At 60.4% G+C, this 57339-nt stretch carries 50 protein-coding genes and 3 riboswitches (2 of these 53 cut by a window edge); of the genes, 31 read left to right on the top strand and 19 right to left on the bottom strand.

All coding sequences use genetic code 11. The features are described from left to right. Window positions 1-589 carry the final stretch of a hypothetical protein gene (locus tag ACEE43_RS06680; RefSeq protein WP_449108030.1) on the top strand. 614 nt of this gene lie to the left of the window's left edge, so 589 of the gene's 1203 nt are visible here — the last part of the coding sequence; its start codon lies off the left edge, out of view; the stop codon is at window positions 587-589. A 12-nt stretch (window positions 590-601) separates the two neighbouring features. On the opposite strand, the gene ACEE43_RS06675 is transcribed toward ACEE43_RS06680, so the two are convergent. Both ACEE43_RS06675 and ACEE43_RS06670 read right to left on the bottom strand, forming a co-directional pair. Further along, window positions 602-1909 carry an MFS transporter gene (locus ACEE43_RS06675; protein WP_449108031.1) on the bottom strand — a complete coding sequence of 436 codons (1308 nt, stop codon included), beginning with the start codon at window positions 1907-1909 and terminating at the stop codon, window positions 602-604. A gap of 126 nt (window positions 1910-2035) precedes the next feature. Next, window positions 2036-2299, bottom strand: coding sequence for a DUF4235 domain-containing protein (locus tag ACEE43_RS06670; protein ID WP_449108032.1), 264 nt, complete (start codon window positions 2297-2299; stop codon window positions 2036-2038). Between the two features lie 178 nt (window positions 2300-2477). Continuing rightward, window positions 2478-2582, top strand: a riboswitch (TPP riboswitch). Between the two features lie 54 nt (window positions 2583-2636). Here ACEE43_RS06670 and ACEE43_RS06665 point away from each other — a divergent pair. From ACEE43_RS06665 to ACEE43_RS06650, 4 genes are all read left to right on the top strand, one after another. Further along, window positions 2637-3254, top strand: a complete 618-nt coding sequence (locus tag ACEE43_RS06665; RefSeq protein ID WP_449108033.1) for an ECF transporter S component — start codon at window positions 2637-2639, stop codon at window positions 3252-3254. 15 nt (window positions 3255-3269) lie between these two features. Continuing rightward, the gene (locus tag ACEE43_RS06660; RefSeq protein ID WP_449108034.1) at window positions 3270-4871 is read left to right on the top strand and encodes an ABC transporter ATP-binding protein; all 1602 of its coding nucleotides are present in this window, start codon (window positions 3270-3272) and stop codon (window positions 4869-4871) included. Further along, window positions 4861-5661 carry an energy-coupling factor transporter transmembrane component T family protein gene (locus tag ACEE43_RS06655; protein WP_237187181.1) on the top strand — a complete coding sequence of 267 codons (801 nt, stop codon included), beginning with the start codon at window positions 4861-4863 and terminating at the stop codon, window positions 5659-5661. Before ACEE43_RS06660 ends, ACEE43_RS06655 begins: the two co-directional genes overlap by 11 nt. Before the next feature lie 244 nt (window positions 5662-5905). Further along, the gene (locus ACEE43_RS06650; RefSeq protein ID WP_449108035.1) at window positions 5906-6787 is read left to right on the top strand and encodes an aminotransferase class IV; all 882 of its coding nucleotides are present in this window, start codon (window positions 5906-5908) and stop codon (window positions 6785-6787) included. Window positions 6788-6805: 18 nt separating this feature from the next. On the opposite strand, the gene ACEE43_RS06645 is transcribed toward ACEE43_RS06650, so the two are convergent. The 3 genes from ACEE43_RS06645 to ACEE43_RS06635 all read right to left on the bottom strand — a co-directional run bounded on the left by ACEE43_RS06645 (window position 6806) and on the right by ACEE43_RS06635 (window position 9293). Next, the gene (locus ACEE43_RS06645; RefSeq protein WP_449108036.1) at window positions 6806-8035 is read right to left on the bottom strand and encodes a multidrug effflux MFS transporter; all 1230 of its coding nucleotides are present in this window, start codon (window positions 8033-8035) and stop codon (window positions 6806-6808) included. Window positions 8036-8147: 112 nt separating this feature from the next. Beyond that, a complete protein-coding gene (locus tag ACEE43_RS06640; protein WP_449108037.1) occupies window positions 8148-8762 on the bottom strand; it encodes a hypothetical protein in 615 nt (204 codons plus the stop codon). A gap of 57 nt (window positions 8763-8819) precedes the next feature. After that, window positions 8820-9293 (bottom strand): low molecular weight protein-tyrosine-phosphatase, encoded by a 474-nt coding sequence (locus tag ACEE43_RS06635; RefSeq protein WP_449108038.1) that lies wholly within the window; start codon window positions 9291-9293, stop codon window positions 8820-8822. Between the two features lie 552 nt (window positions 9294-9845). On the opposite strand from ACEE43_RS06635, the gene ACEE43_RS06630 reads away from it, so the two are divergent. From ACEE43_RS06630 to ACEE43_RS06600, 7 genes are all read left to right on the top strand, one after another. Further along, complete coding sequence (locus ACEE43_RS06630) at window positions 9846-10094, top strand: hypothetical protein (protein WP_449108039.1); 249 nt, start codon at window positions 9846-9848, stop codon at window positions 10092-10094. A 358-nt stretch (window positions 10095-10452) separates the two neighbouring features. Further along, window positions 10453-12300 (top strand): molecular chaperone DnaK, encoded by a 1848-nt coding sequence (gene dnaK / locus ACEE43_RS06625; RefSeq protein ID WP_449108040.1) that lies wholly within the window; start codon window positions 10453-10455, stop codon window positions 12298-12300. Between the two features lie 2 nt (window positions 12301-12302). Beyond that, complete coding sequence (locus ACEE43_RS06620) at window positions 12303-12908, top strand: nucleotide exchange factor GrpE (RefSeq protein ID WP_449108041.1); 606 nt, start codon at window positions 12303-12305, stop codon at window positions 12906-12908. A gap of 104 nt (window positions 12909-13012) precedes the next feature. Next, a complete protein-coding gene (locus ACEE43_RS06615) occupies window positions 13013-13999 on the top strand; it encodes a DnaJ C-terminal domain-containing protein (protein WP_449108042.1) in 987 nt (328 codons plus the stop codon). A 2-nt stretch (window positions 14000-14001) separates the two neighbouring features. Further along, window positions 14002-14427, top strand: a complete 426-nt coding sequence (locus ACEE43_RS06610; protein WP_449108043.1) for a heat shock protein transcriptional repressor HspR — start codon at window positions 14002-14004, stop codon at window positions 14425-14427. Window positions 14428-14616: 189 nt separating this feature from the next. After that, window positions 14617-15705, top strand: coding sequence for an LLM class flavin-dependent oxidoreductase (locus ACEE43_RS06605; protein ID WP_449108044.1), 1089 nt, complete (start codon window positions 14617-14619; stop codon window positions 15703-15705). A 198-nt stretch (window positions 15706-15903) separates the two neighbouring features. Next, window positions 15904-17358, top strand: a complete 1455-nt coding sequence (locus tag ACEE43_RS06600; protein ID WP_449108045.1) for an alanine/glycine:cation symporter family protein — start codon at window positions 15904-15906, stop codon at window positions 17356-17358. A 92-nt stretch (window positions 17359-17450) separates the two neighbouring features. Here ACEE43_RS06600 and trmB read toward each other — a convergent pair whose 3' ends face one another. From trmB to ACEE43_RS06570, 6 genes are all read right to left on the bottom strand, one after another. Beyond that, window positions 17451-18272 carry a tRNA (guanosine(46)-N7)-methyltransferase TrmB gene (gene trmB, locus ACEE43_RS06595; RefSeq protein ID WP_431464425.1) on the bottom strand — a complete coding sequence of 274 codons (822 nt, stop codon included), beginning with the start codon at window positions 18270-18272 and terminating at the stop codon, window positions 17451-17453. A 160-nt stretch (window positions 18273-18432) separates the two neighbouring features. Further along, window positions 18433-19059: a hypothetical protein gene (locus ACEE43_RS06590; protein ID WP_237197025.1), complete on the bottom strand. Its 627-nt coding sequence runs from the start codon at window positions 19057-19059 to the stop codon at window positions 18433-18435. A 17-nt stretch (window positions 19060-19076) separates the two neighbouring features. Continuing rightward, entirely contained in the window at window positions 19077-20681 is a 1605-nt protein-coding gene (locus ACEE43_RS06585; protein ID WP_237209629.1) for a GMC oxidoreductase, read from the bottom strand. 434 nt (window positions 20682-21115) lie between these two features. Beyond that, window positions 21116-22807, bottom strand: a complete 1692-nt coding sequence (locus ACEE43_RS06580; RefSeq protein ID WP_449108046.1) for an alanine/glycine:cation symporter family protein — start codon at window positions 22805-22807, stop codon at window positions 21116-21118. A 127-nt stretch (window positions 22808-22934) separates the two neighbouring features. Further along, complete coding sequence (locus ACEE43_RS06575; protein WP_377125944.1) at window positions 22935-24023, bottom strand: hypothetical protein; 1089 nt, start codon at window positions 24021-24023, stop codon at window positions 22935-22937. Window positions 24024-24491: 468 nt separating this feature from the next. After that, window positions 24492-24899, bottom strand: a complete 408-nt coding sequence (locus ACEE43_RS06570) for a hypothetical protein (RefSeq protein WP_449108047.1) — start codon at window positions 24897-24899, stop codon at window positions 24492-24494. A gap of 286 nt (window positions 24900-25185) precedes the next feature. On the opposite strand from ACEE43_RS06570, the gene ACEE43_RS06565 reads away from it, so the two are divergent. After that, window positions 25186-26619 (top strand): amino acid permease, encoded by a 1434-nt coding sequence (locus ACEE43_RS06565; RefSeq protein WP_449108048.1) that lies wholly within the window; start codon window positions 25186-25188, stop codon window positions 26617-26619. Here the strand turns inward: ACEE43_RS06565 and ACEE43_RS06560 are convergent. Beyond that, complete coding sequence (locus ACEE43_RS06560; RefSeq protein ID WP_449108049.1) at window positions 26616-27458, bottom strand: HNH endonuclease family protein; 843 nt, start codon at window positions 27456-27458, stop codon at window positions 26616-26618. The two genes, ACEE43_RS06565 and ACEE43_RS06560, sit on opposite strands and share 4 nt — an antisense overlap. 41 nt (window positions 27459-27499) lie before the next feature. After that, window positions 27500-28948, bottom strand: coding sequence for a TY-Chap domain-containing protein (locus ACEE43_RS06555; RefSeq protein WP_449108050.1), 1449 nt, complete (start codon window positions 28946-28948; stop codon window positions 27500-27502). 264 nt (window positions 28949-29212) lie between these two features. On the opposite strand from ACEE43_RS06555, the gene ACEE43_RS06550 reads away from it, so the two are divergent. The 3 genes from ACEE43_RS06550 to ACEE43_RS06540 are packed head-to-tail and all read left to right on the top strand — an operon-like array spanning window position 29213 to window position 33356. Further along, entirely contained in the window at window positions 29213-31579 is a 2367-nt protein-coding gene (locus ACEE43_RS06550; RefSeq protein WP_449108051.1) for a Tex family protein, read from the top strand. Between the two features lie 14 nt (window positions 31580-31593). Beyond that, window positions 31594-32469: an aldo/keto reductase gene (locus ACEE43_RS06545; RefSeq protein ID WP_449108052.1), complete on the top strand. Its 876-nt coding sequence runs from the start codon at window positions 31594-31596 to the stop codon at window positions 32467-32469. A 53-nt stretch (window positions 32470-32522) separates the two neighbouring features. Beyond that, window positions 32523-33356, top strand: a complete 834-nt coding sequence (locus ACEE43_RS06540) for an aldo/keto reductase (protein WP_449108053.1) — start codon at window positions 32523-32525, stop codon at window positions 33354-33356. Between the two features lie 73 nt (window positions 33357-33429). On the opposite strand, the gene ACEE43_RS06535 is transcribed toward ACEE43_RS06540, so the two are convergent. Together ACEE43_RS06535 and ACEE43_RS06530 are read right to left on the bottom strand one after the other, a co-directional pair. Next, complete coding sequence (locus ACEE43_RS06535; RefSeq protein WP_449108054.1) at window positions 33430-34746, bottom strand: MFS transporter; 1317 nt, start codon at window positions 34744-34746, stop codon at window positions 33430-33432. A 3-nt stretch (window positions 34747-34749) separates the two neighbouring features. Then, window positions 34750-38457, bottom strand: a complete 3708-nt coding sequence (locus tag ACEE43_RS06530; protein ID WP_449108055.1) for a DEAD/DEAH box helicase — start codon at window positions 38455-38457, stop codon at window positions 34750-34752. Between the two features lie 150 nt (window positions 38458-38607). Beyond that, window positions 38608-38735, top strand: a riboswitch (SAM riboswitch). Between the two features lie 35 nt (window positions 38736-38770). Here ACEE43_RS06530 and ACEE43_RS06525 point away from each other — a divergent pair. Together ACEE43_RS06525 and ACEE43_RS06520 are read left to right on the top strand one after the other, a co-directional pair. After that, window positions 38771-38986, top strand: coding sequence for a nuclease PIN (locus ACEE43_RS06525; RefSeq protein ID WP_083091505.1), 216 nt, complete (start codon window positions 38771-38773; stop codon window positions 38984-38986). Further along, window positions 38983-39414, top strand: a complete 432-nt coding sequence (locus ACEE43_RS06520; protein WP_237207544.1) for a plasmid stabilization protein — start codon at window positions 38983-38985, stop codon at window positions 39412-39414. The genes ACEE43_RS06525 and ACEE43_RS06520 overlap by 4 nt, the downstream gene beginning before the upstream one ends. A gap of 129 nt (window positions 39415-39543) precedes the next feature. Here the strand turns inward: ACEE43_RS06520 and ACEE43_RS06515 are convergent, their stop codons facing one another. Further along, the gene (locus ACEE43_RS06515) at window positions 39544-40317 is read right to left on the bottom strand and encodes an SDR family NAD(P)-dependent oxidoreductase (protein WP_449108056.1); all 774 of its coding nucleotides are present in this window, start codon (window positions 40315-40317) and stop codon (window positions 39544-39546) included. A gap of 112 nt (window positions 40318-40429) precedes the next feature. On the opposite strand from ACEE43_RS06515, the gene ACEE43_RS06510 reads away from it, so the two are divergent. After that, entirely contained in the window at window positions 40430-42262 is a 1833-nt protein-coding gene (locus ACEE43_RS06510) for a cell division protein PerM (RefSeq protein WP_449108057.1), read from the top strand. Between the two features lie 224 nt (window positions 42263-42486). Here ACEE43_RS06510 and ACEE43_RS06505 read toward each other — a convergent pair whose 3' ends face one another. Beyond that, complete coding sequence (locus ACEE43_RS06505; RefSeq protein ID WP_449108058.1) at window positions 42487-42900, bottom strand: hypothetical protein; 414 nt, start codon at window positions 42898-42900, stop codon at window positions 42487-42489. Between the two features lie 111 nt (window positions 42901-43011). Here ACEE43_RS06505 and purN point away from each other — a divergent pair, with 111 nt between their 5' ends. Both purN and purH read left to right on the top strand, forming a co-directional pair. Further along, entirely contained in the window at window positions 43012-43590 is a 579-nt protein-coding gene (gene purN / locus ACEE43_RS06500) for a phosphoribosylglycinamide formyltransferase (RefSeq protein WP_431464410.1), read from the top strand. Between the two features lie 127 nt (window positions 43591-43717). Then, on the top strand, window positions 43718-45325 hold the full coding sequence (gene purH, locus ACEE43_RS06495; RefSeq protein WP_449108059.1) for a bifunctional phosphoribosylaminoimidazolecarboxamide formyltransferase/IMP cyclohydrolase: 1608 nt from the start codon (window positions 43718-43720) through the stop codon (window positions 45323-45325). Between the two features lie 228 nt (window positions 45326-45553). On the opposite strand, the gene ACEE43_RS06490 is transcribed toward purH, so the two are convergent. Then, entirely contained in the window at window positions 45554-47254 is a 1701-nt protein-coding gene (locus ACEE43_RS06490; protein WP_449108060.1) for a substrate-binding domain-containing protein, read from the bottom strand. Window positions 47255-47484: 230 nt separating this feature from the next. Here ACEE43_RS06490 and ACEE43_RS06485 point away from each other — a divergent pair, with 230 nt between their 5' ends. From ACEE43_RS06485 to ACEE43_RS06450, 8 genes are all read left to right on the top strand, one after another. Further along, window positions 47485-48033, top strand: a complete 549-nt coding sequence (locus ACEE43_RS06485; RefSeq protein ID WP_237196988.1) for a TetR/AcrR family transcriptional regulator — start codon at window positions 47485-47487, stop codon at window positions 48031-48033. A gap of 157 nt (window positions 48034-48190) precedes the next feature. Then, window positions 48191-48281, top strand: a riboswitch (SAM riboswitch). Window positions 48282-48374: 93 nt separating this feature from the next. Next, complete coding sequence (locus ACEE43_RS06480; protein ID WP_449108061.1) at window positions 48375-49187, top strand: methionine ABC transporter ATP-binding protein; 813 nt, start codon at window positions 48375-48377, stop codon at window positions 49185-49187. Then, on the top strand, window positions 49180-49842 hold the full coding sequence (locus ACEE43_RS06475; RefSeq protein ID WP_449108062.1) for a methionine ABC transporter permease: 663 nt from the start codon (window positions 49180-49182) through the stop codon (window positions 49840-49842). The genes ACEE43_RS06480 and ACEE43_RS06475 overlap by 8 nt, the downstream gene beginning before the upstream one ends. A gap of 32 nt (window positions 49843-49874) precedes the next feature. Next, a complete protein-coding gene (locus ACEE43_RS06470; RefSeq protein ID WP_449108063.1) occupies window positions 49875-51251 on the top strand; it encodes an LLM class flavin-dependent oxidoreductase in 1377 nt (458 codons plus the stop codon). 63 nt (window positions 51252-51314) lie between these two features. Further along, window positions 51315-52205 (top strand): MetQ/NlpA family ABC transporter substrate-binding protein, encoded by an 891-nt coding sequence (locus ACEE43_RS06465; protein WP_449108064.1) that lies wholly within the window; start codon window positions 51315-51317, stop codon window positions 52203-52205. Window positions 52206-52223: 18 nt separating this feature from the next. Then, window positions 52224-53441 carry an acyl-CoA dehydrogenase family protein gene (locus tag ACEE43_RS06460; protein WP_449108065.1) on the top strand — a complete coding sequence of 406 codons (1218 nt, stop codon included), beginning with the start codon at window positions 52224-52226 and terminating at the stop codon, window positions 53439-53441. A gap of 255 nt (window positions 53442-53696) precedes the next feature. Then, entirely contained in the window at window positions 53697-54980 is a 1284-nt protein-coding gene (gene glyA, locus ACEE43_RS06455; RefSeq protein WP_449108066.1) for a serine hydroxymethyltransferase, read from the top strand. A gap of 2 nt (window positions 54981-54982) precedes the next feature. After that, window positions 54983-55867, top strand: a complete 885-nt coding sequence (locus ACEE43_RS06450; RefSeq protein ID WP_237196985.1) for a bifunctional methylenetetrahydrofolate dehydrogenase/methenyltetrahydrofolate cyclohydrolase — start codon at window positions 54983-54985, stop codon at window positions 55865-55867. A 77-nt stretch (window positions 55868-55944) separates the two neighbouring features. Here the strand turns inward: ACEE43_RS06450 and ACEE43_RS06445 are convergent, their stop codons facing one another. Then, window positions 55945-56655 (bottom strand): GntR family transcriptional regulator, encoded by a 711-nt coding sequence (locus ACEE43_RS06445; RefSeq protein ID WP_449108067.1) that lies wholly within the window; start codon window positions 56653-56655, stop codon window positions 55945-55947. Between the two features lie 71 nt (window positions 56656-56726). On the opposite strand from ACEE43_RS06445, the gene ACEE43_RS06440 reads away from it, so the two are divergent. Together ACEE43_RS06440 and trpS are read left to right on the top strand one after the other, a co-directional pair. Then, a complete protein-coding gene (locus ACEE43_RS06440; RefSeq protein ID WP_237187252.1) occupies window positions 56727-57179 on the top strand; it encodes a hypothetical protein in 453 nt (150 codons plus the stop codon). A gap of 19 nt (window positions 57180-57198) precedes the next feature. Further along, window positions 57199-57339, top strand: partial view of a tryptophan--tRNA ligase gene (trpS, locus tag ACEE43_RS06435; RefSeq protein WP_423817327.1) — the start only. Its footprint extends 927 nt past the window's final position; 141 of the gene's 1068 nt are visible here — the first part of the coding sequence; its start codon is at window positions 57199-57201; its stop codon lies beyond the right edge, outside the window.

Below are 57339 nucleotides of genomic sequence, written 5' to 3'. Positions count from 1 at the left end.
CCGGGATAAGACCGGCCAAGCGTCGGTAAGCTGGGAACGTCTGCCCCTGGACGAAGCCCTGTTTACGATTGTTTTGCAGTCGTCGGGGGTACAGCAGATGCCGCAGGGGCTGGCAGAACTGGCGGGCCTCTTGAACCGCGTGGGCGGAGCTATCAAGCTCACCTACAGTGAGATTACTGAGACTCTGCCCTTCTTCCGTGATCTGCTGGCAGGGCAGCTGGATATTCCGCAGCTCGCACCAGATTTTGAGTACCTGCGTGCCCCTGAACCTGTCACCGGTGGTACCAGCGGCGAAAAGCTCTACCAGCGGGCTGCCGGTACCGAGGGCTTGGCTATCGGAGATAGCTTCTTGCTGACGACCTCAGGGCGGCTTTCGCGAGTTTCTATTATCGGCTGGGATATCTGGTCTTTCTTGGAGACACCCCAGCGGGCAGACACTATCTACGCGGCCATGGTTGAGCTCTACGGAGAGATTGTCCGCCTTGATTTCGATACAGTTCTGCGGGCCATGGTTGATGGGCAAATGCTGAAGGTAACCCGTCAGCCAGATAGCCCTGTGGAGACACCACGCCCTGATAACCGAACCTAGAGAGGCAGTAGCCTACCTGGCTGTGCTGACCTGAGGGTCCTTAATAGGAATCATCAGAAGCAGACCGGCAAGGAGCACGATAACAATACCCACAATGCCCCAGATTTGGCTGTCCATGAGGGTGACGAAGAGGCCGAAGAGAGCCGGGGCTAAGAAGCTGGCTGCGCGGCCGGTGGTGGAATAGAGCCCGTAGATTTCACCTTCCTGGCCTTCTTCTACCAGGCGTCCTAGATAGGAGCGGGCCGCCGACTGGGCAGGGCCAACGAAGGCACACAGGGTGAGGCCGCAGACCCAAAACATGGTGGTGGAGGGCCAGACCAGTAGGGGGACTGCTGCTGCAATGAGGGCTACCAGGGAGAAGATAATGACCCGCTTAGGGCCAAAGCGGTCATCGAAGAACCCGCCCAGCATGGCCCCGGCCCCCGCCACGATATTGCCGAAAATAGCGAAGATAATGACCTGGTTGGTGCTAAAGCCAAAAGACCCTGCCGCGAGCATGCCGCCGAAGGTAAAGATACCGTTGAGCCCGTCACGGAAGACGGCGGACGAGACCAGGAAGTAGAGGGTGGTGGGGGCCTGCCGGTAGAGTCTGACGATGGTGGCGATAAGCTGCTTGTAGGAGGCAAGGATTCCCACACGGGGAGCGTCCGGACGCACCGCCTGCGGCAGGGAGCGCACCTTGAGAATCAGGGGCAGGGAGAAAACTAGAGCCCAGGCCGCCGAGAAGAGGGCAACAGCGCGGACGTTGAGGGCGCCGTCCTCCGTAATACCTAGCAGGCCGGGGGAGATAAACCCTAAGAGCACAAGAAGCAGGGCTACGATACCGCCGAAGTAGCCGGCTGCCCAGCCGGTCCCGCTCATCTTGCCGATGGTATCGCGGGTGGAGATAGTAGGCAGAATGGCGTTGTAGTTAACCACCGCAAATTCGTTGACCAGGTTACCCAGGGCCAGCAGGGCCACACCCCAGAGCAGGTAATCGGGGGAGGGGGCTACGAAGAAGCACAGGGCCATCAGGAGCACTAGGAGCAGGCTGTTGACGCTTAGCCAGAGGCCACGGCGGCCGGTGATATCTGCCCGCTGACCCGAGAGCGGGGCGAGGAGGGCAATACAGATACCGGCGATGGTCAGGCCGGCAGAGAGGACGGCCGAGGTGTGCTCGGTGCTGCCAAAGCTGGAACTGGTCAGGTACACCGTGAAGACGAAGGTCGTCATGATGGCGTTGAAGCTGGCGTTGCCCACGTCCCAGAGGGTCCAGGCTAGGAAAGTGGAGCGGGATGCCGGGGCAGTGGCGCCGGGGCTACCGGGTGCTGGTGTGGTCATGGCTATATGCTATCGGCCCGCCCCTCGCTTTGGGCCCGTGAAACGGTTAAGTCAGGGTAAAAGTAAAGGCTGGTCCCCTTCAGCGAAGAAGGGAACCAGCCTTGGGCGAAGGTCTGCCAGCTAGGTTTAGACCTCAGCCTGGGAGCCGGAGCCAGCCTTTGCCTCAATCTTGTGCTGGGCGCGGGTGATGCTGACCTTGATGATGGTGCCGACCAGGCCGGTAATCAAAGACCAGAGGATGATATCGCGCCAGCGCTCATCGTCATCGGGGTTATTGGCGGGGGGCTCGTTGCCGGTGATCTTGGTCCAGGTTGCACCCAGGACCTTGTTGGCCAGGGCAACGCCGCCGAGTGAGGCAGCGGTTCCTGCGATCTTGATGAGGGGGTTCATGAGGTTCCCTTTCGGTAGCTGATGGAGGCTCTACAGAGAGCTACTGGCACTAACACTATCAGTACTGTGTAAATGTGGGCAGCTGGCAGCGGCTTCTGTCATAAAAGTTTGTATCTTTTCTTTGCCGGGCCGACCTGCCTATACTACAAAGGCGTTCAGAAGGAACGTCCGCCCACGGCGGAAACGACAGGGGAGCGCCCACACGGGGCGCTGAGAGTGCACATGCAGACCCTCGAACCTGATCCGGTTAGTACCGGCGCTAGGGAGTCGAAAAGAACGGCAGGCTGTCGCCTGCCTGTGCATGCCCCCTTTGCTGTACCACACCAAAGGAAGGCTTATGTCTAAGAAAACTGCGCTGACATGGCGCGTTAACGATATCGTAGTAGCCTCTGTGCTGGCTGTTGCCTGCGCTGTGCTCTTCTGGGCCTGGAATAACGGCGGCTACAACATGGCCCAAACCGCCTTGGCCCTGGCCCCCGAGTACGCCTCGCTGGTGGGCGGTACCTGGCTGATCGCGGGCGTCCTTGGCGGTTATATCATCCGTAAGCCCGGCGCTGCCCTCTACACCGAGCTGCTGGCTGCGGTGATTTCTATGCTGCTGGGCAGTAGCTACTCTGTTGCGATCATTATCTCCGGCATTATCCAGGGTCTGGGCACTGAGCTGGTCTTCCTGCTCTTTGCCTACCGCGTCTGGAACCTGGGCACCGCCCTGCTAGCGGGTGCTTCTGCCGGTGCCTTTATGAGTATTTCTGAGCTCTTTATTTACTACGCGGGCGTCTTTGAAGGCTCCAAGGCTGTCACCTACGCGGTGTGCGGCATTATTTCCGGCACCCTGCTGGCTGGTCTGGTGTCGTGGCTTCTCACCCGCGCCCTGGTGACGACCGGTGTGCTCGATTCTTTGGCCGCTGGCCGTGCCCGCCGCCGGGCTAGCACCTCACCCCGTTCCCAGGCCTAGACCAGGGGCAAGCGCGTGCAGATAGAGCAGGGGGCCCGCTTTGTGGCCCGTAATTTCGGCTGGCACCACCCCGGGCGGGCTACCCCTGCCTTTTCGGGGCTGAACTTTGAGATTGCCCCGGGACAGAAGGTACTCCTGGTGGGCCCTTCTGGCGCGGGCAAATCGACTCTGCTGCACGCCATGGCGGGTCTGCTTGTTGATGAGGACGACCAAACCCAGCTGGGGCAGCTGACCGTCAACGGGCAGCCCCCCACCGAGGCCCGCGGGGTCTGCGGGCTCATGCAGCAGGACCCCGAAAGCTCGGTGGTACTGGCGCGGGTAGGCGATGACGTGGCCTTCGGGCCTGAGAACCTGGGCGTGCCCCGGGAGGAGATTTGGGGGCGCGTGCAGTGGGCCCTGGACGCCGTTGGCCTGGGTCCCCTACCCCTTGACCGTTCCACCTCGGCTCTCTCTGGCGGGCAGAAGCAGAGGCTGGGCTTAGCCGGTATCTTGGCTATGCACCCCGGTGCCCTGCTCCTGGACGAACCCACCGCCAACCTCGACCCGGCGGGTGTGCTTGAGGTGCGCGACGCCGTCCTGGCCGCCGCTGCCGCTTCGGGAGCTACCCTGGTGGTTATTGAACACCGGGTTGGTATTTGGGCAGAGCACGTTGACAGGGTGCTGGTGCTCGATGCTCAGGGCGGTATCAGCTTCGACGGCCCGCCTGCGCAGGTGCTGGAACAGGCCCGCGACCAGCTCATTGCCGGTGGGGTGTGGGCGCCCGGCTATGTGCCCCACCCGCCCCGGGCAAGGAAGGTGGGGGCGGACGTCCGCCCCGGGCAGGGTACGGATGAGCCCTCCCCGCTGCTTGAGGCCCGCGAGGTGAGCCTAACCCGGCAGCTACCTACCCGTCGCCAGCGTAAGGAGCGCTCCCGCGCTATCGCCGCGGGGCAGGTGCCTACCCTCGATCTGCCCACCCTGGCTAGTGGAATCAACCTGACCCTTTCTTCCGGGGAGCACCTGGCTCTTTTGGGGTCCAACGGTGCCGGGAAGTCGACCCTGGCGCTGACCCTTGCCGGGCTAATCTACCCGGCTGCTGGGCAGGTCTACGCCCATGAGGCACTCACCGCGGGTCTACCCGCCCGGCACCGTAGCTCCGACCCCGCTAGCTGGCCCGCTGCCGAGCTAGCCGACCGCATCGGTCTGGTCTTCCAGGAGCCGGAGCAACAGTTCCTTGCCCCCACCGTGCGCGCAGAACTAGAGTTTGGCCCCCGGCACCTGGCCCGTGTGCGCAAGGAGAAGATTGATGAAGACCGGTTGGCTGCCCGCACCGATGAGCTCCTTGCCCGCCTGCGCCTTACCGACCTGGCTGACGCTAACCCCTTTACCCTCTCGGGCGGTGAAAAACGACGGCTGTCGGTAGCTACAGCCCTGGCCACCGAACCGGCGGTCCTGGTGCTTGATGAACCTACCTTTGGGCAGGACGCCACTACCTGGGCCGAGCTCGTCACCCTTATCAAAGAACTGCTCGACCGGGGGCTGGCCGTTATTTCGGTAACCCACGATACAGACTATGTAGCTGCCCTCGGCGGTACGCGCCTGACCCTGCAGAAAGCGGAACCTACCCATGGCTCTTGACCTTTTCGCGCTAGGCCCTGCCCACCGTAGCCGCGCCGGAAAGCTCAACGCGGGCACCAAACTGCTGGCTACCTTCCTGCTATCGATAGGGCTGCTGCTCATCAAAGACTGGGGCACAGCCCTGGTGGTCTTTGCTCTTGAACTGGCCCTGCTCAAAGCCTGGGGTGTGCAGCCGTTCGCCCTGTTGGCCCGTTTCTGGCCCCTGCTGATTGGCACCCTGCTCACCGGCTGGTCCACCTCGCTGATTGCCGATAAAACGGGGGAGACGGTGCTCCAGGTGGGGTTTATCTGGATTACCACCGACTCCCTTGCCATGGGTATCTCCCTGATGGTTCGTGGCCTGGCCCTGATTCTGCCCAGCCTCTTGCTTATCACCACCACTGACCCCACCCACCTGGGCGACTCCCTGGCACAGACGGCTAAACTGCCGGCCCGCTTCGTCCTGGCAGCCCTGGCCGCCCTACGCCTGCTGGGGCTCATGTTCAGCGAATGGCACACCCTGGGGCAGGCACGGCGGGCGCGGGGACTGGGGGCAAGCGACTCCCTGCTCCGCCGCGTCCGTACCCTGGCCGGGCAGACCTTTGCCCTGCTGGTGCAAGCTATCCGACGGGGCACCCGCCTGGCTGTCACCATGGAAGCTCGTGGTTTCGGTGCCGGGCCCCGCACCTGGGCCCGCGTTCCCGTCTACAGCAGGGACGATTCAACCTTCCTGCTGTGCTGTCTGGGAACGCTCATCATCGGCTACGTGACATCGGGCCTTGCTGGCACCCTCACCTGGGTGTGGCAGTAAAAATATGACCTAAAAAGTCCAAAAATCTTTGAGAAAGCCCCACCGCCCGCGTTAGAGTGAAAGTGTGTACCCGGTCACCAGGCCCCACGCTGGATGACCTCGGGCCAACCACTCCGAGCCTCCGACCAGAGGGCTCGAAGAACGCTCGCATCGTACGCGGTGCTCGCATCAGGTGCTCCCGCCCCGCAGCCCCTAACGCCAGGTTGCCGCGGGAGCATCAGCGTTAAGGGTTAGGCTTGGAAGTATGACTACAACCGTTGTGATGCTAACCCAAGAAAACCCCGCCGGTGAGCTGGCTGACGCCACCGCCCCCCTCATCAACATCGAAGACCAGGGGCTGACCCGTGGCGACGGCGTCTTTGAAACCATGCTGGCCGCTAACCGCCGCGTCCGTAAATTTGAAGCCCACCTGACTCGCCTGGCCGGTTCCGCCCGCCTACTCGACCTGCCCCTGCCCGCTGAAGATAACCTGCGGGCTGCCGTGCAGCTAGCCGTCGACGCCGCTGCCCAGGGGCCCCAGACCGTGCTGGGTGAAGAGCACACCGTCAAAATCATCATCTCTCGCGGTACCGTTGAAGCCGGCCCCCACGCCTGGGTGACCGTGGCCCCGTCCTCACCCACGATTCTGCGTCAGCGCGAGCAGGGGGTGCGAGCTATGCTCCTGCCGCGCGGCCACGACCCGGCCGAAGACTCTGCCTATCCCTGGCTCCTGGCCGGAGCCAAGACCCTCTCCTACGCCATCAACATGTCGGTACTGCGCTATGTGGGCAAACACGGTGCGGACGACGCCATCTGGGTGACCGACGACCGCCGCATTCTTGAGGGGGCAACCTCCTCGGTGATCGTTGCCAAGACCGAGGGGCAGAAGAAGGTGCTCTACACTCCCGAACCGGCCCACGGTATTCTGCCCGGCACAACCCAGGGCGCTATCTTTGCGGGTGCTCGCGCCGCCGGGTGGGAGCTCGGCTACGGGCCCCTCTACCCTCAGGACCTGCTGGAGGCGGACGCCGTGTGGCTGGCGTCCTCGGTGCGTCTACTGGCGCCGGTTACCCACCTCAACGGAACCCCCGTGGCCACCGATAAGGAACTAACCGAAGAACTGCTGGGCTACCTGGCGCGCGGTTAACGGTGGGGTAGATACTCGCTAGGGTTTGGGTCGGTCAATCGCGTAATCGCTCTCGGCCCGCGGCGTAGTGGCCAGGCTCAGAGCGCTGAGGGCTGCAAACCCCACCATCGCGCAGGCCATGGGCAGATAGGCGCTGCTGCCGCCCAGGGCAACCAGGGGTGAGGCTAGGCCACCCATCAGAGCCTGTACGGTTCCGAGCAGGGCGCTCGCGGAGCCCGCAATATGGCGGGCTTCGCCCAGGGCCAGGGCTGAGGCGTTACCAAAGACCATGCCGACTGAGGCTGTGAAGGCAAATAGCAGAACCATGGTGGGAACAAGCGAGGGGGTGCCCAGTAGGAAGTAGCCCAGCAGGAGCAGGCTGACGGTCAGCAGGGAGCTGGTGCCAACGACGAGGAGCTTGCGCAGGGCAACTTTGCCTACCAGGGAGGTCATCACGGTGGAGGCAAGGACGATAGCCAGGGAGTTCAGGCCAAAGACGTAGGTGAAGTGGGTTTCGCTCAGACCCATGACGTTTTGCAGCAGGTAGGGCGAGCCGGAGATATAGCTAAAGAGGGCACCGAAGGCCAGAACCATGGTCAGCATGAACCCCCGGTAGCGGCGGATTCGGGCCACCTCGATAATGCCGGCATAGGCTGAGAGCAGGGAGCCGGTGCGGCGCTTGTCTGCCGGTAGGGACTCCTTGATAAAGAAGAGAACCAGCACCAGGGAAATAGCGATAATGACGCTAATGACCTTGAAAATATCGCGCCAGGTACCGTGAGCTAGCACGAAGCCGCCGATGAGCGGGGCGGCGACCGGGGCGATGCCGTTAATCATCATCATGATGCCCATGAGGCGGGCGGTCTGTAGGCCACTGGTGGAGTCGGCCACGATGGCGCGGGCTAGCACCATGCCGATGGAACCGGTAAAGCCCATCACGAAACGGGCCGCGATGAAGAGTTCAATAGTCGGCGCGAAGACGCAGACCAGGGCTGAGAGGGTGCAGAGGGTTACGCCGATAAGCAGGGGCAGACGGCGGCCGGTCTTGTCAGAAAGCGGCCCCACGATAAACTGCCCGGTGCCCATACCCACCATGAAGGCGGTCAGGGTGAGCTGGGCGTAAGCGGTGGTGGTACCCAGATCAACCGCGATAGCCGGGAGCGCTGCCAGGTACATATCAATGGCGAGCGGGCCCACAGCCGTGAGTGACGCCAGGGTAATAATTGCAATCGGCGGCAGGCCCCGATTAGGTGCGGCGGCTGAGCTCATCGGCGGTGGGTCTTCCTCTTAGGGGCGGTTTTCAACCCGTCCATTCTACGCCTCCCGGTTTCTTATTTGATAGGGAAACTAATGTGATGTTGCAGAAATGAAAAAATATGACCTACCGCTGAACATAGCGGACGCCCGCCCCAGCATAGGCGCTCGCGTAGGCTGCCAGCAGGTCGGCTTCTTGTTCTGCCCACATGTCCCAGTAGGGGCGGTAGGTTTCTCCGTCCCGGGCTAGGGCCCGCTGCCTGCGGCGCGCGGTATCAAGCTCCACGAAAACACCCACATCGTGGGTGCCGGTCAGGGCCCCTACCCCTTCAGCGATGAGCACGCCGCCCGCCGCCTGCTGGGCAGCGGTAAAGGGGTGCGGGCCGGTTGTTTGAGAGCTACCCCAATCCCAGCCAAACCAGTGCGGGGCAGTCTCGGGGGAACTGGCGCGTCCGTCCGCCACTGTCTCGGCAAGCTGCTGCCAGACCAGGACGGCCTGGGCCAGCCCGCTCCATCCCTGGTAGAGGCCTTCTAAATGAAAGACCTCGGCCACGATACCCCGCTTGCTCAACCAGGTAGCCAGCTCAGCAGCCAGGGTGGTTTTACCCGACCCGCTGCGTCCGTCAATCGCCACCAGCAGCGGCCGCCCACCCCGCACCTGCTGGTGGGCCTGCGCCACCACCTCACCGAGCGAATCTAGCCCCGTTAGCTCAAGCACCCCGGCCTCCTTCGCCTTTGCCATAACTACTGCCCTCAGGCTACCGCACCGGGGCGCCCCTGCCCGCTTACCCGGCCCAGGCTAACTGCTGTGGGTCTGGATCTGCTCGATGACTCCGGGCACGGCGTCCCGAATCATCTGGAAGGTCTCGTAGAAGTCGCTCATATCGCCGTACCAGGGGTCGTAGATGCCCAGCCGGTCAAGGGGCTGGTCTGCGACAGCCGGGTCGAACTCGCGCATGAGCCTAACCTTGGCCGCTGCCTCGTCGCTAGGGGCCATACGCTTAAGCGCCCGGTAATGGTTGGTATCCATGGCTAGAAGCAGGTCGTAGCGGTCAAAATCGGCCCGGGTGAACTGCTGGGCTCGGTGGGAGTCGGTATTGATGTTGAGCTCATCGAGCACCTTCTTGGCTCGGCGGTCGATGGGGTTGCCCTCTTCTTCGTTAGAAATGCCGCTGGAGGCGACCTCTACGGCGAGCCCGGCTTGGGCGGCAGCCTGCTTGATGAGGTACTCGCCCATGGGGGAGCGGCAGATATTTCCGGTGCATACAGTCATGATTCGATACATGCTCACTATGTTCCCATGAAGCTTTCGGGAAAAGGTGGGCGGGCAGAGAAGCTGAATAAAAAGTGGCAAAAAGTTCGCTCTAAGGCGGAAAAATTAGGGCAACCTGTGTATAGTCTTACAGGTACACACACTTGATGGTGGCTCTTAGGCAAGAAGGTTTGCCCGGTTCATACAGCAGTGAACTGAGAAGAGCAGCACCAGACACTCAGTTTCTTGAGTTCTTTCGAGATGACAAAAGCCCCGCAGGCCACACACCTGCGGGGCTTTTGCGTACCTCACCTAAAACCTTCTTCCCACAACCGTACGCATGTACATGTGGCGCTGGCCGCCAAATGTGGCGGTGTCACCACCACATGTGGCGGTGGCTGCAACATGTTGCGTTCACGAACGGGCGCTCAGGGCTGAGCTCGAAACTGACGGCAAAGAAGCCTAGAGATAGCACAGGAAAATGTAAACACCGCACGAAATATAACCAAGCTGACCATTATCATCGGTAAAGTTAGCTAGCACACACTATATGTGCGAAGGATGTGATTCCCCATGACCAACCAGCCCACTACCCCGGACCCCAACCTGCCTCCCGCCGGGCAGGCAGCATCTACTGATGGTGTTGCACAACCCGTGCCCGGCACCCAGGCACCAGATACTCTTATCGGCGGCCCTATGCCCCAGCCTCCCGCTGACCCTAAAAAGAAAAATACAGGCCTGCTTATCGGCGGTCTGTTGGCTATCGGCATTGCCATAGCTATCCTGGTTGGGCTCGTGCTCTCTGGTGCCTTTGGGGGCTAGGGGGACTTTTTGTAGGTTCTAGAACGCAGTGCATTGCCCCTTGGCTACACTGGGGTCTAGTGCAACCTTGCCAAGTCGGCACCTGCTGTTGCGGGGTGCCGACTTTTTTGTGTTCACTTTCAGGGTTTTAAAAGGTGCGGACACCTCCACCCGCCTTGCCCTGCAAGGGCGGGGCGGGGGTCCGTCCGCTCCCCACTAGCTTAAACTCGAACTGCGCAAAAAAGTTGAGTCTTTTTGACTCAACTCTGTTGACTTCTGCTCAAAACATGGCAAACTAGATATCAAGACAAACGAGTTGAGCCCATGCGACTCAACTTGTTTGAAAGATGTACAGATAACCAAACCATAAGGAGTAAACATGTCACGTGCAGTAGGTATTGACCTCGGTACTACCAACTCAGTTGTATCAGTCCTCGAAGGTGGCGAGCCCACCGTCATTGCAAACGCAGAAGGCGCCCGCACCACCCCCTCCGTCGTCGCATTCTCAAAGGACGGCGAAGTTCTGGTCGGTGACGTCGCCAAGCGCCAAGCCGTCACCAACGTCGACCGCACCATCGCTTCCGTCAAGCGCCACATGGGCACCACCTGGACCCAGGACATCGACGGCAAGGCCTACACTGCCCAGGAAATCTCAGCCCGTACCCTCATGAAGCTCAAGGGTGACGCTGAAGCCTATCTGAACGACAAGGTTACCGACGCCGTCATCACCGTTCCCGCCTACTTCAACGACGCCGAGCGTCAGGCCACCAAGGAAGCCGGCGAAATTGCGGGCCTCAACGTCCTGCGTATCGTCAACGAGCCCACCGCAGCAGCCCTGGCCTACGGCCTCGACAAGGGTAACGAAGACGAACTGATCCTGGTCTTCGACCTCGGTGGCGGCACCTTCGACGTCTCCCTGCTCGAAGTTGGCAAGGACGAAGACGGCTTCTCCACCATCCAGGTCCGCGCAACCTCCGGCGATAACCGCCTGGGCGGCGACGACTGGGACCAGCGCATCGTCGACTTCCTGCTGGAGCAGGTCAAGTCCAAGACCGGCGCTGACCTCTCCAAGGACAAGATCGCCCTGCAGCGTCTGCGTGAAGCAGCAGAACAGGCCAAGAAGGAACTGTCGTCTGCAACCTCCACCAACATCTCCCTGCAGTACCTGTCCGTCACCCCCGAGGGCCCCATCCACCTGGATGAAAAGCTGACCCGCGCCAAGTTCCAGGACATGACCGCAGACCTGATCGAGCGCACCAAGAAGCCCTTCAACGACGTAATCGCTGAAGCCGGCGTCAAGGTTTCAGACATCGCCCACATCGTGCTGGTTGGTGGCTCCACCCGTATGCCCGCCGTCACCGAGGTCGTCAAGGAACTCTCCGGTGGTCGCGAGCCCAACAAGGGCGTCAACCCCGACGAGGTTGTTGCTATGGGTGCAGCCCTGCAGGCAGGCGTGCTGAAGGGTGAGCGCAAGGATGTCCTGCTCATCGACGTCACCCCCCTCTCCCTTGGTATCGAAACCAAGGGCGGCGTGATGACCAAGCTGATCGAGCGCAACACCGCAATCCCCACCAAGCGTTCCGAAACCTTCACCACCGCTGAAGACAACCAGCCCTCAGTATCGATTCAGGTCTTCCAGGGCGAGCGTGAGTTCACCCGCGACAACAAGAACCTGGGCACCTTTGAGCTGACCGGCATTGCACCCGCACCCCGCGGCGTCCCCCAGATCGAAGTTACCTTCGACATCGATGCCAACGGCATCGTGCACGTCTCCGCTAAGGACAAGGGCACCGGCACCGAGCAGTCCATGACCATCACCGGCGGCACCTCCCTCTCCAAGGAAGACATCGACCGCATGGTCAAGGACGCCGAGGCTCACGCCGAGCAGGACAAGGCCCGCCGCGAGGCAGCCGAGACCCGCAACGCTGCTGAGAACACCGCCTACTCCATCGAGAAGCTCATCAAGGACAACGGTGAGAAGCTGCCCGAGGACGTCAAGACCGAGGTTCAGGCCGACGTTGACGCCCTGAAGGCTGCCCTTGAAGGTGAAGACGATGACGCCGTCAAGGCCGCTTTCGAGAAGCTGCAGGCATCTCAGACCAAGCTGGGTGAGGCTCTCTACGCCCAGGCTCAGGCAGATGCTGCAGCCGGTGAAGGCGCCAAGGCTGAAGACGACGACGTTGTTGACGCCGAAGTAATCGATGAAGAAGACGAGAAGAAGAACTAATCATGGCTGAGAACACCAACGAGCCCGTCGACAACCAGCCCGAGGGTACCGACCCTCTGGAGGAAGCCTTCGCCGCCCCGGCTGCTGAAGGCCACCCCGAGCCCGAAGGTGTAGCTGCTGACGCTGCGGCAGGTGAGGAATCTGCCGCAGCCGAGGCCGGCGATAGCGCAGAGGCAACCGATAGCGCTGATGCGGCCCTGGCCGCCGAGCGTCTTGAGGATCTGCGCCGCCTTCAGGCCGAGTTCACCAACTACAAGAACCGCACCGCCAAGGAAAAGGACCAGCTGCGCGATTTTGTTATCGCCGACCTGGTTGCCGCCCTGCTGCCCGTCATCGACGATATCGATGCCGCCCGCAAGCACGGCGACCTTGAAGAAGGCCCCTTCGCCGCGATTGCCAATAAGCTCGAAGAAACCCTGACCAAGCAGGGCCTTGAGCGATTCGGCGAGGTCGGCGAACCCTTCAACCCCCAGGTGCACGAGGCTGTACTGCAGCAGCCCACCAGCGAGGTTGAGCCTGACTCAGTCTCCATGGTCCTGCGCAATGGTTACAAGGTGAAGGATCGCGTGGTCCGCACCGCCCAGGTAGCCGTAGCGGTAGCAGAATAAGGGACGCGGGCGGGCACCCGGCCTGATACGTCAGGCTAGGTGCCCGCCCCTTCTATCACCATCACCCCTAAAAGAGACACGATCTACCTCGGAAGGAGAGGCATATGGCGAGCGAAAACTGGCTCCATCAAGATTTTTATAAGGTACTAGGCGTAGCCGAGGATTCCTCCGAGGCAGATATCAAGAAGGCCTACCGCAAGCTGGCCCGCAAGTACCACCCCGACCAGAACCCCGGCGACGAGGCTGCTGAGAAGAAGTTCAAGGAGGTCTCAGAGGCCTACGATGTGCTCTCAGACCCCAAGCAGAAGGAAGAGTACGACCAGATCCGTAAGTACGGTGCAGCCGGCTTCGGCGGGGCGGGCGGCGGCTTCCCGGGCGGGTTCCCCGGTGGTGCTGGTGGCTTCCCCGGCGGTGGCGCTGGCGGCATCAACATTGAAGACCTGCTCGGAGGCATGTTCGGTGGCGGTGGCTTTGGCAGGGCCGGACGCTCCGCCGGCGGTTTCCCTGACGGCGCGGGTGGCTTCCCCGGCGGTGGCTTCTCAGCCCCCAGGGGCGAGGACGCCACCACCAGCGCCCGCATCACCATTCAGCAGGCCTACGACGGTGCTGAGGTCTCGGTGTTCCGCCCCGGTGGCTCCCAGACCCAGGTGCGCCTGCCGCGTGGCGTCAAGGACGGCCAGAAAATCCGTGCCCGAGGCAAGGGGCACCCCGGCGCCGGTGGGGCAGGGGACCTGATCGTCACCGTCCGCGTAGATTCTCACCCCGTTTTTGACCGCGAGGGCGATAACCTGCTCGTGCGTGTACCCGTCACCCTGGAAGAGGCCGTTAGGGGCGGCGTCATTGAAGCCCCCACCCTCGACGGTGGGAGCGTCAAACTCCGCCTGGCTGCCGGTTCACCGGCCGGGCGTAAACTTCGCGCTAAGGGCCGCGGCTTCGTGACCAAGAAGGGCACCGGCGATATGCTGGTCATCCCTGAGGTGCAGCTGCCCACCAACCTCACACCCGAAGCTGAGGCAGCTCTCGACGCCTTCTTCGCGGTTGCGCCCCAGGCCAACCCCCGTGAGGACCTGCTGAGGAAAGCTGGTGACTAAGAATGGCTCTCGAATCTGACCGCCCGGTCTTCGTTATCTCTGTAGCTGCCGAACTGGCCGGTATGCACCCGCAGACCCTGCGCCAGTACGACCGGCTAGGGCTGGTGCAGCCCCAGCGTGCACCGGGGCGGGCCCGCCGCTACTCCGAGCGCGACGTGCAGAAACTCCAGGAGATTCAGGAACTTTCCCAGTCCGGTGTCTCCCTCGAGGGTATTAAGCGCATTATGCAGCTCGAGAACCAGGTGGAGGCCCAGAGGGCCCGCATGCGCGAGCTGCAAGCTGAAAATGAGGCCCTGCGCAATCGTCTGCAGGACGGCTCCCGCGTGTTCGCTGCCGGAACCTCAGGTGGGGCTGTGCACCTGGCCCGGGGCAAGCGTCCGGCGGCCCGCCAGACCTCCCAGGCTGTGGTGCTCTACCGGCCGCGCTAAACCCGACCCCTAGACCCTGACTGTAACGATGGTTGCCATCTGCGCGAAAGAGATTCGCGCTGATGGCAACTATCGCTACATTCAAGACATGGCTAACCACAGCGCCACAAAAAACTTTCGGAATAAAGTAATGTAGGCTGGTGTTGAACCTCCTGTAAACGATCAACACAGCACCGAAAGGTAAACGAAATGACCAGCATCAGCACCGCCCCCGACCTGCGCCCCAGCCTGCCCAGCGTTGATAACACCGCCTTTCAGATGGGGCTAGACACCTTCGGCGACACCACCGCCGACCTGGCAGGCAACCGCCTGCACCACGCTCAGGTGATTCGCAACGTCCTAGAGCAGGGCCAGCTCGCTGACCGCGTAGGCGTCGACTTCTTCGGCATAGGTGAGCACCACCGTCCTGACTATGCCGTCAGCGCCCCCGACACCATCCTGGCGGGGCTAGCCACCACCACCGACCGCATCCACCTGGGCTCGGCCGTCACCGTCCTCTCCTCCGACGACCCCATCCGCGTCTACCAGCGCTTCGCCACTATCAACGCCCTCAGCAACGGCCGCGCCGAAGCTGTACTGGGCCGTGGCTCCTTCACCGAGTCCTTCCCCCTCTTCGGCTACAAGCTTGAAGACTACAACTCCCTCTTTTCCGAGAAGTTCGACCTCTTCACCAAAATCATCACCCAGGAGCCCCTCAACTGGAACCCCGGCAATCGTGAACCCCTGGAGAACCAGGAGATTTACCCCAAGACCGAGGGAATCCTCAAGCACTGGTTGGCTGTTGGTGGCAGCCCGGAATCTGTTGCCCGCGCGGCCCAGTACAAAACCCCGCTCATGCTCGCTATCATTGGCGGACCGGCTGAGCGCTTCAAGCCCTACACCGACCTCTACCGCCGAGCCAACGAGCAGCTGGGCAACGGAACCCTGCCCATTGCTGTGCACTCACCCGGCCACATCGCCGATACCGACGAAGAAGCTCGCAAGCAGCTACGCGAGCACTGGATTGCCAACCGTAATAAAATTGGCGCTGAGCGCGGCTGGGGCCCGGCGGGGGAGCGCGAATTTGAGCACGAAATTGAACACGGCGCCCTATATGTAGGTTCGCCCGAAACCGTCGCGCAAAAAATTGCCGATACCGCTCAGAAGCTGGGAATCAACCGCTTTGATCTTAAGTTCTCCAACGGAGCTCTGGCTCACGAGCACTCCATGAGTTCTATTGAGCTCTACGGCACCAAGGTGATGCCGCGTGTGCGTGAACTGCTGGCCGAGGCGCAGTAAGGACGCCGCCAGTAAGGTGTAGAGAATACCGGCTAGTCAGCAGGTACACAGGGTAAGACGATATAGGTCTTCCTGTTCTTGACTCGCTATAGTTGAATGGCGCCCCACCGCAGTGCACACGCCTGCGGCGGGGCGTCCTTATTCATCACGCAGCTGCGGCGCTCCCTCGCCCGCAGCGACCTGTATCAAGGACACCACATGACCTTTCAAGACGTCTTGAGCGCTATAAGCTCCCTCATCTGGGGACCTTTTGTGCTCATACCGCTGCTTCTTGGCACCGGTATCTACCTGACGGTGCGGCTGGGCTTTATCCAGCTCACCAAACTACTCGTCGCTAACCGTCTAGCCTTCTTCGAACGCAAGGACGACGGTGCTACCGGCGGCGACATCTCCCAGTTCCAGTCCCTCACCACCGCCCTCGCCGCGACGGTGGGCACCGGTAATATCGTCGGCGTTGCCACCGCGATTTCTATCGGTGGCCCCGGCGCCCTCTTCTGGATGTGGGTCACCGCTATTTTCGGTATGGCCTCCAAGTACTCCGAGGCCTTCCTGGGCGTGCGCTACCGCACCACAGATGCCAAGGGGGAAGTCTCCGGCGGTCCCCAGTACTACCTCCAGCGCGGTATCAAAGGCCCCCTGGGTAAATTCCTAGCCCTCTTCTTCGCAGTAGCCGCCGTGCTGGCGTCCTTCGGCATCGGCAATACCGCCCAGGGCAACTCCATCGCCCACAACCTTGAAGACACCTTCCACCTGCCCGCAGCCCTCACCGGCATCGTGCTAGCCCTTATCACCCTTTTCGTGCTGATGGGCGGTATCAAATCTATCGGGCGGGTGACCAGCGCCTTTGTGCCGGTTATGATCCTCTTCTATGTGGGCGGGGCCCTCTATATTCTGGGTGTGCACGCCGCTGACCTGCCCGAGGCCTTCGGCCAGATTTTTGCGGACGCCTTCACCGGCTCATCAGCGGTCGGCGGCTTTGTGGGTTCCACCCTCATGTACGCCGTACAGTACGGCGTGGCCCGAGGTATTTTCTCCAACGAATCCGGCATGGGCTCTGCCGCTATCGCCGCATCAGCTGCTCAAACCACCCACCCGGTGCGCCAGGGCATGGTATCGATGACCCAGACCTTTATCGACACCATCATCGTGGTCTCCTGCACCGGCCTGGTATTGGTTGTTACCGGTATCTGGCACGCCAGTGACCCTGCAACCGGCGAGCAAATGTCTGCTTCCGTGATGACCAGCCAGGCCTTCGCGTCGGTGATTGGGCCCGCCGGCAGCTGGATCGTGACCATCGGCCTGGTGCTCTTTGCCTACTCCACCATTCTGGGCTGGGCCTACTACGGCGAACGCAGCATCGAAAGGCTCTTTGGTCGCCGGGGCGTCACCCCCTACCGTCTTTTCTTTGCAGTCATTGTCTACTTCGGCTGCACCATGGAACTGACCGTAGCCTGGACCTTCTCAGACATCGCCAACGGACTCATGGCCATCCCCAACCTGATTGGCCTGCTCCTTATGTCGGGACTGATCGCTCGAGAAACCAAGTACTACCTGGCCAACGATCCCAAGCTCACCGCCTCCAAAACAGAGATTGATGCCTTTATGCAGGGGCACCCCGGAGCGGTTGATTCCTACGAGAAAACCGGTCAATAAGAAGACCCTCACCGCATAAAAACAGGCGGGTACCCGCAGCCACACATGTGTGATAGCGGGTATCCGCCTATTGTATCTACCTAGCGTAAGTTCTAGCGACGAATATAGGTTAGGTCGTGGGCGCGACGTCCGGCCTCGCCAGCCTTGCGTTCGAAGCTGGTGACGACGCGTCCCTCCCAACGAGGCGCCCAGCCGCCGACGGGGTCGTCCTCGCTGGTATTCTCCCCGGCGTGGGCATTGGTGAAATCGGGGTGGGCATCGAGTACCTCGCGCATGACCAGGGCGTATTCCTCCCAGTCGGTAGCCAAACGCCAGGTACCGCCGGGCTTGAGTACCCGGGCTACCTTATCTGCAAAGGCGGGGGAAACCAGACGACGCTTGTGGTGGCGGGCCTTGTGCCAGGGGTCGGGGAAGAAGACCCATAGCTCATCCACCGAGGATTCTTCGAGCAGGTTATCCAGCAGCTCGGGTGCATTAGCCTGGGCAACACGCACGTTCTCAACTCCGGCCTGGCCCATTTTCAGCAGTAGGTCAGCGATGCCGGGGGTGTAGACCTCAACAGCCAGGAAGTTGGCCTCTGGTACCTGGGTCGCGCGGTTGACGATGGCTTCGCCCAGACCTGAGCCGATTTCAACGACCAGGGGCGCGTCAACGCGTCCGTAGAGGGCCTGCTGATCAAAGACCGCACCCTCAGCAACCGAGGTATCGCCGATGTTGCGGGGCAGGTCAAGGACGTGGGTGGGGGCGTAGGTATCCCAGGCCTTCTGACGGCGGGCGGTCAGGCGGTCACCGCGGCGGACGAACGAGTAGGGTTGGCGGTGGAATTTTTCGGGGACGGGGGCGGTCAGGTCTTCACCTGCCGCTGCACGCTCGGCCTTAGCGGCCAGGTCCTGCTTTTGCTTGTTGGTTTCCATAACTCTCCTTACGAGGTTGAAACAGATAAACCGGCGCGCACGGAAACGCAAAGTGCCGCCGGTAGGGGAAAGAAAGACTTCCCCAAGTATATCGTCACAGATAGACACCGGGGCAGGCTGAAAACAGCCTGCCCCGGTGGAGGGTCCCTGACGGTTCTACTTAGTAGATAACGCGGCCCTGGGTGACGCCCATGTGCTCAAAGTTATCGTCTGAATCGCCGTCCATCTCATCGATGACAGTAACTGCTACGAACAGCTCGTACTGGACGTTCCAGAAAGGGAAATTCACGTAATAGCGCAGGGGAATCTCTACGGACTCACCGGGCTGTAGGACGCCGGAGTAGGTCCAGGTAAAGGAGGGGGAACCCCAGCCTGCCTGTCCAGCGTACGCGAAGGTGACGAGCGGATCACTTGAGTTAACGTAGGTGCCGGCCCGGTTTGAACCGGTAGCGTCTGTAGCAACATCGTTCATGTCGGTCAGTAGGGTGCCGCTGGGGTTCACTGCGGGCACCGTACCAACGTTGGTGATGGTCATGGTGTTGGGGAAAGACGCGTAGGCAGCAACGTTGGTTCTTGTGGTCGGACCACGATAGATGGGGCTATCGTAGACCGGCTGAAAAGTTGACCAGTCCACAGTGGGATCAGAGAGCAGAATTGCTAGATCGGTGCGGGGGATCTCTTCGAAGCTCGCTGCGTAAGCGGGGATAGCACTGGTAGCCAGGACGGCGGGGGCCGCCCAGGCACCAGCCTTCAGTACGGTGCGGCGTTTGGGAGTGTGCGCAGTCATTGTGTGTGCTTTCTTGTTTAGGCGAAACGGCCTGCTGCAAGCAGACGGTCCATGTTTCGTTCTGCGATAGCAGTAATGGTTACGAAGGGGTTAACACCAATTTTGCCAGGGATGAGGGAGCCGTCCATAACAAAGAGACCGGGAACACCCTTAACTTCACCGTTGAGGTCGGTGGTTTCACCGATGACGGCACCGCCGAGGGGATGGTAGGTGAAGTAGTCAGCGAAGGTCTTGCCGTCCTTGAAGAGACCCTTGTTGTAGCTGGTTCCTGAGTTAGCGGCGTTCATCTTATCCATGAAGGCCCTAGCTGCTGCAACGCCGGGGGCTGCCTTGGCGGAGTCCCAATCCAGTTCCATAGAGCCGGTTGAGTTGTTCCAGGTGAACTTGCCCTTGTTGGGGTTGTTGGTGATAGCCAGGTAGAGGCCGATACGCATATCGATACCTGCGGGAAAGGGGGCCAGCTCAGCGAAGACCGAGTTGGTGGAGTTATCCCAGTTTGAGACACCCATGGCAGGGATGCCGGACTGGTAGCCACCGGTCGCAGCGTTCATATTACGGGCAACCATGATGTTGCCGTTGGGGCCCCAGTTGGTACCGAGGGTGGCGGGCAGGTTCTTGATGGTGCCGAAGTTCTTGGCCTGCAGGAGCAGACGGTTGGTGCCCACGGAACCGGCAGCCATGATAACGCGGTCGTAGACCTTCTTGGTGTTGCTGACCAGGTTGCCCTTGAAGTCGATGGTCTTCAGGTCCAGGGAGAAGGTGCCGTCGGCCTGCTGGGTAATGGAGGTTACCTCGGTCATGGTGGTCAGGTTGACCTTGCCGGTTGCGAAAGCAGTGGCGAGGATGGTCTTGGGCAGGGACTTCTTGCCGTAGTCGTTACCGAAGATAACCTGGCCGCCGAGAGCTGACTTGGGAACGCGGGCGAAGTTTTCCTGGCGCATGTAGTTCCAGTCGTACACGTTGGGTACGAGCTGGTGCTTGAAGCCGGCCTTGGCTGCCTGGGAGGCTGAGAGGCGTGAGAACTGGTACCACTTGGAGGTACCTACGATGTCGGAGGGTGGTACGTTGACACCAAGGTTTGAGTTGGCACGGGGGAAGTAGGTTGCGTACATTTCCGCAGCGTCGAGCTGGGGGAGGACCTGCTGGAAGTAGGACCGGATGGGGGTAACGGCCATACCACCGTTGGCGAGGGAGCCACCGCCGACGCCCTTGCCCACGTAGACCTTCATGTTAGCGAAGCGCTCAACGCCGAGTACGCCGGCTGCACGGCCGATGGAGCGGTTAACGAAGTCCATGCCTGCGATGCTTGAGAGAGGCATGTCGGTTCGGTCTTCAAACCACATGGAGCGTTCGGTGGGGGAGGTCATCTGGTCAAACTTGTAGCCGTTTGACTTGGCTGCCATCTTTTCCCAGTCTGCACCCATCTCAATCATGTCGACGGTGTAGCCCTTTTCGGTCAGGGCGCGGGCGGCTACAGCGCCGCCGTAGCCGGAGCCGATGATAGCGATGCGCTTCTGGCCGTTGGCGTGGGCGTTGGTGGTAGCTGCTGCGGTCAGAGCGGACGCGGCGGATGCAGCTGCGGTCAGCTTTAGGGCTGAGCGACGGTTTGGGGTAAATGACATGGGTGTGTCCTCTTCTATATACAGGTGCGAAACCGAGTGAGTGGTGCTCGTAAGCCTTGGGGGAGACCGCGAGAGCTTTGTGGGCTATTTCGTGAGTATCCTGCGGGATATGTTCAGAATGCGAAAAGTTCTGTCCCCACTTTAGCGGTATTTTGGGTGCGCTTATGTCGCAGTCTGTGGGGTGGGTGGTGCCTTGTGGGCTCTACTGTGCTGAAAAACCGGATTGTGCTTCTGGGGGTGCGGTTGGTTTGTCTCTGTGGAGTGCTGTATTTAGGGTGAGACGGGCCCGTTTGTTCCGGTCTGGAACGGAATAACACTTGATGAATCAAGGAAAATTTAAAAAAGCTATGTTCAGCGTGGAATTTGCCCGATGCATTTTTTAAAAACCAACTGTACTACTTTATGGGCTAAATATGTGTGATAGATACGAAAAACTATTTTGTGCTCTCGGTCGAGTCGTCGATAGCGCGTGGGTCGGTGGGGGAGCCGAAGGTAGGCTTTGCCTGCTGGATGATGGGTAAGGAGCCTGTCTGTAGGGGGATACTTCCTGTGTTGACCTCTTCGAGGGTGATGTCGTAGAGCTGGGGCTGGTTGGTCTGGCTGGCCTCGTCAGCAAGCATTTTTTCGGTCACCACTTTGAGGCTGGTGGTATCGGGGTGTTCTAGAACCGGGTTCTTCTGGGAGAGGTCAACTTCGTGGTCGATTTGGGCGTCCAAGCCGCCAAGGTGGCCGTACATGAAGCTGTCGATGTTGTCGACCGTTGCTTCAAAGTTGGGGTCGTGAGTCAGGTACTTCTTTGTTTCGCGGGCTACGAGGCCGGATAGAAGAAGCAGGCCGATGAGGTTGGGGATGGCCATGAGACCGTTCATAATATCGGAGAAAGTGAAGACCAGGGTGAGTGGAGCAATCGCTCCTAGCCCGCAGACCAGGGCAAAAATCATCCGATAGCTCACGATAGCTTTAGCGCCACCGCCGAGTGACTCTAGGGCGCGTTCACCGTAGTAAGACCAGCCGAGCACTGTGGAGTAGCCCAGGAGTACCAGGCAGAAGGTAACGATGTAACCGCCCCAGTCGCCGGGAAGACCGGTAGCAAAGGCAACTGATGTCGAGGTGGCTGGGTCATCACCTTGCCAAGCGCCGGTGGTTAGCAGAATGAAGCCCGTCATTGAGATCACCACGATGGTGTCGACGAAGGTCTGAGTCATGGAAGCTAGGCCCTGGCGCACAGGGTGGGAGGTGGTGGCTACGGCCGCTGGAATGGCCGCGGTGCCCATGCCAGATTCGTTGGAGAACAGGGACCGTTGGGCGCCGACCTGTAAGGCAAAAATCATTCCGGCACCGACAGCTCCTCCGAGGGCGCCTTCGCCGGTAAAAGCACCCCGCAGAATCATGATGAAAACCTCTGGAAGCATATGGGCGTTGATGGCCACAATGTAGGCCCCAAAACCCAGGTAGAGCAGAATCATGAGGGGTACACATAAGGCGGTTACCTTTGAAACCGTTTTAATGCCACCGAGCAGGGCTGCCGCGGTTCCTAGAGCAAGGACGCCCGCAGTGAGGTAGGGAGGGATGTTGAAGGAGTGCTCTAGGTTGGCTGAGATGGCGTTTGCCTGGGTCATGTTGCCGATGCCGAAGCAGGCGAAGACGCAGCAGACGGCAAACATGGTGGCAAGGAATTTGCCGAAGCGGTTGGGGATCCCGCGCTGGAGGTAGGCTTGCGGGCCGCCGGTGAGTTCGCCCATCTTGTCTCGATGGCGAAAGCGGACACCCAGAAAGCATTCGGTATATTTTGAAGCCATACCGAAAATGGCGGTAATCCACATCCAGAAAAGAGCACCAGGGCCGCCGATGCTGAGGGAAAGCGCAACACCAACAATGTTGCCGGTGCCTACGGTAGCGCCGAGGGAGGTGCTCATGGCCTGGAAGGAGGATATTTCTCCTTTGGCTCCCTCCTGACGGGAGCGCCGTCCGAACTGCAGGCTCATGGCCTTGGTGAAGAGTCTCAGTTGAATGAGGCCTAGCCTGACGGTGAGGAAGATGCCGGTGCCAATGAGGAGGGGAAGGAGTAGAAAAGGTCCCCAGATGAAGCTGCTGGCTGTGTCGAGTGCTTCTTGTAGGGCGCCCACTCTTCTAACCCCTTCTTTCTCTGTGGTCTAGCTCTCGTTAACCTATCATGCGCGTGGCTAGATTCTGGTTGATAGGTGCAATATGACGGCACCCAGCAGGAAAGTACTGGGTGCCGTTAATGATGGTTTATGAGTAGCGGGCCATATTGCGCTGATTGCTAGAAACGCCTACTGCATTAGTTACCTTAAGGCTGTAGAAGATGCCATTGCTGTGGGAGCTGCTAAGGGGGAAAGTAATCTTAATGAGATTGTCGCTAATGATTTCAAACGGCACTTCAACATCGTTCCACGTAACTGAAGTGGTCGTGGTGAATCCGCTACCCGATAGATGGAACTCATTGTTAGCTGCTGAAACCCTGAAGCTGTTGGTTTCGCTACCGTCTTTAAGGCGGTACCACTCGGCGAGGTGGGGTACATATTCAACGGGCTGCGGTGCAGCAGGTAGCCCTGAGGTGTAATCAGCAGATATAGCATCGACGCTAGAGGTACAGTTACCAGAATCATCGAAGTAGAAATTCATGGTGAAGCAGCAGGAACTTCCGCCCTTCGTCTTTAGCCTGTCGGCTTCGGTCAACCCCTTGATATACATGAGCGAAAAAGGAAGAGAAATCTGTCGGATGAGGTTTTCTGGGCCAACAACGGGGGTGCAGGCGCTTCCTGAATACTGCAAATCTGCATGGATAGTCCAGGTGCCCCCTACGCCCGCATTGGTAACGGGTGAGCAGCCTGTAGGGGTTCCTGCCGTAATAGTTCCTATATGGCGGGCGCCGGTGCGGTCGTATATAACAACCTCATTGATAGCGGTGGGCATTTTAAAGCCGCCATCTACATCCGGTACACAGGTGGTTTTACCGCAACCTGGAATGAAATAGGCTCCTGTGGTCATAATTGCATTGCCTTTGTCATCGACCTTGGGCTTGCCGTCAGGGCCGTATACCGGAACTGGCTTGATACGCCCGGTGCTAAAGGAGAATAGAATCGAGCTTCCGTCTTGGTGTAAAGGAGCCAGGAAGCTTCCCGAATTGTAGTAGCTGCTTACGCTGATGGAACTTACACCGCCAACAAGCTGTTCAGTGAGATCGTGAAGGGTGGTGGGGCAGACAAAGTAGTCGTCGGTAGATGTTGACGCTGCGTAAGCTGGAACCAGTGTAGTTGTTGCGATTGCGGGGGCGGCCCAGGCTGCACCTTTAACAAGAGAGCGGCGTGTTGTTGACATGGGGGTCCTTTCGAGATGAGGTGGGGGAGTCGCATCAGCTTAAAAGGGCGCTACCAAGAGGCCATACCGCTCTGTATGGTGTGGGGGCTATGAGAGATGGTGTGGTTCTTGGAGCCTAGAAAATTTTCGCTATTGCGGCCAAAGTCTCTTTGAGGCTCTAGAAGACGAGTCTAAACCCATCTACCTTTAATAAACAGTGTTTAATATCACTCATGTCTTTATATTTAAGACATATGTGTGGTCATGCTTTGGGGTCCTGGGGCGTGAACTGTGGTGCCTGTGAAGGTGTGTTGTTCTGACTTCTGAATACTTTTCTGGGTAAGTTTCCTTCCTTTTGGGTGGCTGCTGGGTGTGTTGAATAGAGTTGATGAATCTGTCAGATTTTTTTATTTGGCGTGGCATGCGGGTGCAGAAAACCGCCCCGCTCCTGGAAGGAGCGGGGCGGTGAGGTAATAGAGGAGCTGAGGGCTACTTCTTCTTGCCGGAGAAGAGGAGGGCCAGGCCTGCGCCAAGCAGGACGACGTCCTTGGCCATTGCGGTGCCTTCCTGGGTGGGGCGTACGCCGTCTTCCTTGGTGAGCGAGTCAATGTTGAAGTACATGCTCAGAAGGCCTGCTGAGAAGGCGGTCAGGCCCAGGCCTGCCAGCTTTGCGGGGACGAAGGGGGTCAGCAGGGTGGCGCCGAGCAGGGTTTCACTGGTTGCCAGTAGCTTGCCGAACTGCTTGTCAGAAAGCTTCGATACCTGGGGGACGCCATTGGCAGCCATGCCCTTGAGGTGGCTGTAAGTCTCTTCGTCCATGGAGAGCTTGTTGATGCCCTGATCAAGAATAAGGGCACCAGCGGTGAGTCGGAGGGCGGCGTTAGAAAGCTTAGGCATGAGAATTCCTGTCCTAGTGGGGCTCGGCTGCGGTAACAAACCGAGAAATTTTGTTTCCGTGTAAACATTCTAGCGTGTGGAGAGCCACTTAGATAGTGGGATTAAGCGACTCTCAAGGGGGCAGCTATCAACATTAACGGAACAAATACCCCTGCTAGAAGGACTACACTTGAGCTGAACTATAACAAAATACCGGTCTGGAAAGGCGCGTTACCCCCTGTTCTCATCGAATATGAAGGGTCGCGTTCGCTCCTGGCAGGACTTTGACTCTTATAAGGGGGCGCTCATGGCTACAGCCGAGCACACACCTGATGCGCAGGCAACCGAAGGTCTGCAACGAGGTTTATCAAACCGTCATATCCAGCTCATCGCTATCGGCGGTGCAATCGGCACGGGCCTCTTCATGGGCTCAGGCAAGACCATTTCGCTCGCAGGCCCGTCCCTGCTCCTGGTCTACGCAATCATTGGTTCTGTTATTTTCTTGGTGCTTCGGGCTATGGGAGAGCTGTTGCTCTCCAACCTCAAGTACAAGACCTTCAACGATTTCATCACAGATTTGCTCGGACCCAGCGTAGGTTTCCTTATGGGCTGGTCCTACTGGTTTACCTGGGTCGTCATCGGTGTTGCCGATATCATCGCCATCACCAGCTACGTTCATTTCTGGTGGCCTGACCTCCCTGCCTGGATCCCAGCCCTCTGTCTCATCGGCCTGCTGCTGGCTCTGAACCTACCCAGCGTGAAGAACTTCGGTGAAATCGAGTTCTGGTTTGCCTTGATCAAGATTGTGGCTATCGTCCTGCTCATCATCGTGGGCCTGGTGATGGTCTTTGCAGGCTTTACCTCCCCCAACGGTGACAAGGCCTCCGTGGCAAACCTGTGGAACGATGGGGGCTTCTTCCCCATGGGCGCAAGCGGTTTCTTTGCGGCCTTCCAGATTGGCATCTTTGCCTTCCTGGGCGCTGAACTTATCGGCACTACAGCTGCTGAGACCAAGGACCCCACCAAGACCCTGCCCCGGGCCATCAACGCGGTGCCGGTGCGTATCATCGTCTTCTACGTACTGACCCTGGCCGTGATTCTGATGGTCACCCCCTGGCGCAACATCGACCCCAACCAGAGCCCCTTCGTTGAGATGTTCACCCTGGCAGGCCTGGGCTTCGCCGCCCACCTGGTGAACTTCGTAGTGCTCACCAGTGCGACCTCGTCCGCTAATTCGGGCATCTTCTCAACCTCCCGCATGATTTACGGCCTGGCGCAAAACGGCAATGCCCCCGCCATCTTCGGCAAGCTCTCCAAAAACGGCGTGCCCCGCAACGGTCTTTTCCTGACCACTGTATTGCTATTCTCGGGTCTGATTCTGCTCTATGCGGGTGACTCCCTCATTGCCGCCTTCACCCTGGTCACTACGGTGGCATCGGTGCTGACCGTTGTGACCTGGTCGCTGATTATGATTGCCTACCTCAAGTACCGCAAGACCCGCCCGGAACTGCACGAGGCCTCTGTCTACAAGCTGCCCGGTGGCGTCTTTACCTGCTACGCTGTGCTGGTCTTCTTCGTGGGCGTCATCGTGCTGCTCTTTATGTACGAAGACACCCGCCAGGCCCTGATCGCCATGCCGGTCTGGTATGCCCTGTTAGGTGCTGGCTGGTGGCTCATCTACCGCAAGAACCGCGGCCAGACCCTCACCGCCCGTGCCGAGGAGAAGTCCAAGCACCACTAGCCCGCAAAAGCAGACCTGTAAGCGGGCTGGTCAGGGCAGGTTGCTAGGACGCCCTGCATAGCCCGCTTTTCAGCGCTGGTGACAGTGAGCTGGTAGGCAGCTTTGACCGATACCTGCCGTGCCACATACTCGCAACGATAGCCTGGCTGGGGGAGCCAGGCGTCCGCGCTTTTATCGGACTTCTCAGTGTTAGCCGTCTGCCCCGCAGCCTGTAGGTTAAGAGGGTCGTTAGCGAGCAGGACGCGCTCTTCTGCACTCCACTGCCAGGCCCCCGAAGACCAGGCGTTGGATAGGGCCACTACATGGTCAATGGGGACAGCCTCACTGGTCTTAGGCCCGCGCGTAAAGTCGATAGTCTCAGCCGTGTAGGGGTCCACGAGGCTACCCGAGAGCACATAGCAGTTACTTGCAACGTCAAGATCGGTCAGGTCACGGGTGAGAATATCGTTGCGCTGATCGCAGCCATTGCGGTCAATATCGGCCCACGGGTCTCCGTAGGCATCTCGCTTGTACCTGGCCTGGGCGTAGGGCTCAGCTACCGTCAGGGTAGCAAGCACCTCACTTGCTGTGGAATAGGTCTGCACCCCGGAGCCAGCAAAACCGGTGCTCACGGCGGTGCCTGCCGGATTGAGTAAATCATCGAGGGCAGCGCGGACGTTCCACTCGTGAGAGCGCAACCAGAGCACACCGCCCACCAGCAAGACCATAACCAACAGAAGGGCTAGCGCTCGCCGCAGCCCGCGGGGCAGATCCGCTACAAGGCGGACGCCTGCGCGGATTTGGCGGTCACTGGGCGCAGAAAAACGGGGAGCGGGCGGACGTTTACGGGAGGCACTCATAGGCAACCCATTCTAGCGCTGGGAGCTGGGCACCTCTCCCCTTAAAAATCGTCAATTGATATGAAACCGCTACCGGTCACCGGCACCATGGGGATAGAGCCGGTACTGGGGTGGGCAGTATTCACCGAAAGGCTACCCGTCGGGTCATCTGACTGGTAGTAATCAGGATGGTCACAGCCCATGCCCCGGTGCATGGCTTCAATGACGCCTTCTGCGGCGTCCGAAACCGACAGGAAATTTCGAGCCCAGCGGCCGCCCGGCGCGGGAGCCGTCCACCCGGCCTTTTCTAGCATCTCCGTATCAAGCTCCACTTCGATGGCCTCAAACTCGTCGGGGGACGTGAGCTCACAGAAGTAACCCGCAGGCGAACGGAAGATACTCACAAAGTTAGTGACGTCCTCCGTTTCCACTATCTCAGGAGAGAGGTAGTAGATCCGCAGTGAAAGGGTCCAGGGCAGTTCATCAAGACGCTGCTTAGTGACCGATAGGAGCTGCTGCCAGGCACGGGCGGTACGCTCACTCTCGGTCAGCACTTTTGGCTGTACCACGCCGATACCCTGGGCCTGAATCTCTTGAATGTTGAGAGGCTCGGTGGGGTCAACCGGGGGCTGGTTAATGGGGCGAGCTGGCAAAGCGGGTGAACCACCTAAGGCCATCGCGTCGTTGAGCATCTGGCGGCCAGCCTGCAGAGCCAGGTGCCAAGAGCCGTACTTGGCTCGTACCGTACCTAGATGGGGCACGCGTCCGCTCCGGGTAGGGTCTTCAGCCCAGCTGCCGTAGAGCAGAACCGAGGGTTTACGGTCGTAGCGGATACAGTAATTCAGGAACTCGCCCAGAGTATTGCGGAAGGTGCGCTCGCTCAGGGTGCCAGCCTCGAGTTTAATACCCTGCCCCTCAGCATCCGGCGGGCAGGCCCCCACCTTGAGCAGGGCCTTGGACCAGGAACGGTCCCCCAGACGGTCCTCAATCAGTGCCCGGGACGGGGGCCAGGAGAAATCCCCACGAGAGATATGGGCAATCTCCTGCGGCAGATGAGTGAGAAAGTCGTCGTAGGCCTGCTCTTCGAGCTCGGTATAGGGGTGTTCCGCCATGTATTTGAGGGCCGCACCGATACGCCCGACAATTCCGGCAATTGCCTCAGCGGGGACCGCAAAGGACTCCAGCATACGCGGAAGATCCTGGATGATGGTTGGGTCAAGACCTACCGCCGCGTACTCATAGTCGGGCTCAAAATCAAAACTGACAGCTACTGCGTACCAGATAGCCGAGGCCATGAGCACATTTGAGTGGGTTTGCCCTTGGCTACCGCTAAAGAGCCAGCGGCCAGAATGAACGGCCTGATCTAGTAGGTCGCGATCGATATCGGGGTAGAGCACGGACGCCCGGTGTACAGCTTCAGAGGAGGTCCAGCCCATGCGTGCGAGCCCGCCCAGCAGGGAATCGTAGCGTTCGCAGAACTCTGCATAGGTAAGGTTAGTTGCATCTGGCACGGTGGTTCTCCAAAGCAAGGTCATACAAGAATGGTGGGCGGGGCGGAAAATCTCGGTGGATAGGCCTGTCTAGGCTGGGCTCGAGACTACCCTGTAGCACCACTTTAGGTCTTGCTACCCCTCTCTGACCACTGCAAGCGTAACTGTTACACGCAGATGACCGGGCGCCCGCACTCGGTTAGACCGGTCTGGGCAGCTGGGCCACCCCCGCCCGGTGGGCTTCACTGAACCGGGGAGTAAAACCGGTATGAGAGACTAGAAACTATGACACACGCAGGCCCGGTAGCAGAACCCCACGCCCCCCTTCCCTCAATTGAGGAACGTATCGCTGTAGAACTCGGTGCCCGCCCCGGCCAGGTGCGCTCGGCTGTAGCCCTGCTTGATGACGGGGCCACCGTGCCCTTCATTGCTCGCTATCGCAAGGAAGCCACCGGCGGGCTGGACGATGCCCAGCTACGCACTCTTGCTGAACGCCTGCGCTACCTGCGGGAACTCGAAGAGCGCCGGGCAGCTATTGTGCAGACCCTCCACGAGCGGGCCCTGCTCACCGACGACCTAGCGGCAGCGCTGGCGTCCGCGCCCACCAAAAACGAGCTCGAGGCGCTCTATGCGCCCCACAAAACCAAACGCAAGAACCTGGCTTTTCTCGCCCGTGAAGCCGGGCTGGAGTCCCTGGTTGAAGATCTGCTGGAAGTCCCTTTCGCCCCTACCGCCGACATCGCTGACGCCTACGTCGAGCCTGAGCTGGCCGATGCCGACCCCGGTACGGTTGAAGCCACCGTCGCCTCGGTCGACAATGCCCTGGACGGAGCCCGGGCCATCCTGATTGAGCAGGCCATGACCGACCCCGCCCTGGCCGAAACCCTCCGCCAGCGCTTTGTACGCCGCGGCGTTATCACCTCCCGCCTGATTCCCGGTCAGCAGGACGCCGGGGCGAAGTTCAGCGACTACTTCGAGTTCAACGAAGAGATCCGCCGCATCCCCTCCCACCGGGTGCTGGCCCTGCTCCGTGCCGAAAAAGAAGGTGCCGTTAAGGTCAGTTTTGACGTGGACGTGCTGCCCCCGGCCAAGTCCTCCCTCAAGGGTGCCGCCCGCGAAGCTGCCGAAATTTTGGCTGAAGAATACGACCGGGAGCGTAGCTGGTACGAACGTACCGTAGCTGAGGCTCTGGGGATCGGGGCCCAGGTGCTCAACATGGTCTCCGACGAAACCATGGTCGTTGGCTGGCTGGCCAAGACCGTGCGCATCGCCTGGCGTCAGCGCCTACTACCCCGCTTCGCCGCAGAAGCCCGAACCTCCCTCTTCGAACAGGCGGAAAAGGACGCCATCGCCGTCTTCGCCTCGAACCTGCGCGATGTACTGCTGGCAGCACCCGCTGGCTCCCGCACCACCCTCGGGCTCGACCCTGGCCTGCGCACCGGCGTTAAGGTCGCTGTCATCGGGCAGACCGGCCAGGTGCTGGCCACCGACGTCATCTACCCCCACGCCCCCCGAAACCAGTGGCAGGCGTCCCTCGATACCCTCACCCAGCTGGTGCGCACCCACGGTGTAGAACTGGTTGCTATCGGCAACGGAACCGCCAGCCGCGAAACCGATAAACTTGCCAGTGACCTCATCAAACAGTGCACTGCTAACGGCTACCGGGGTCTTGAAAAAGTGGTGGTCTCCGAAGCGGGAGCCTCCGTCTACTCAGCCTCAGAACTGGCCAGCCGCGAACTACCCGGCATGGACGTCTCCCTGCGCGGGGCAGTTTCGATTGCCCGCCGCCTGCAAGATCCCCTGGCCGAACTCGTCAAAATCGAACCCCAATCGATCGGTGTGGGTCAGTACCAGCACGACGTCTCACCGGCAGCCCTCACCCGGGCTCTCGACGGCGTGGTCGAAGACTCCGTCAACGCTGTTGGTGTACTCGTGAACTCCGCCTCACCGGCCCTGCTTGCCCGAGTTGCAGGTCTGAACAAGACCATTGCCGACAACATCGTCACCTACCGCACCGAGCACGGTCCCTTCACCCGTCGTACCGACCTGCTCAAGGTGCCCCGTCTTGGGCCCAAGGCTTTTGAACAGGCTGCCGGCTTCGTCCGTATCACCGGCGGGTCCGAGCCGCTGGACGCCTCCGGCGTGCACCCCGAATCCTACGACCTGGCCCGCAGCATTGTGGCAGCTGCCGGTGGCTTCACCCAGGGCAAGGTCAGCGCAGAAAGCCTAGCTGCCCTCAACCCGCGTGACTTTACCAGTGAAACTGTTGGTCTGCCCACCGTTACCGATATCATCGCTGAACTTTCTGCACCCGGTCGCGACCCCCGCCCCACCTTCCGCACCGCCCGCTTCGAAGAAGGCATTGAAACTATCGCGGACCTCGTTCCCGGCATGATCCTGGAGGGAACCGTCTCCAACGTCGCCGCCTTTGGTGCCTTCGTCGACATCGGCGTCCACCAGGACGGCCTGATCCACGTCTCGCAGATGAGCCGCGACTTCGTCTCTGACCCCCACACCATCGTCAAATCTGGCGATATCGTGCAAGTGCGTGTGGTTGAAGCTGACCCCGCTCGCAAACGGATCTCTCTTTCCCTGCTCCTTGAAGAACCAGAACCTCGCGGACGTAAGACAAGCGGACGCCGGCGCCGCTAGATAAGGAATCCCCCATGCACTCTCTCACCATGAACGATGGCCGCGCCATACCCCAGCTGGGTTTTGGCACCTGCCGGATTGCCCCCGAGGCTACCGCCGCAGCAGTGGCCGCCGCCCTGGAGACCGGCTACCGCCATATTGACACCGCCACCATCTATAAGAACGAAGCCGGGGTGGGACAGGCCGTGACAGAATCAGGCCTGGCCCGCACCGACCTCTTCATCACCACCAAGCTCTGGAACACCGACCAGGGCTATGACACCGCTATCGAAGCGGCAGAACGCTCTCTTGAACTACTGGGGCTAGACTACCTGGACCTCTACCTTATCCACTGGGCACAGCCAGCCCTGGGCCGCTACCGAGCATCCTGGGGGGCCCTGGTTGAACTGCGCGAGCGCGGGTTGGTACGCTCCATCGGTGTCTCTAACTTCACCGATACCCAGCTGGATCAGATCATCAGCGATACCGGCGTCACCCCGGTGGTCAACCAGATTGAACTGCACCCCTACCTGACCCAAACTCGTATGCGGGCAGAGAACTCGGCCCGCGGCGTCCTGACCGAAGCCTGGAGCCCCCTGGGCAACGGTCTGGTGCTTACCGACCCCACCCTGAAAGAGCTGGCAGGGCGCCGCGGTATTGGGGTGGCTGAGCTGGTGCTGGCCTGGCAGCTGGCCGTGGGCAACGTCGTAATTCCTAAGACTGAAACCCCGGCCCGTATGGCCTCTAACCTGGCGGTGCAGGGGCTGGAACTGACACCGGATGAGATCGCTGCTATCGAAGCCCTCGACCGTGGCCACCGACTCGGCGGCGACCCCGCCGAAGGCGACCTGGGCGCACCTGAATATAGCGACCGGCCTACGTTCACCCCTACCGAACAGGCTAGGGGCTAAGAGTAGGGAAGACTAGAGTGGGGTGTGACCGTGCATACGCGAAAGGACAAGATATGACTGAGTCACCCCGCCTCACCTTCAATGACGGCAACAGCATTCCCCAGCTGGGCTACGGCGTCTGGCAGGTTGAAAACGACACCGCCGAAAAGGTCGTCGGCCTAGCCCTTGACGCCGGTTACCGCCACATCGATACCGCCAAAATCTACGGCAATGAAGAGGGCACCGGCAAGGCAATTGCTGCCTCCGGCGTCGCCCGTGAGGACGTCTTCCTCACCACCAAGGTCTGGAATGACGAGCAGGGCTACGAGCAGGCTCTAGCCGCGGCAGAGGCTTCCCTGGAACGCCTGGGCACCGACTACGTCGACCTGCTGCTCATTCACTGGGCCAAGCCTGCCCAGGGCCTCTACGTCGATACCTGGAAGGCCCTGATTGAGCTGCAGAAGCAGGGCAAGGCCAAGTCCATCGGCGTCTCTAACTTCCCCGAAGAGCAGCTGCGGGAAATCGTCGCCGAAACCGGCGTTGTGCCCGCCATCCACCAGATCGAGCTGCACCCCTACTTCGCCCAGGAGAACCTGCGCGAGGTCCACGCGGAACTGGGTATCGTCACTGAAGCCTGGAGCCCCCTGGGTAACCGCTCCGATCTGCTGGAGAACCCCGTCATTGGCGAGATTGCAGAAGCCCACGACGCCACCCCCGCCCAGGTTGTGCTGGCCTGGCACCGAGCCCACGGCATCGTTGCCATCCCCAAGTCAGTAACCCCCGAGCGTATCGTCTCTAACTTCGAGTCCCTCAAGCTGGCCCTGACCGGCGATGAGGTTTCAAAGATTGACGCGCTCTCATCAGCCGAAGGCCGTATCGGCCCCGACCCTGCGGATATCGACTTCTAGTAAAGGCTACCCAAGGGGCTCCGCAGGGTCACAGCGAGCGTGACCCTGCGGAGCCCCTTGACTGCTACGACTTCTAAGAATCAACGATAGGCTGCTGCCGCGTTTCAGGAATGGGCTCGGGCACATAGCGCCAGAGGGCCGGGACTGCCAGCGTGGCTAGGGCAATAGTGACCATGACAAGGGTTCCACCGACCACAGCGGCTAGGGGAGAGCCCACCAGCTCGGCAGCCCCGCCCACAAAGGCCATACCCAGGTTGGGCCCGCCCGCAACCGTGATGATGAAGAGCCCCTGTAGGCGTCCGCGCAGGGCGTCGGGAGTGGCTACCTGAATAATGGTGGAACGGTAGACCGACCCCAGGGCGTCTGCCCAGCCCATGAAAGCCAGCGCCGCAAAAGCCAGGCTGAGCGGCAGCAGGTTTTCGGTGATGGAGGCGCTGGGCAGGCGCCCCTCGTAAGCCCAGGCGATGAGCCCGAAGGCGATAAACCCCAGCCCCCACCCCGTGTAGCTGAGGGTGAGGAAGCGGCCCTGGCGGCGGACGTCCTTGAGGAAGCCAGAGAAAGACACCCCCAGCAGGGCACCTACGGGGCCGGCAGCTAGCAGCAGGCCGGCTCCGGCTTCACCGCCGCCGAAGGTCAGGGCGGCAAGCGCCGGGATGAGCGGGCGGGCCTGGGCGAAGAACATGCCGAGTAGGTCCACCACAAAGGTCATACCCACGACCGTGTTACGCCGCACGAACCCCAGCCCCTCGCGGATTGAGGTCAGGACGGACGGACGCGCCGCCCCGCTCTGCTCCGGGAGCATGGCCGGGAGCCGATAGAGGGCCCAGATGCCAACGGTCATCGCGAAAACGTTGATGGAGTAGGTGAGCTGGTAGCCGACGGAGGCTACGAGCAGGCCGCCGATGAGGGGCCCGGCGCTCATGCCCAGGGTGCCTACCGACATCATGAGGGTGTTGGCTGCCGGGAGCAGGCGCGGTTTGATGAGGCGGGGGATAATGGCCCCGCGGGCGGACTGGTTGATGGGCTGGAGCAGGGACTCGGCGGCAATGAGGGCATAGAGTACCGCCACGCTGTGGATGTTGAGCCAGGCATGCAGGGCAATGAGCAGGGTAACGCCCCACATGCCCAGGGTTGCAACTAGGGCGACCTTGCGCCGGTCGTAGCGGTCGGCGATCACACCACCGTAGAGCCCGCCAATGACCAGCGGCACCACAGAGACCAGACCCACCAGACCCACTGCCCCGGAGGATCCTGTCAGGGCGTAAATTTCCAGAGCAATAGCCACCGAGGTGATCGCAAAACCTATGGTGGAAAAGAGCCCGCCCAGCCAGATGCGCCTGAAGTCGGGGGAGTAGGTGAGCGGGGTGAAGTCCATGAGAATCTTGCTCACGGTTTACTCTCCTGTCTTTTCTGAGACGGCGCCCTGACCGGCGTCTGGTTCTGGGGCTGCCAGCAGGTCGCGTATCTGGGCAGCGGTGAGCTGGGAGGCAAAGAAGGCCCCTTCATCGACCACAGCATCAAAGAGGGCGGCCTTGGACTCCTTGAGTTCCATGACCTTCTCTTCGATGGTGCCCGCCGATACCAGGCGGTAGACCATTACATTCTTGGTCTGCCCGATACGGTGCACGCGGTCAACGGCCTGCTGTTCGGCAGCCGGGTTCCACCAGGGGTCCATGATGAAGCAGTAGTCGGCGCTGGTCAGGTTCAGGCCAAAGCCGCCTGCCTTGAGGGAGATCAGGAAGACGGGGGCGGTACCCGACTCGAACTCTTCGAGCAGCTCCCCGCGGTTGCGGGTGGAGCCGTCCAGGTAGAGGAAGGGGATGCCCATGTCAGAGAGCCTGCCTGCGACCTTCTTGAGGTAGCCGGTGAACTGGCTGAAAATCAGGGCCCGGTGGCCGTCATGGATAATCTCGGGCAGGTTTTCTTCCAGGTAGTCCAGCTTAGAAGACTCCACCCCGGCGTAGCGTTCAGCATCAATGAGGGTGGCATCGAGCGCCAGGCGGCGCAGGGTAGTCAGGGACTGGAAGATAGTGAAACGGTTCTTATCGATATCCTCCAACAGACCCAGAATCTTCTGGCGCTCGCGCTGCAGGTGGGTGTCGTAGGCCTTGCGGTGGGCCGGAGCTAGGGGCACATCGATCCGCATATCGGTCTTCTCGGGCAGGTCGGCGGCCACCAGTTCTTTGGTGCGGCGCTTCATGAGCGGACGGATGCGGCGGCGCAGCCTGCCCAGGGCCTTGGTTTCTTCCCCGGATTCGATGGGGGTGGCGTAGACGTCCTTAAAGGCGCGGGCTGAGGGGAAGAGCCCCGGGGCGGCGATAGAGAACATGGACCATAATTCCATGAGGTTGTTTTCCATGGGGGTGCCGGTGACCGCAATCTTGACGCGGGCTGGCAGGTCGCGGGCGGCCTGGTGAGCCTTGGTTTTGGCGTTTTTGACGAACTGGGCCTCATCGAGCACCAGCCCCTCAAAGGGCTGCTGGGTGCCCAGCTCAAAGTAGTGTTCTTCATCGAGCCGGAAGAGGGCGTAGCTGGTCACCACAACGTCAGCTCCGGCAACGGTATCGGCCAGTCGCCGTTTCGACTTTCGCACCGACTCTTCCACCCCCACCACCGTGAGGGAGGGGGCAAAACGCTTGATTTCCCGCACCCAGTTGGGCACCACCGAGGTGGGGGCGACCACCAGGAAGAGGGAGGACGCGTCCGCCCCGCTTTCTGGTGTGCCGGGCTGGTGGGCGGCACCCAGCGGGCTGGCGGCGTCCTGTTTTTTCTGCTGGGCGTGCAGGAAGAGGGCGATGGTTTGCAGGGTCTTGCCCAGACCCATGTCATCGGCCAGCACCCCGCCCAGGCCGTGTTCCCAGAGGAAGGCCAGCCACTGGTAGCCCTCTACCTGGTAGGGGCGCAGAGTGGCCTGTAGGGTAGTGGGCACATCGGCGGGGGAGTGGTCATCGAGGTTGAGTAGGGCAGAGACCTGCTCATCCCAGGCGGCCACGGTCTGGGTTTCTGCGGCCAGCTCTTCGAGTTCTTCCCAGAGGCCCACCTGGTGGCGGTTAATTTCGAGCGGGCCGGTCTTGTCGGTGAGCTGGGCGGCTTCGCGCAGCAGCTCTTGTAATTTCATAAACTCGGGCTGGTCGAGCGCAAAGTACTGGCCGTTACCGAGCAGCAGGTGGGTTTGGCCCTTGGCCAGGGCGGCAACAACATCGGAGAAGGCCACATGCCAGTCCCCGGCCTTGATAGCAACGCCCAAGCCGAACCAGTCGCGGCGGCGGGTGTCGTCCACCGTCACGATGATTTCGGGGGCTTCGTCGAGCTCGCGGAATTCGGGGCGGGGCCCGGTCACATCAACGCGCACACCCTCAATCTGCTCGTAGTCGGGCAGGTAGGTTTCCAGCAGGGTGCGGGTGCCCCAGTTCTCGGTGTAGTGGCGTGTGAAGGGAATGCCCGGGCGGATCCTCTTGACCTCTTTGAGCACCCGGTACTCGTGGGCGGTATCGCGCACATCGGCCCGGTCTTCGCCGGGGTAGCCCAGGGCATCAAGCCTGAGAAAATCGCTGTCATCGCCGGTGGGGTTGACCGGGTATTCCCAGTGCCAGCCGGTGTGGGCGGTGAAGGGCGGGCCGGGTTCGTCAAAGTGCACAGAGAGCACGAGGGTGGGCATGCGGACGGCCGGTAGCTCCAGTTCCTCGCTGGCAGTTGAGACAGGCAGAGCCCGGGTGAGGGCGGGGTAGTAGTCGGCAAAAAAGGCGGGGACGTCGGCGGCCGGCACGGTCACCTGTTCCCCGGATACCAGGGACTCGGCAACCGCATCCAGCGGCTCAGCTAAGGGAATGAGTACCAGCTCCGAGTCGGCGGTGAGCCAGGAGGGGCGGTCATTGGGTGCTACATCGGCGGCCTGGGCCAGAGCCGAGGGCAGGGTGGACTCCCAGCGGGCTGCCGCTGCGGCTTTCACATAGGTTTCTTGGGCTGCCCCACCCAGGGCAATAAAGCCCTGGCGGTTATTGCCCAGCTTGTGGGTGAAACCAGCTGGCAGGGTGTAGGCTCCCCAGCGCAACAGGGGAGTCAGACGTAGGGCATCGGCGGACGACCCCCGCTCAGGGACCGGTTCAAGGGCCAATTCAACCTGGGGTGCGCTCGCGATGGTCAGACCGGTTTCTTTGCCGTCCAAGAGGACGGTCAAGCCCACCTCATCGGCAGATTCCAGCATCTGCCAGAGCAAGGACGAGTCCACATTCGAGATAGAAGCCCAATCGCGGTGGGAGGAGTAGATGGACTGGGACCCGCGAATGACCGCGTAAAACTCATTGAACCAGGCGGCGTGTTCGGGGAGCAGACCGGTTCCCGCCGACCCGGCGGCAGAGCCCGAGAACTTCTCCCAGCTCAAACCGCCCTTAATCCACTTGCCGCGGGCCCCCATCATCAGGGGCCGGGCCTCCAGCGAGACGCGAGGGGCCCCGCTATTTTTGGTCCATCCGTACTTACCGGGCACCACCAGGCGCAAATCAAGCGCACCGGTCACCCGGTGGTTGCGGCTGTCATAGCTGGGGCGGGCAGCAAGAGAATGAGCCAGAGAGCGTCGCCAGGCCGGCAGGGACTGCCCGACCCGAGCACCGGCGTCCGCCTGCTCCTCGGTACCGGCACTCGCCTGCTCGCCCCGGTGTTCCCTCAGCAGATCTGCAGCCCGCTGCAGGCCCACCGTATCGGCCATCTCCAGGATTTCCTGTACCTTCTCGTCGGCGCTCGCTGTGGTCTTCCAGGTACTTGAGGACGCCGTCATAGCCCGCTTAGCCTTGGCCGTACGGTCGATTGCGGTCAGCATCAGCGCCACCGCGTGTTTGCAGTTATGGGCCACCGGGCAGGAACAGGTCGCCGAAAAAGCATAGGAGCCCGCGGTGACCTCCGCGGGGAAGGCCACCCGCGCGGTGTAGGGGGCAGAACCAGAGCCAGCCACCTGCCCCTCCAGCACTCGCGACTGCTCGTCATAGGTGTAACGAATGACGTTACCCTCGCGCATATACCGCTGCCCCCGCGTGTAGGCACCAGAGCCCACCTGACGAATAATGGCGGGGGCTGTCACCGGGATTTCAGGGAAAGAAGTAGACACAGGCACACCTTCACAACAGAGCAAATACCTAGTCTTCTAGCGTATCGCACCGCCTTACCCACAGCGCCCACGGGCTGGTTCGTCACAGTAAGAAAAATTTCTGAGACCGGTGTTTACAGAAGCGCCAACAGCGAGTTATGCTTTTACCAGCTTCAAGAGATTCAACTGTCAAGCTCCGACTTTGGTTGAACGCCAACCCCATGTTCACGGGTGGCTCGGATGACGAAGCGGTCTGCATCGCGCATTTCGGCGCTGTTTGGTGCAGGCAAGAGCAAGTTTCGAAAGGAATGCGCACTTTACGCGCAACGACGGCATGTCAAACGCTCGACCTCACGCCCACCGTCCTCACATCACCGTTCAGAAGAATATCTCTGCTGCCTCTGTACCCGCCCGCGGCGGCTACACCGCAATGAGCATCCAGGACTACACCCGCATCTCCAACGAGCGCAGCGAATTCCTTAACTTCCTGCTGGCCCCCAACCCCAGCGGTATCCCTGCAACTGAGTACGGTGTTCTGAAAGCTGCATGAGCCAGGTAGGTCTGCTTCTCGATTCCGATGTCCTTGCTGAAATCCGCAAGGCCACCCCGCACCCGCAGGTAGTGAACTGCCTGCGCCGCCGCTCCTACCGCACCATGTATATCTCGGTGCTCAGCCTCGGTGAACTCAAGGGGCTTTACCCCTACCCAGAAACCGAACGCTGGCTCGCTGAGCTCATGGACCGCTTCGACTCTCACGTACTAGAAGTCGACGCGAAGGTATCACTGGAGTGGGCCGGACGCCACGCCGAGAAGCACCTCCACCTGGTGGGTGGGCAGCGCCCCGCCCCCCTCGCCACAGCAGCCCTTGAGGGCCTGATGGCTGCCACCGCGACCGTCCACCAGCTTGAGATTATTTCGAGCAAGGCCGAGATTTATAAGTCCTGGGGCGTCCCGGCGGTGGACCCTTGGGAAGACTAGACGTTATAGCTCTACTCCAGGGTTTTGCAGGCTCACAGCGAAGCTGCTGGCTCGGCGGCTGGCGTGAATCGCTTGTGAGCGAAGCGAACCGGCGAGAGGGTCGGCAGCGAGCGTGAGCCTGGAAAACCTTTAGTAATTTCGCGTCCGCGCTATCGCGGCTGCCACCAGCCGGTGGGGTAGCACCCGTGCGGCTGCGACCGTTAGTTTGTAGGGTAAGGACGGCACACAGATCGGCTTACCTGCCGTGACCGCAGCGATACCTTCGGCAACAACCCGTTGGGGGCTCAGCCACAAAAAGTTCGGTAGGCTGGGCTCACCCTGGCCCATAGCGTCATGGAAATCCGAGCGGGTTAGCCCCGGGCAGAGGGCCGTCACATGGATACCCCGGCCCGAATACTGTAGGTGGGCCGATTCTGAGGCCACCACCAGAAAACGTTTGACCGCCGAGTAGGTGCCTCCGGGGGTAAAAGCTGCCACCGAGGCGACGTTAATAATGCGACCCCGCCCGCGCGGCAGCATGGCAACAATCGCCGTGTGCATGAGCTGGAGCGGAACCCTAGCCAGCACGTCGACCTGGTCAAGGTGGCGTTCTACGGGTGCTGCATCAAAGCTCTTGCCGAGCCCGAAACCCGCATTATTGACCAGTATCTCAACGGGGTGCTCAACCTGCTGTAGGCGCTCAACCAGGCGGGTGACGTCCTGCTCCACCAGCAAATCGGCAGGGATTACCTCAATGTCTACCGAGAATCTGTCGCGCAGCTGGCCTGCTAGGTCTTCTAGAGTCTCGACCCGCCGGGCGGTGAGTACCAGGTTGTACCCGGCTGCTGCATACTGGCGGGCAAACTCGGCGCCTATACCTGCCGAAGCGCCGGTGATCATCACATACGAAGTTTCACTGCTCATGGCTCCCACTCTACAGCCGGGGCGAGCTGGGCCGGTTATCTTCACCGCACTCTTACCCTGTATACCGGAGCCATCAGGCACACAACAGAGAAACATGACATGATGAAAGACGATGAATACCACCGCTCACCCCAAACGTTCCCTCCCTATGCCCCTGTGGCTGCAGGGCTCAGTTGAACTTGCCCTCGTGGCGCTGGCCTCTTACCTCACCGTCGTCCTGCTTCTGGTGGCGGTCTGGTACACCAACGGCTTCAACAGCAGCGGTACCCTAGCCGGTGCTGTCTCTGTGGCCGGGCACCTGTGGCTACTGGTTCACGGCGTTCCCCTGAACATGAATATCCCTGAGCAGGGGGTCTTCTCAGCGGTGACCGGAACCATGAGCCTGGTACCCCTGGGCCTCACCCTAATCCCCCTAGCTCTCTGCTACCGCTCCGGCCGCCGCCTGGCCCGCGCCAGCTACGAGGGCCAGTTCTGGCAGCCCCTGGCCGGTGGTCTTCTCGCCTACGCCGTGGTGGGCGCCGGGGTGAGCCTGCTATCCACCAACGATTTCTTCTCCACCTCACCCGTCCTTGCCGCACTGGTACCCCTCTGGGTAGCTACCCTGGGCATCATCTTGGGCGGGTACGCCGAATCGCGCTCGCTAGCCGCCATGATCGGTGTGAACGCGGCTGACTGGGTGAAGAAATTCAGCCAGTATTCCCGCTGGGCAGGCTCCTACGTCTGGGCCCTGCTGAGGGCGGCCCTGGTGAGCGTACTGGCCTTTGTAGCCGGTGGCGCCCTGCTGCTGGTGGTCACCCTCTTCTGGCACTGGGACGACGTGGTCTCCCTTTATCAGACCCTGCACGCTGGTGCCGTCGGCGGCCTAGCCCTAACCCTGCTGCAGCTGGGTCTGCTCGTGAACCTGGTGGTCTACTCCATGGCGTGGAGCTCCGGCGCGGGCTTTGCCCTGGGCACCGGCACCTCCGTTGACCTGACCGGCACCAACGTGGGGGTCATGCCCTCCCTGCCGGTGCTGGGGGCACTGCCGCACGCGTCCGAACCCTGGGGCTACCTGGCTCTTGCCGTGCCCCTAGCCGCCGGTGCCCTGGGCGGCTGGTGGTTCTTCCGCGAAGGCGAAAACCACTTTGACGAGTGGCTTTCCCTCAAGATTCGCTTCCGCTGGCTGTCCTGGCCCCTCTCTACCCTGGGGCTTGCCGTCCTGACCCTGCTGCCGACCTTCCTGCTGACCACCCTGCTGGGCTGGGCCGCTAACGGGTCGCTGGGGCTGGGACGCTTCACGGCTATCGGCCCGCACCCCCTCATCTTTGGAGCCTTCTCTGCCGTGCTGCTGGCTGCCGGTACCATGCTGGGGCTGGGCCTTGCCCACCTGCTGGTGCGCGACACCTCCGGTGAACTGGAGCGATTTGCCCAGGCCAAGCCCACCCGCGAGCAGAAGCGCGCAGCCCGCGCCGAGGCCAAGGCACAGAAGGCAGCGGCCCGCGCCGAGCGTAAGGCAAAAAAGGCTGGGGCTGACCAGCCGGACACTGCCCAGCCGGATGCCACCGAGCAGGTAGACGTAGAACCGGGTGAGCTAGAGAATCAGGACGCGGGTGGCAAGACCCCCGCAGAGGGTGGGTCGGTTGCGGCCTCCAGTGAGAAGGGCGCCGCTGCGCTGGCGCTGGCCCGCATCATGGCTGACCGTGAGCAGACCCAGCCGGCCGAGAGCGACGAGCCGGCCGAGAGCGATGAAGCTGCTCCTGAGACTGAGGAAGTAGCGCCTGAAAACGAAGCTGAAGAACCCGCATCTAGCGAAGCAGAAGCAGAGGCTACACCCGAGACTGAAACTGAAGAACCCGCTGTGCCCTTCCGGCCCGTGGTGAAGCGTCCTAAGTCCCTGCGTGCCCGCCGCCAAAAACGCCTTGAAGAGCTGGCAGAAGGTACAGGCAAGGAAACTGAAGCTCAGTAAAAGATAGATAAAGGTATACCAGGCTCACGCTGGATGGAGCCCAGCAGATTCCGAGCGCGCGAGGAAAATAATCTGCGGGCGCAATAGGCGCAAGCCTGACCCTCACGCCCCGCCTGACGGCGGATTCCGTTCGCTCTTGTGTGCTGACGCACCCGCTCACTCCATCGAGCCAGCAGCTTCGCCGCGAGCCTGGTATACCTCTACTCGAATTAAGACTTAGAAACCTACTGCCCCATGAGCTGCTGCAGCAGGCCGTCGCTCATCTGCGAGGTGCACTGCTGCTGGCGGCTCAGGGTCACAGCCTGCTGCAAGCACTCCGCATAGGCGATGGTGGCGTCCACAAAAATCAGCTGAACCAGCGCGGCGAAGCCCAAAAAGAGCGACCAGAGCATCACCATGACCATGAGTACCACCGAAAAAGCGGGGAACTTAGCCCTCGCCATTTTCACCAGGGTCACCGTGGCAAGAGTGAAAGTCAGTACCGCTAGAGCTGCTGTTACCGCGGCAAACCAGCCCGGGTACGAGGTGCTAGCCACCGTAGCAACCATCGCCAAAAACGACAGGCGGGACCACACCTTGATATTCTCAAGCACACGGTCAGAGGGCAGCTGGGTGGAAGGACGCACGGTGTCAGACATACCTACCACCTTACCGCGCCCTGCCGCCAGCCTCGAACAGCGCAAACTACCGGTGTCTCAGCATAAAAACGCGGCAGTGTGTTGGCGCTCGCATGCGATAAACTTTCCTGTATGCGCATTGTGGTGATGGTGTCCGGATCGGGCACAAATTTACAGTCCATCCTTGACTCCGTGGCAGCCGGCGACCTGAACGCCACGGTCCTGGCCGTGGGCGCCGACAAGCCCTGCCTGGGAATCGAACGAGCAGAGGCCGCCGGAATCGAGACCTTCCTCGTCGAACCTTCCAGCTACGCCACCCGCGAAGCCTGGAACCGCGCCCTGGAAGAAAAAATCGCCAGCTACGGCGCCGACTACATCATCTTCGCCGGCTTCATGCGCATCGTCGACGCCCAGCTCGTTGACCGCTTCAAAAACCGCATCATCAACACCCACCCCGCCCTGCTGCCGTCCTTCCCAGGAGCCCACGGCGTGCGCGACGCCCTTGCCCACGGGGTCAAAGTCACCGGGCTCACGGTGCACCTGGTCGACTCCGGCGTCGACACCGGCCCCATCCTGGCCCAAGCCGCCGTCGACGTCCTCGATGACGACACCGAAGAAACCCTGCACGAGCGCATCAAGGTCAAAGAGCGAGTGCTCCTGGTAGAAACCATCGCCCGCCTGGCCCAAGACCTCAACGGCGAACCCGCCTAACCCACAAGTTTAGCCCCGCACCACGGGGCTGGGCCTAGGGTCGGGGCTCCTTACCAAAACGACTCACACCCACGTAACCACCTGCTGACCCGGCCCAACCCGGCAGCAAAAGAAACGGAGTTAATCTGTGAGTCTCATTGAGCTCGACCGCGTACCGCTCAAGCGTGCCCTCATCTCTGTCTACGACAAGACCGGCCTCGAAGACCTAGCGAAGGGCCTGCACGAAGCCGGCGTCGCTATCGTCTCCACCGGTTCAACCGCCTCCACCATCGCCGCAGCCGGCGTTCCCGTCACCGAAGTCTCCGACATCACCGGCTTCCCCGAATGCCTCGAAGGCCGCGTCAAAACTCTGCACCCCCGCGTCCACGCCGGCATCCTGGCAGACCGCCGCAAGCAGGAACACATCGACACCCTCAAAGACATGGACATCGAGGCCTTCGACCTGGTCGTCGTCAACCTCTACCCCTTCGTTGAGACCGTAGCCTCCGGCGCAGACCAGGACGCCATCATCGAAAAAATCGACATCGGCGGCCCCTCCATGGTGCGCGCAGCAGCCAAGAACCACGACGCCGTAGCCATCGTCGTCGACCCCGCCAAGTACGGCCAGGTCGTTGAAGCCGCCAAGGCCGGTGGCTTCAACCTGGCAGAACGCCGCCGCCTCGCGTCCGCCGCCTTCGCCCACACCGCCGCCTACGACACCGCCGTCGCCACCTGGACCGCAGCCCAGTTCGAACAAGACGAAGACGCCAACTACTGGCCCCCCTTCGCCGGACTCGCCTTCGAACGCTCCGAATCCCTGCGCTACGGCGAAAACCCCCACCAGGCAGGTGCCCTCTACGTCGACCCCGCCGCAACCCCCGGCATCGCCCAGGCAGAATTGCTCGGCGGCAAGGCCATGAGCTACAACAACTACGTCGACGGCGACGCCGCCCTACGCGCCGCCTACGACTTCGACGAACCCGCCGTCGCCATCATCAAGCACAACAACCCCTGCGGCATCGCCGTCGGCGCAGCAGACGCAGCCGACCCCATCGCCGACGCCCACGCCAAGGCCCACGCCTGCGACCCCCTCTCAGCCTACGGCGGCGTCATCGCAGCCAACCGCGAAGTCACCGCAGCCATGGCAGAAACCGTCAAGGGCATCTTCACCGAAGTCATTATCGCCCCCTCCTACGCCCCCGAAGCCCTGGAAATCCTGCAGACCAAAAAGAACCTGCGCATCCTCCAGCTCCCCGAAGGCTTCGCCCGCGACACCATCGAATACCGCCAGGTCTCCGGCGGCGCCCTCTTCCAGGACGCCGACCGCCTGCACGCCGACGGTGACAAGGTCGAAAACTGGCAGCTCGTCGCCGGTGACGCCGCCGACGAAGCCACCCTCGCCGACCTCGAATTCGCCTGGAAGGCCCTACGCGCCGCCAAATCCAACGCCATCCTGCTCGCCAACGACGGAGCTGCCGTCGGCATCGGCATGGGCCAGGTCAACCGAGTTGACTCCTGCCGCCTCTCCGTCGAACGCGCCAACACCCTCGCAGAAGGCGCAGAACGCGCCCGCGGCTCCGTCGCAGCCTCAGATGCCTTCTTCCCCTTCGCCGACGGCCTCCAGGTACTCCTGGACGCCGGCGTCCGCGCAGTCGTGCAGCCCGGTGGCTCCATCCGCGATGAAGAAGTCATCGCTGCCGCCAAGGAAGCGGGAGTGACTATGTACTTCACCGGAGCTCGTCACTTCTTCCACTAGGGCTTCCAAACGAGTTAGGTTAGCTTATTCGTGACGAAGATAGGGCAGGCTCATGCTCGCTGCCGACCCTCTCGCAGGTTCGCTGACGCTCACGCGCGATTCACGCCAGCCCCGGAGCCAGCAGCTTCGCTATGAGCCTGCCCTATCTTTTCGGGAACCAAAATGCTTATAAAAGTCCGCCCCTCCACATACGGAGGGGCGGACTTTTATCGTGCTATGTGAAGAACCCTACTGCTGCGCAGCTGCGTCCGAGACGCCGGTGAGGGCTTCAGTGAAGATGCGCTGCACGTCGGTGGGGGAAGACGCCATATGGGCCTCGCCGCCGACGCTCTGGGCGATAGTGGTCAGGGCGTTCATGTCGGCGTCCTCAGAGATACCGATCATGATGATGAAGACCGGGTTAGCAGGGTCCTGCTCAGCCTGAATGGTAGAAATCAGTTCTTCCTGGCTAATTGAACCATCATCAAAGTTTTCACCGTCGGTCAGTACAATCACGGCATTTACCGAACCGTAGGCGTAGTTCTCCTTAGCGGAGCGGAAGGCAGCCAGGGTGGTGTCGTAGAGAGCGGTAAAGCCGTTGGGGTCGATAGTTGCTGCGATACCTGAGCCAGCTTCCTGCAGCAGCTCGCGCTGGGTCTTACCGTCTACAGTCTCTTCAAAACCGCGAACGGGTACCAGCTCCTGGTAATCAGAAACCGTGCCGTCGGGCAGAGTAAGGTCGCGGGAGAACTTCCACAGGCCCATGGAATCGCGGGCGGGGAAGAGCTGGGAACCTGCCAGAACAGACTCAACAGTAATGTCCATACGGGACTTATCGGTACCCGCTACCGGGCGTAGCATGGAGCCAGACGCATCGAGTACAACCAGAGCGTTCAGAGGCGCAGACTGGAGCGCGTAGGAAGTCCACACCTGGGTGAGTACATCCTGGTTGCTGGGAGCTAGCGCCGCAAAGCTTCCGACGCCGTATTCGCCCTCTAGTTCCTGGCCATCCGCAGTGCGTAGACCTGCACCAGCAAGAGCCTGCTTACCCTCGTCGCTGGCCATAAAGTCAATAATCTGCTGGGCAGCTTCATCGATAGTGGTGTTGTTGCTGGAGGACGCCTGGTAGAGGGGGTAGTTGAGGGCAAAAGAGCCGTCGCCGGGTACAGTTGCGGTCAGCCCGGAATCTGCGTGGGTTGAAGCGTAAGCAGCGTAGTCAGCTTCGGTGACGATTGCGGCGTCCTTGGAGCCGTTATCCACATCGGTCAGCAGCTCGGTAGCGCTCTGGGCGGCTTCAGTAACACCGATGCTCTGGGCACGCAGCGTAGTGCCACCGGTGAGGTCCTCAACGCTAACGGTACCCGCTGACGCCTCAGAGATACCCCCGAGCAGGGCCGCGAAAGCGCCGGGGTCCTCCTTGGGGTCACCCATGCTGACGGTATCTTCAGCCTTGAGAGCTTCGAGCCAGGTGCCGTAGCTGGTGTTATCTTCTGACACGATGACGCCGGGGGTCTGGGCAAGAGACTCAGCAAGGGGAGTTAGGCCGGTGTTGGCTTCGCTCATGGCCAGCTCAGCGCGGGTGGTGGAGTCAGGAATCCAGAGGTTGGTGGTTGCTGTGCCGCTGGTTGACTCGGTGAGTACATCGCTGGCGGTCTTATTGGTGGTGATGTCGAGGGTGATGCAGGTGTCCTCGTCCACGGGCATAGCCTTCAGCGCTGCTGCCATAGGTTCGGTGGTAGCCACGGTGACGGCCTGGGTGGTTGAGCAGGCAGCCGGAACGGTCTGGCCGCTGGTCGTTGACTGTTCCCTATCAGAGGTGATGTTGGTGTAGGCGATAGCGCCGCCGCAGAGCAAAATGACGGCTGCAGCGCCGGTTGCAATCCACTTGCGGCTATTCTTCTTCTGCTTCTCAATACGCTCTTGACGGCGCGATTTGGCGGTGTTCACCATGGGGTGGGTGCCTCTTCCCTAATGCTGTGCGGTGGGGTGTGCGAGCGGGGGTCCCTCAGCAGGTGCGACTGATGAGGCACTCGCATGCGCGGCTAACTACTGCTGGGTAGCGCCGCTGGTTCGCCCTTTAGTGTAGCAAGAAAGGGGTGTTGGTGACGGGGTTTATAGGACGGTGGTGGTGGGCTGCTGTGCTTTAAAATGGGAGGGTGCCGAAAGTCAGTGAAGAGTATATGCGTTCCCGTCGTGCCGAGCTTGTTGCGGCTGCCCGCGCTGTGTTTATGCAGAAGGGGTATCAGCAGGCGTCGATGAGCGAGGTGATTGCTGCCTCGGGCTTATCTGCAGGGGCGATTTATAACCATTTCTCGGGGAAAACAGAGATTATGGCTGCGGCTGCCCGGGTAGATCTCTCTCAGTTTGAGGTGCGTAGCGATGAGCTGCCCTGGGAGTTTGTGGAACGCTGTCTGGTGACCCTGCAGGCTGATGAGCAGCTGACTCGGTTTTTGGCGATTACCTGGGGAGAGGCCGTAACGGTACCTGAGGTCGCTGAGGTTGTTGATGAACAGCTGGGCCTCTTGCGTTCCCGCGTGGTGGCGAGCTACCGGGCCTGGGCTGCGACAGAACTAGATTTTTCCCCCTCGGAGCTAGAAACCTGGTTACAGATGCTGGGCTCGGCGGTCCTGTCTGTGCTGACCGGCTTTGTGGTGCAGGCCAGTACCGTGCGCGACTTTGACGCCGAAAGCTACTTCGAATTTGCCCGCACCATTTTGCGGCAGGCCTAGCCTCCCTTTTTCCTGCGCGGACGCCGGTGAGCTGCTCACCGGCGTCCGTTTGTCTTTGTCGTTGCATAAGGCGTCATAAAAAGTAAGACAGGACATATTAGGTCGCACAAGGTTAAAAAGTTGGTACAGCTTTCGCCTAACCCATAGGCTAGCAACATCACCATCAAGAGCGACCGAGAGATCTGGCTCGAAGACGTCGCAGCAACCAGCCCCACCGGGCACGGTGCTACCGCCAGAACCGATGGGTTCTCCGTTTCTCTCTGAAATACACCCACCCCTGATGCTATTCAGTGAGGCGGGATCCCCTCGCAATACTGCACTAAGTCATTGCAAGGAGACACATGATTTCATTACGGGATATCAGCGTCGAATATACCCGCGGGCCTGAAACGGTTCGAGCCGTTGACCGCGTCAACCTTGAGATAGCCCCCGGGTCTATTCAGGGCATCGTGGGGTTCTCTGGCGCGGGTAAATCTACCCTGCTACGCACCATCAACCTACTTGAACGCCCCACCAGCGGCACTGTAACGGTCAACGGTCAAAATCTCACCGATCTATCGGCCTCACAACTACGCCAGACCCGCCACAACATCGGTATGATTTTTCAGCATTTCAACCTGGTCGCTAACCTCACCGCCGTGAAAAACGTAGAGCTCTCTCTTAAGTTCGCAGGTATCCCACCGCGAGAACGGCGAGTGCGGGCACTGGAAGCTCTCAACATCGTTGATTTAGCCGATAAGGCTGACGCGTATCCAGGTCAGTTATCAGGCGGCCAGAAGCAACGCGTTGCTATTGCCAGAGCACTAGCAACAAAGCCAAGCGTCCTCCTCTGCGACGAGCCTACGAGCGCCGTTGACCCGCGCACCACAACCTCTATCCTCCAGTACCTACGCACGATTAATGCTGAGTTGGGCATAACCACCGTAATTGTCACCCACGAAATGAACGTCATCAGGGCTCTAGCCCATAACGTGGCTGTACTTGAAAATGGTCAGCTGGTAGAACGCTTTGACCTTTCCCGTCTTCTAGATCCAGCCTTCACCCCCACCAGTGAAATCGGGCGACTGCTACAAAATGACGACATCGTGCTTACAGACCCGACCTCACCCGCGCCCCCAGCGAACGCCCTTCTACAGGAGCTAACCCATGTTTGAGCGAATTATCGAAGTTTCGCCCGAAATCTGGTTAGCCCTGGGGCAAACACTCATTATGTTGTTGGTGGCTATTCCCCTGGCAGTCCTCTTCGGAACCCCTCTGGGAATCTTGCTCTACCTCATTGGTCCCAAGGGACTGCATCACAAGCCCATTCTCCACAAGGTTCTTGACACAGCCGTCAACATCGTGAGGTCCTTCCCTTTCCTCATTCTTCTTATTGCAATCATCCCGTTCACCCGTCTACTGGTAGGCACCAGCCTCGGTACCGCCGCAGTCTGTGTACCTCTTACCATCAACGCTATTCCCTACTTTGCCCGCTTTGTCGAACAGAATCTCACCCAGCTAGGCGATGGAACCGTTGAAGCAGCTCTTGCCATGGGCGCAAAAGCTCGACACATCATTACCGACGTCCTCCTTGTAGACGCCCGCCCTGCCCTGGTCACATCAATCACCATTATGACCGTCAGCTTTATCTCATACTCAGCTATGGCAGGCCTGGTAGGCGGGGGAGGCATCGGCGACTTCGCGATTCGCTACGGCTACTACCGCTACGAAACACCGCTCATGATTGTCGCCATCCTGCTCATGATTGCCCTCGTCTCTCTCGTACAGTTCAGCGGTTCTCGCCTATCTCGAGCCCTCGACAAGCGCTAAAAACAAATTTTTCACAGTCCAAGGGGACACCTATGTCAAAAACACACACCCCCAACCGTAAACGCCTGCTCTTGAGTGCTTTCGTTATGAATACTGGAAGCCACATCAGAGGCGGTCTTTGGCGACACCCCGAAGCCGAACAGCACCGATTCAACGAACTTGCTCTATGGCAAGATTTAGCCCGCCAGCTCGAAACAGCAAAGTTCGATGCCCTCTTCTTGGCCGACGTTGTAGGCGTCTACGGCGATTACGGCGGCAATAGCGACGCACTGATCCAAAAGGGACTGCAGATACCGTCAAACGATCCGCTCGTTCTAGCGTCTGCGCTCGCTGCTACTACGGAGCACCTGGGTCTTGCTATAACCTCATCCACCATTCAGGCCCACCCCTTCACCTTCGCGCGCCAGCTCTCGACGCTGGATCATCTGAGTGGGGGCCGAGTAGCCTGGAATATCGTTACCAGTGCCCTCGAAAATGCCCACCGTAACTTTGGGGCAGAAACAATCCCTGAACACGATAGCCGCTATGACGAAGCTGAAGAATACCTAGATGTGGTGTATAAGCTGTGGGAAGGGTCTTGGTCGGACAACGCCCTGAAACTAGATAAAGAATCTGGGATTTTTGCTGACCCAACTGGAGTGAAGCCTATTAATCACAGAGGCAAGCGATACTCTGTCGATGGACCTCATCTAGTAGCTCCTAGCCCGCAGCGCACTCCTTTCCTTTTCCAAGCAGGCAGCTCCCCTCGAGGTACTCGCTTCGCTGCCCGCCATGCTGAGGCTACCTTCATTTTTGCCCCTAACCCGGCTCACGCTGCTAAGGTTTCAAGCCGGTTAGAGACGGCAGCTGCTGAAGTAGGACGGAAGCGGGAGGACATCAAACTCTTTGCTGGTCTGTCCTTTACCGTGGGCTCTACTGAGGAAGAAGCTCACCGAATTTATGAGCAGGAGAAAGAATACCTGGATCTTGAGGCAATCATTGCCCACATCGGAGGTAGTTTAGGGGTCGATTTCGGTGGAGTTCCCCTAGACACACCGCTGGGTGAGATCCGTACTGAGGGCTCCGTCGGACTGCTTGAAGCAATTGCCGATTCGGTACCCGGCGGCAACCCTACCCTTGCAGACTTAGCCCGCTATCGGGCTGAATCCCAGCACATCGTAGGTAGTCCGGAACAGATTGCCGACAGGCTTGAAGAGTGGGCAGACGCAGGGGTAGACGGTATCAATATCATCAATTCCCTGCTACCGGGCTCCTACACCGACTTTATTGATCAGGTTCTTCCCATTCTGCGTGAGCGCGGTCTGGCTCAAAGCGATTATGCCCCCGGCCCTCTGCGCCAAAAACTTACCGGCGACCCGTATCTAGCAGAGAACCACTACGGCAAATCCTTCCTCGCTCCAAGCATCTAAACCAACGATTATTTGTACGTCATCACTAGTAACCACACCGTTATACCTACAGGAGACTTCACCATGACAACCACATCTCAAATCTCACTGACCCGCCGCCAGGCTTTACTGGGCTCGGGTCTCGGGCTCGCCACCGCGCTGGGACTCTCAGCTTGCGGAGCCCAGAGCGCCAGCAACTCAACCGATAAAACCATTACTATCGTCGCTACCGAATCAGCGCCCTACCAGGAGCCGGTCAACATTGCTAAAGAAATTCTGGCAGAACAGGGCTGGGAGCTTAAGCCCACTTTCGTGACCGATATAGTGCAGCCCAACCTTGAAGTTGCCCAGGGTAAATACGACGTCAACTACTTCCAGCATGTGGCTTACCTGGAACAGTTCAACGAAGATAAAGGGCTAGATAATATCCCGCTTTTTTACGAATACACCTCACCCGCCGGCCTGTGGAGCGCCCACTACGCTTCGCTCGATGAGCTGCCTGATGGAGCTAAGATTGCCCTACCTGTAGACACCTCGAACAACGGACGAGGACTTAAGCTTTTGGAACAGGCAGGGCTGCTTACTCTGACCGAGGGGAAGTCTGTAATTCATCTATCCCAGCGGGATATCATCGAGAACCCTCGTAACCTGGAATTTGTTGAAGTTGATCAGCAGTCTCTCTCACAGACCTACGAAGATGTTGATGCCGGCTTTCTCTTTGTGCGTTTAGCTGCCGAAATCGGCCTAACACCCGACGATGCCGTTGCCTTTGAAACGACTGAAGATGCCCTGCCCTATATCTGTGTAGTAGCTTCACGCCCTGACTTTGCCGGTACTGAAAAAGCTAAAGTGCTTCAAGAAGCCTTCCACTCTGAGCGGGTTCGCGAATGGTTTGAAAACTATATCGGGGGAGTGCTTGAAACCCCCTGGGACCGTGATATCGAATCAGACATTGCCAGCTGGAAGAACGCCTAATCACTAGGGGAAAGTACGATGACTCTCTCATTTATTTCGCCTCTTGGGGCGCCTGCTCGTCCTGCCCGTCACAAGCACTGGCTAGAAGTGGCAGAGCAGGTTGCTCGCACACTGCGCACCGATGTCCTTGAACGAGACCGCGCTGGGCAGCCACCACTGGCAGAGAAGGAGTTGCTCCGCCAATCCGGTCTGTTGCCGCTCAATATTCCCGCTCATCTAGGTGGAGAAGGGCTGAGCTGGCATGAATGTTTTGAACTGGTGCAAGTAATTGCTCGAGCCGATAACTCTATTGGTCAGTTACTGGGCTACCACTATATCTTTCAGGTCTTCCCCTATCTTGATCTTCAGGGCGAAGCAGCGGAGCAGCTAGCCCGGGAAACACTGGCCAACCACTGGCTCTTTGCATCCACCGGAACTCCCCAGGGGAAACAGATAGAGGCAGAGCACACTGAGGCCGGCTGGGTGCTTAACGGTACGAAGCCATTTGCTACAGGTAGCTACGTGGCTGACCGTATCTTCTCTCGTGCTATCACAGAAGACGGAACCCGATTAGTTGCTCTCATAGATACCCAGGCGGATGGCGTTATCCGCCACGATGACTGGGATGTTCTCGGTTCTCGCCTGACAGCTACCAACTCTATTGAATATAGGGATTTGCTGATTACCGACGAGCAGATTATTGCCCGTATCCCAGCCACAGACGCTGAACGAGAACCCGCTAAGACCCTTTCTACCCCGGCCTTCCAGCTGCTGTTTTCTACCGTCTACTTAGCGGCAGCTGAGGGAGCTTTATCTGAAGCTCTCACCTATACGCGTGAGACTTCCCGACCCTGGTTCCATTCTGCGGTCGATCGGGCAACAGAGGACCCTTATATTTTGAGTCAGTATGGTGGGTTTGTGGCTCAAGTGCAGGCGCTTTCTGCCGTGATACAGCAGGCCACAGATGCCCTAGACTGGGGATTTGCGCAGGGGCAGCAGCTCACAGAGGAGCAGCGGGCCCACATTGCAGAGCAGATCGTTACAGCTAAAATTACAGCTCACCGTACAGCTCTTGACGTTACTCAGGGGGTCTACGATGTGACGGGTGCCCGGGCTACCAAAAAAACGGTGGGGCTGGACCGTCACTGGCGGGATGTGCGCACCCATACCCTGCATGATCCTGTGGCTTACAAGCAGGCAGAACTTGGCTCCTACGTGCTAAACGGTACCTTGCCAGCTCCTAGCGCCTACCAGTAGGCCTAGCCTCCCTTTTTCCTGCGTGGACGCCGGTGAGCTGCTCACCGGCGTCCGCGCAGCTTAAAAGCGGAGAGGGCAAAAACCTGAAAATTATCTCAAATCTGCCGGGGCAGCGGGCTCTCGCTAGCTAGGTCACATACACTTAAAAGTAGAGTGCGCTCACACGCGCCGCTCGGTTAAAGCATCACGTGATCTTCTGTATCCCCTCGTACAGATAAGCAGAAGAAACTGATCCACCATACTCAAGGAAGTGGCATGACCAACCTTTCACCCAACGTCACCAACCTGCCCCTGGCCGAGGTAGACCCCGAGGTCGCTGAAGCTATCCAGCACGAGCAGGAACGCCAGCAGAACACCCTCGAAATGATTGCTTCAGAGAACTTCGCTCCCCGCGCTGTGCTTGAAGCTCAGGGTTCTGTTCTGACTAACAAGTACGCCGAAGGTTACCCCGGCCGCCGCTACTACGGCGGCTGCGAATTTGTTGACGTGGTGGAGCAGCTTGCTATCGACCGCGCCAAGGCCCTCTTCGGTGCCGACCACGCCAACGTGCAGCCCCACTCTGGCGCCCAGGCGAACAACGCCGTCATGCACGCCCTGCTGACCCCCGGCGACAAGATTATGGGCCTGTCCCTGGCCCACGGTGGTCACCTGACCCACGGTATGAAGCTCAACGTCTCGGGCAAGCTCTACGAGGTTGTTGCCTACGGCGTGGATGAAGAAACCGGCCGTGTGAACATGGACGAGGTCCGTGAGCTGGCTCTGGCTGAAAAGCCCAAGGTTATTATCGCCGGCTGGTCTGCCTACACCCGTCAGCTAGATTTCGCTGCCTTCCGCGAGATTGCCGACGAGATTGGGGCCTACCTCTGGGTTGATATGGCCCATTTTGCTGGTCTGGTAGCAGCGGGTCTGCACCCCAACCCCGTTCCCCACGCCCACGTGGTGTCCTCCACCGTCCACAAGACCCTGGCAGGCCCCCGCTCCGGCTTCATCATGTGTGTTGAAGACCTGAAGAAGAAGATCGACTCGGCGGTCTTCCCCGGCCAGCAGGGCGGCCCCCTCATGCACGCTATCGCCGGTAAGGCCACCGCCTTCAAGATTGCTGCTTCCGACATGTTCAAGGACCGCCAGGCCCGCACCCTCGAAGGCGCCAAGATTCTGGCTGACCGCCTGAACCAGGCCGACATGGCAGAGGCCGGCGTTAAGGTGATCTCCGGTGGCACCGACGTTCACCTGGTCCTGGTCGACCTGCGCGACGCCGAAATCAACGGCCGTGAGGCAGAAGACCTGCTGCACGAAGCCGGCATCACCGTCAACCGTAACGCAGTGCCCAACGACCCCCGTCCTCCCATGGTTACCTCCGGCCTGCGCATCGGCACCCCCGCCCTGGCAACCCGCGGCTTCGATGCTGAAGCCTTCACCGAGGTTGCCGACATCATCGCCGAAACCCTCAAGCCCGGCGTCGACGTCGCGGCCCAGCGCGAGCGCGTCACCGCCCTGTGCGAGAAGTTCCCCCTCTACTCCGGTATCGAGGAGTGGTAAACATGCCGCAGATTCTTGACGGCACCGCTACCGCTGCCCAGATTAAGAGCGAACTCGCCGAGCGCGTAGCTACCTTGAAAGAAAAGGGTGTTACCCCCGGTCTGGCGACCGTGCTGGTGGGCGATGACCCGGCCTCCCGCTCCTACGTGGGCGGTAAGCACCGCGACTGCGCCGAGGTCGGCATTGCCTCCATCAAGGTGGAGCTGCCCGAGACCATCAGCCAGGAAGAGCTTGAAGCTGAGCTCGAAAAGCTGAATAACGACCCGGCCTGCACCGGCTACATCGTTCAGCTGCCCCTGCCCAAGCACATCGATACCAATCGCGTTCTTGAGAAGATTGCCCCCGAGAAGGACGCCGACGGCCTGCACCCCATGAACCTGGGCCGCCTCGTTCTCAACGTGGGTGAACCCCTGAACTCGCCCCTGCCTTGCACCCCTAACGGTGTGATCGAGCTGGTAGAGCGCCACGGTATCTCCTGGAAGGGTAAGAAGGTCGCTGTGTTGGGCCGCGGTATTACCGTAGGCCGCCCCCTGGGCCTGCTGCTGACCCGCAAGGACGTCAACTCCACTGCCACCCTGGTGCACACCGGCACCGAGGACGTCAGCGCAGCCCTGCGCGATGCCGATATCATCGTGGCCGCCGTGGGTGTTGCCCACGCCGTGAAGGCTGACCAGGTCAAGGACGGCGCTATCCTGCTCGATGTTGGTGTCTCCCGTATCGAGGACCCCGAGACCGGCAAGAAGAAGCTGACCGGCGACATCTCACCCGAGGCCGCCGCTAAGGCCAGCTGGTACTCACCCAACCCCGGCGGCGTGGGCCCCATGACCCGCGCTATGCTGCTGGTCAACGTGGTAGAAACCGCAGAACGCCAGGCAGCCTCAGCCTAAGCGTCCACGAGAATCGCCGAGTGCCTACCAAGAGCGTATGCACTCGGCGATTCTCGTATGCACTCACGGAAAAAGAACTATCTCTTGACCTCTATCTCAAAGTCGTAGCGGTCGCCCCGGTAGAGGGTCTGGGTGCTTTCAACGGGCAGGCCGCGCACGGTGTAGCCCACTTTTTCAACGCGTAAGGCGGCTGCCCCGAGGGGAACCCCCAGCCGGGCTGCTTCTGCCTGGGTCAGGTTGGTCGCTACCACCCGCACGGTTGCGGTTTCCACCTGGAAGCCGGACGCCCTCATCTGGGCATCGAGCGAGGCAGACAGCTCGGGCTCCACATGGGAGAAGGCCTCGGGCAGGAAGTGGGCGGTTTCAAGAGCGATAGGGGAGCCGTCCGCCTGCCGTAGCCGCTGAATCTGAATCACCTTGGCACCGGCGTCCAGATACAAATCGCGCTGAACCGCCAGCGGCGCCTCGATGAGGTGGCAGGTGAGGGTGAGGGAGTGGGGGCGGTGGCCGCGCGCGGCCATGTCGTCTGTGAAAGAGCGCAAGGACGGCGCCCGCATCGGGTGCTTGCGCGGGGCAACATAGGTGCCTGACCCCTGCACATGGTAGATAAGGCCGGCGTCAGCTAGTTCCCGTAGAGCCCGGCGGACGGTGTCGCGTGAGACGGAGAAGATATCCTGCAGCTGCCGTTCTGTGGGCAGGGGCATGTTCTCATCGGCCGGGCAGATATAGCGCTCTTCGATGAGCCTGGCGACCTGCTGGTACTTCGTTTCACGTGATGAGGGCATCATGTACCCCACTTTACGCTTAAGTTGGGCCTGCGATTCAGCGCGGCCTGGCTTCCTTTGACATAATAGAGGTCATGCAGTCGAACGGTTCAGAAAAAACAGCACAAGAGCAGAACACTAAGGTCGTCCTCATGGGGGCGGGCATCGGCATGGCAATTCTCGTTGCCCTGCTAGCCTGGGCTATCGTCCAGTCAGCCCGCGAAGAGTCGGTGCTGGGTTGGATTCTGGCCGGTATTATCGCAGCCTGGCTGGGTATCGCAGCCTACCTCCTGGTGAACGTCAACCGTACCCTGGTAGCCCAGCGCAAGGCCTACGAGGAGCACGCCGTGAAGCGCGCCGAGTACGAGTCTGATGTGCACACCGAGAAGCTCGCCCACTCTTTCCAGATTTGCCTGGTGCAGTCAAAGGTGATTGCTGAGCAGCTTGAGGTCAACGACGAAAACTCCCGCGACATGATTGATCGCGCTATCGACACCATTAACTTCACCGCTAAGAACGGTATGGAACTGGCCCGTGAAGGGGCCTAAACACAGCGAAGGACGCCCCGTGAGCAAGTCACAGCAGACCACCCCCGAAGAAAACATCAAGGCTAAGATTCCCAACGCGGCAACCGGTGCGCCGCGCGCTTTCTCGGGCGCCCAGCCGTCCGCGGATTCCATGCACCTGGGTAACTACATCGGTGCGGTC

The organism is Rothia sp. 11254D007BW, assembly GCF_053548195.1.
Note: the sequence above shows the minus strand (reverse complement) of the source record. Positions and strands in the feature narration are given on the sequence as shown.

Bases quoted from the DNA above. Each gene is read 5' to 3' on its own strand.
- ACEE43_RS06675 (WP_449108031.1), bottom strand. From the start codon at position 1,909: ATGACCACACCAGCACCCGGTAGCCCCGGCGCCACTGCCCCGGCATCC.
- ACEE43_RS06670 (WP_449108032.1), bottom strand. From the start codon at position 2,299: ATGAACCCCCTCATCAAGATCGCAGGAACCGCTGCCTCACTCGGCGGC.
- ACEE43_RS06665 (WP_449108033.1), top strand. From the start codon at position 2,637: ATGTCTAAGAAAACTGCGCTGACATGGCGCGTTAACGATATCGTAGTA.
- ACEE43_RS06655 (WP_237187181.1), top strand. From the start codon at position 4,861: ATGGCTCTTGACCTTTTCGCGCTAGGCCCTGCCCACCGTAGCCGCGCC.
- ACEE43_RS06650 (WP_449108035.1), top strand. From the start codon at position 5,906: ATGACTACAACCGTTGTGATGCTAACCCAAGAAAACCCCGCCGGTGAG.
- ACEE43_RS06645 (WP_449108036.1), bottom strand. From the start codon at position 8,035: ATGAGCTCAGCCGCCGCACCTAATCGGGGCCTGCCGCCGATTGCAATT.
- ACEE43_RS06640 (WP_449108037.1), bottom strand. From the start codon at position 8,762: ATGGCAAAGGCGAAGGAGGCCGGGGTGCTTGAGCTAACGGGGCTAGAT.
- ACEE43_RS06635 (WP_449108038.1), bottom strand. From the start codon at position 9,293: ATGACTGTATGCACCGGAAATATCTGCCGCTCCCCCATGGGCGAGTAC.
- ACEE43_RS06630 (WP_449108039.1), top strand. From the start codon at position 9,846: ATGACCAACCAGCCCACTACCCCGGACCCCAACCTGCCTCCCGCCGGG.
- dnaK (WP_449108040.1), top strand. From the start codon at position 10,453: ATGTCACGTGCAGTAGGTATTGACCTCGGTACTACCAACTCAGTTGTA.
- ACEE43_RS06620 (WP_449108041.1), top strand. From the start codon at position 12,303: ATGGCTGAGAACACCAACGAGCCCGTCGACAACCAGCCCGAGGGTACC.
- ACEE43_RS06615 (WP_449108042.1), top strand. From the start codon at position 13,013: ATGGCGAGCGAAAACTGGCTCCATCAAGATTTTTATAAGGTACTAGGC.
- ACEE43_RS06610 (WP_449108043.1), top strand. From the start codon at position 14,002: ATGGCTCTCGAATCTGACCGCCCGGTCTTCGTTATCTCTGTAGCTGCC.
- ACEE43_RS06605 (WP_449108044.1), top strand. From the start codon at position 14,617: ATGACCAGCATCAGCACCGCCCCCGACCTGCGCCCCAGCCTGCCCAGC.
- ACEE43_RS06600 (WP_449108045.1), top strand. From the start codon at position 15,904: ATGACCTTTCAAGACGTCTTGAGCGCTATAAGCTCCCTCATCTGGGGA.
- trmB (WP_431464425.1), bottom strand. From the start codon at position 18,272: ATGGAAACCAACAAGCAAAAGCAGGACCTGGCCGCTAAGGCCGAGCGT.
- ACEE43_RS06590 (WP_237197025.1), bottom strand. From the start codon at position 19,059: ATGACTGCGCACACTCCCAAACGCCGCACCGTACTGAAGGCTGGTGCC.
- ACEE43_RS06585 (WP_237209629.1), bottom strand. From the start codon at position 20,681: ATGTCATTTACCCCAAACCGTCGCTCAGCCCTAAAGCTGACCGCAGCT.
- ACEE43_RS06575 (WP_377125944.1), bottom strand. From the start codon at position 24,023: ATGTCAACAACACGCCGCTCTCTTGTTAAAGGTGCAGCCTGGGCCGCC.
- ACEE43_RS06570 (WP_449108047.1), bottom strand. From the start codon at position 24,899: ATGCCTAAGCTTTCTAACGCCGCCCTCCGACTCACCGCTGGTGCCCTT.
- ACEE43_RS06565 (WP_449108048.1), top strand. From the start codon at position 25,186: ATGGCTACAGCCGAGCACACACCTGATGCGCAGGCAACCGAAGGTCTG.
- ACEE43_RS06560 (WP_449108049.1), bottom strand. From the start codon at position 27,458: ATGAGTGCCTCCCGTAAACGTCCGCCCGCTCCCCGTTTTTCTGCGCCC.
- ACEE43_RS06550 (WP_449108051.1), top strand. From the start codon at position 29,213: ATGACACACGCAGGCCCGGTAGCAGAACCCCACGCCCCCCTTCCCTCA.
- ACEE43_RS06545 (WP_449108052.1), top strand. From the start codon at position 31,594: ATGCACTCTCTCACCATGAACGATGGCCGCGCCATACCCCAGCTGGGT.
- ACEE43_RS06540 (WP_449108053.1), top strand. From the start codon at position 32,523: ATGACTGAGTCACCCCGCCTCACCTTCAATGACGGCAACAGCATTCCC.
- ACEE43_RS06525 (WP_083091505.1), top strand. From the start codon at position 38,771: ATGTCAAACGCTCGACCTCACGCCCACCGTCCTCACATCACCGTTCAG.
- ACEE43_RS06520 (WP_237207544.1), top strand. From the start codon at position 38,983: ATGAGCCAGGTAGGTCTGCTTCTCGATTCCGATGTCCTTGCTGAAATC.
- ACEE43_RS06515 (WP_449108056.1), bottom strand. From the start codon at position 40,317: ATGAGCAGTGAAACTTCGTATGTGATGATCACCGGCGCTTCGGCAGGT.
- ACEE43_RS06510 (WP_449108057.1), top strand. From the start codon at position 40,430: ATGAATACCACCGCTCACCCCAAACGTTCCCTCCCTATGCCCCTGTGG.
- ACEE43_RS06505 (WP_449108058.1), bottom strand. From the start codon at position 42,900: ATGTCTGACACCGTGCGTCCTTCCACCCAGCTGCCCTCTGACCGTGTG.
- purN (WP_431464410.1), top strand. From the start codon at position 43,012: ATGCGCATTGTGGTGATGGTGTCCGGATCGGGCACAAATTTACAGTCC.
- ACEE43_RS06490 (WP_449108060.1), bottom strand. From the start codon at position 47,254: ATGGTGAACACCGCCAAATCGCGCCGTCAAGAGCGTATTGAGAAGCAG.
- ACEE43_RS06485 (WP_237196988.1), top strand. From the start codon at position 47,485: ATGCGTTCCCGTCGTGCCGAGCTTGTTGCGGCTGCCCGCGCTGTGTTT.
- ACEE43_RS06480 (WP_449108061.1), top strand. From the start codon at position 48,375: ATGATTTCATTACGGGATATCAGCGTCGAATATACCCGCGGGCCTGAA.
- ACEE43_RS06475 (WP_449108062.1), top strand. From the start codon at position 49,180: ATGTTTGAGCGAATTATCGAAGTTTCGCCCGAAATCTGGTTAGCCCTG.
- ACEE43_RS06470 (WP_449108063.1), top strand. From the start codon at position 49,875: ATGTCAAAAACACACACCCCCAACCGTAAACGCCTGCTCTTGAGTGCT.
- ACEE43_RS06465 (WP_449108064.1), top strand. From the start codon at position 51,315: ATGACAACCACATCTCAAATCTCACTGACCCGCCGCCAGGCTTTACTG.
- ACEE43_RS06460 (WP_449108065.1), top strand. From the start codon at position 52,224: ATGACTCTCTCATTTATTTCGCCTCTTGGGGCGCCTGCTCGTCCTGCC.
- glyA (WP_449108066.1), top strand. From the start codon at position 53,697: ATGACCAACCTTTCACCCAACGTCACCAACCTGCCCCTGGCCGAGGTA.
- ACEE43_RS06450 (WP_237196985.1), top strand. From the start codon at position 54,983: ATGCCGCAGATTCTTGACGGCACCGCTACCGCTGCCCAGATTAAGAGC.
- ACEE43_RS06445 (WP_449108067.1), bottom strand. From the start codon at position 56,655: ATGATGCCCTCATCACGTGAAACGAAGTACCAGCAGGTCGCCAGGCTC.
- ACEE43_RS06440 (WP_237187252.1), top strand. From the start codon at position 56,727: ATGCAGTCGAACGGTTCAGAAAAAACAGCACAAGAGCAGAACACTAAG.